The 57,671-nt window shown below is 36.4% G+C and carries 30 protein-coding genes and 5 pseudogenes (1 of these 35 only partly in view); 12 read left to right on the top strand and 23 right to left on the bottom strand.

Translation table 11 applies throughout. The features are described from left to right. Positions 1-93: the 3' end of a hypothetical protein gene (locus U860_RS0105595; RefSeq protein ID WP_002116589.1), read on the top strand. 231 nt of this gene lie to the left of the window's left edge; 93 of the gene's 324 nt are visible here — the last part of the coding sequence; the start codon falls outside the window, past its left edge; the stop codon is at positions 91-93. Positions 94-442: 349 nt separating this feature from the next. Here U860_RS0105595 and U860_RS0105585 read toward each other — a convergent pair. Then, positions 443-628 (bottom strand): annotated as a pseudogene (locus U860_RS0105585) (recombinase RecU); the annotation flags it as partial. 75 nt (positions 629-703) lie between these two features. Continuing rightward, positions 704-1,814 (bottom strand): annotated as a pseudogene (gene tnpB / locus U860_RS31215) (IS200/IS605 family element RNA-guided endonuclease TnpB). Positions 1,815-2,246: 432 nt separating this feature from the next. On the opposite strand from tnpB, the gene U860_RS0105575 reads away from it, so the two are divergent. From U860_RS0105575 to U860_RS0105555, 5 genes are all read left to right on the top strand, one after another. Next, positions 2,247-3,362 (top strand): tetratricopeptide repeat protein, encoded by a 1,116-nt coding sequence (locus U860_RS0105575; RefSeq protein ID WP_025147710.1) that lies wholly within the window; start codon positions 2,247-2,249, stop codon positions 3,360-3,362. Further along, positions 3,362-3,523, top strand: coding sequence for a hypothetical protein (locus U860_RS35765; protein WP_025147709.1), 162 nt, complete (start codon positions 3,362-3,364; stop codon positions 3,521-3,523). Before U860_RS0105575 ends, U860_RS35765 begins: the two co-directional genes overlap by 1 nt. A gap of 751 nt (positions 3,524-4,274) precedes the next feature. Next, positions 4,275-4,649: a hypothetical protein gene (locus U860_RS0105565; protein WP_025147708.1), complete on the top strand. Its 375-nt coding sequence runs from the start codon at positions 4,275-4,277 to the stop codon at positions 4,647-4,649. A gap of 698 nt (positions 4,650-5,347) precedes the next feature. Next, on the top strand, positions 5,348-5,668 hold the full coding sequence (locus U860_RS0105560) for a helix-turn-helix domain-containing protein (RefSeq protein ID WP_025147707.1): 321 nt from the start codon (positions 5,348-5,350) through the stop codon (positions 5,666-5,668). 23 nt (positions 5,669-5,691) lie between these two features. Continuing rightward, a complete protein-coding gene (locus U860_RS0105555; protein WP_240184455.1) occupies positions 5,692-6,543 on the top strand; it encodes an IS3 family transposase in 852 nt (283 codons plus the stop codon). A gap of 383 nt (positions 6,544-6,926) precedes the next feature. On the opposite strand, the gene U860_RS0105550 is transcribed toward U860_RS0105555, so the two are convergent. The 6 genes from U860_RS0105550 to U860_RS0105525 all read right to left on the bottom strand — a co-directional run bounded on the left by U860_RS0105550 (position 6,927) and on the right by U860_RS0105525 (position 35,966). Next, positions 6,927-7,649, bottom strand: coding sequence for a thioesterase domain-containing protein (locus tag U860_RS0105550; RefSeq protein WP_025147705.1), 723 nt, complete (start codon positions 7,647-7,649; stop codon positions 6,927-6,929). Positions 7,650-7,665: 16 nt separating this feature from the next. After that, positions 7,666-8,262 (bottom strand): 4'-phosphopantetheinyl transferase superfamily protein, encoded by a 597-nt coding sequence (locus tag U860_RS0105545; protein WP_025147704.1) that lies wholly within the window; start codon positions 8,260-8,262, stop codon positions 7,666-7,668. Positions 8,263-8,763: 501 nt separating this feature from the next. Beyond that, on the bottom strand, positions 8,764-23,673 hold the full coding sequence (locus tag U860_RS0105540; protein ID WP_025147703.1) for a non-ribosomal peptide synthetase: 14,910 nt from the start codon (positions 23,671-23,673) through the stop codon (positions 8,764-8,766). After that, positions 23,670-30,140 carry a non-ribosomal peptide synthetase gene (locus U860_RS0105535; protein ID WP_025147702.1) on the bottom strand — a complete coding sequence of 2,157 codons (6,471 nt, stop codon included), beginning with the start codon at positions 30,138-30,140 and terminating at the stop codon, positions 23,670-23,672. Before U860_RS0105535 ends, U860_RS0105540 begins: the two co-directional genes overlap by 4 nt. A 2-nt stretch (positions 30,141-30,142) precedes the next feature. Further along, positions 30,143-34,699, bottom strand: coding sequence for a non-ribosomal peptide synthetase (locus U860_RS0105530; protein ID WP_025147701.1), 4,557 nt, complete (start codon positions 34,697-34,699; stop codon positions 30,143-30,145). Between the two features lie 13 nt (positions 34,700-34,712). After that, the gene (locus U860_RS0105525; protein WP_025147700.1) at positions 34,713-35,966 is read right to left on the bottom strand and encodes an MFS transporter; all 1,254 of its coding nucleotides are present in this window, start codon (positions 35,964-35,966) and stop codon (positions 34,713-34,715) included. A gap of 1,012 nt (positions 35,967-36,978) precedes the next feature. On the opposite strand from U860_RS0105525, the gene U860_RS0105520 reads away from it, so the two are divergent. Beyond that, positions 36,979-37,380, top strand: coding sequence for a hypothetical protein (locus U860_RS0105520; protein WP_025147699.1), 402 nt, complete (start codon positions 36,979-36,981; stop codon positions 37,378-37,380). A gap of 318 nt (positions 37,381-37,698) precedes the next feature. Here U860_RS0105520 and U860_RS0105515 read toward each other — a convergent pair whose 3' ends face one another. Then, the gene (locus U860_RS0105515; RefSeq protein WP_025147698.1) at positions 37,699-38,562 is read right to left on the bottom strand and encodes an alpha/beta hydrolase; all 864 of its coding nucleotides are present in this window, start codon (positions 38,560-38,562) and stop codon (positions 37,699-37,701) included. Between the two features lie 304 nt (positions 38,563-38,866). Here U860_RS0105515 and U860_RS36270 point away from each other — a divergent pair. Beyond that, positions 38,867-38,995 (top strand): annotated as a pseudogene (locus U860_RS36270) (IS6 family transposase); the annotation flags it as partial. A gap of 75 nt (positions 38,996-39,070) precedes the next feature. Here the strand turns inward: U860_RS36270 and U860_RS0105505 are convergent. From U860_RS0105505 to U860_RS36265, 4 genes are all read right to left on the bottom strand, one after another. Then, the gene (locus tag U860_RS0105505) at positions 39,071-40,390 is read right to left on the bottom strand and encodes an aromatic amino acid transport family protein (RefSeq protein ID WP_025147697.1); all 1,320 of its coding nucleotides are present in this window, start codon (positions 40,388-40,390) and stop codon (positions 39,071-39,073) included. Positions 40,391-40,685: 295 nt separating this feature from the next. Next, positions 40,686-41,576, bottom strand: coding sequence for an L-serine ammonia-lyase, iron-sulfur-dependent, subunit alpha (gene sdaAA / locus U860_RS0105500; protein WP_025147696.1), 891 nt, complete (start codon positions 41,574-41,576; stop codon positions 40,686-40,688). A 22-nt stretch (positions 41,577-41,598) separates the two neighbouring features. Beyond that, a complete protein-coding gene (sdaAB, locus tag U860_RS0105495) occupies positions 41,599-42,297 on the bottom strand; it encodes an L-serine ammonia-lyase, iron-sulfur-dependent subunit beta (protein ID WP_025147695.1) in 699 nt (232 codons plus the stop codon). Between the two features lie 830 nt (positions 42,298-43,127). Continuing rightward, positions 43,128-43,277 carry a helix-turn-helix domain-containing protein gene (locus U860_RS36265; RefSeq protein ID WP_231595916.1) on the bottom strand — a complete coding sequence of 50 codons (150 nt, stop codon included), beginning with the start codon at positions 43,275-43,277 and terminating at the stop codon, positions 43,128-43,130. A 359-nt stretch (positions 43,278-43,636) separates the two neighbouring features. Here U860_RS36265 and U860_RS0105485 point away from each other — a divergent pair, with 359 nt between their 5' ends. Beyond that, entirely contained in the window at positions 43,637-44,479 is an 843-nt protein-coding gene (locus U860_RS0105485; protein WP_002175059.1) for an SDR family oxidoreductase, read from the top strand. Positions 44,480-44,572: 93 nt separating this feature from the next. On the opposite strand, the pseudogene U860_RS0105480 reads toward U860_RS0105485, so the two are convergent. Both U860_RS0105480 and U860_RS0105475 read right to left on the bottom strand, forming a co-directional pair. Continuing rightward, positions 44,573-44,851 (bottom strand): annotated as a pseudogene (locus U860_RS0105480) (hypothetical protein); the annotation flags it as partial. A 99-nt stretch (positions 44,852-44,950) separates the two neighbouring features. Then, on the bottom strand, positions 44,951-45,346 hold the full coding sequence (locus U860_RS0105475; protein WP_025147693.1) for a hypothetical protein: 396 nt from the start codon (positions 45,344-45,346) through the stop codon (positions 44,951-44,953). Positions 45,347-45,987: 641 nt separating this feature from the next. On the opposite strand from U860_RS0105475, the gene U860_RS0105470 reads away from it, so the two are divergent. Then, entirely contained in the window at positions 45,988-46,173 is a 186-nt protein-coding gene (locus tag U860_RS0105470) for an aspartyl-phosphate phosphatase Spo0E family protein (protein ID WP_002175056.1), read from the top strand. 223 nt (positions 46,174-46,396) lie between these two features. On the opposite strand, the gene U860_RS0105465 is transcribed toward U860_RS0105470, so the two are convergent. From U860_RS0105465 to U860_RS0105455, 3 genes are read right to left on the bottom strand one after another with little or no spacing between them, the layout of a single operon-like run. After that, positions 46,397-47,098: a lactate utilization protein C gene (locus U860_RS0105465; protein ID WP_025147692.1), complete on the bottom strand. Its 702-nt coding sequence runs from the start codon at positions 47,096-47,098 to the stop codon at positions 46,397-46,399. After that, on the bottom strand, positions 47,079-48,509 hold the full coding sequence (locus U860_RS0105460; RefSeq protein WP_025147691.1) for a LutB/LldF family L-lactate oxidation iron-sulfur protein: 1,431 nt from the start codon (positions 48,507-48,509) through the stop codon (positions 47,079-47,081). The genes U860_RS0105465 and U860_RS0105460 overlap by 20 nt, the downstream gene beginning before the upstream one ends. Before the next feature lie 15 nt (positions 48,510-48,524). Then, entirely contained in the window at positions 48,525-49,250 is a 726-nt protein-coding gene (locus U860_RS0105455; RefSeq protein WP_025147690.1) for a (Fe-S)-binding protein, read from the bottom strand. Between the two features lie 892 nt (positions 49,251-50,142). Here U860_RS0105455 and U860_RS0105450 point away from each other — a divergent pair. Next, on the top strand, positions 50,143-50,598 hold the full coding sequence (locus U860_RS0105450) for a hypothetical protein (protein ID WP_025147689.1): 456 nt from the start codon (positions 50,143-50,145) through the stop codon (positions 50,596-50,598). 179 nt (positions 50,599-50,777) lie between these two features. On the opposite strand, the gene U860_RS0105445 is transcribed toward U860_RS0105450, so the two are convergent. The 5 genes from U860_RS0105445 to U860_RS0105425 form a co-directional block, all read right to left on the bottom strand. Then, positions 50,778-51,011: a hypothetical protein gene (locus U860_RS0105445; protein ID WP_025147688.1), complete on the bottom strand. Its 234-nt coding sequence runs from the start codon at positions 51,009-51,011 to the stop codon at positions 50,778-50,780. Positions 51,012-51,194: 183 nt separating this feature from the next. Continuing rightward, positions 51,195-51,809 carry a response regulator transcription factor gene (locus tag U860_RS0105440; RefSeq protein ID WP_050447117.1) on the bottom strand — a complete coding sequence of 205 codons (615 nt, stop codon included), beginning with the start codon at positions 51,807-51,809 and terminating at the stop codon, positions 51,195-51,197. Next, positions 51,778-53,367, bottom strand: coding sequence for an ATP-binding protein (locus U860_RS0105435; RefSeq protein ID WP_025147686.1), 1,590 nt, complete (start codon positions 53,365-53,367; stop codon positions 51,778-51,780). Before U860_RS0105435 ends, U860_RS0105440 begins: the two co-directional genes overlap by 32 nt. Before the next feature lie 78 nt (positions 53,368-53,445). Next, positions 53,446-55,416: an ABC transporter permease gene (locus U860_RS0105430; RefSeq protein ID WP_025147685.1), complete on the bottom strand. Its 1,971-nt coding sequence runs from the start codon at positions 55,414-55,416 to the stop codon at positions 53,446-53,448. A gap of 23 nt (positions 55,417-55,439) precedes the next feature. Then, positions 55,440-56,195, bottom strand: a complete 756-nt coding sequence (locus U860_RS0105425; protein ID WP_025147684.1) for an ABC transporter ATP-binding protein — start codon at positions 56,193-56,195, stop codon at positions 55,440-55,442. A gap of 325 nt (positions 56,196-56,520) precedes the next feature. On the opposite strand from U860_RS0105425, the pseudogene U860_RS0105420 reads away from it, so the two are divergent. Next, positions 56,521-57,450: pseudogene (locus U860_RS0105420) on the top strand (DNA repair protein); the annotation flags it as partial. Positions 57,451-57,671 lie beyond the last annotated feature (221 nt).

Genomic DNA, 57,671 nt, shown 5'->3' with positions numbered 1-57,671 from the left:
GCGGCCAATCGCTCGGCAATGAAGCTTCTGTCTTATGGGAAGTATAAAGCGAAACAATCTGAAAGTGGATGGATGAGATATACAAATCCATAAGGTTTACTTAACATACACCAACTAGCTTGGTGAGCATGGGGCACCGTCACATGCCCATCAATTTAAAATCTTGAAATACCCCCAAGTGTAAAAAACGTTATTTTCTAAACAAGCTATATTAGACAGGATGACGTTTTTTATGAATCTTTAGATTCAAGATGAACTACAATTATTTGGTAACCAATCACCCCCTTACAATTTTTTTAAAATAAATCACTATTTACCCTTGCGTATTCACGAATTACATTCACATGAAGTACGTGAAATTTCACTATCTCATTGTTAAATAAGGGAACATCGCGCATTAACATAGCCCCCACCACACTATTGCGTATTGTTCCGCTATCTATTAAGCCTTTAAGATTTTACGTTTCTTACTCTTCATCTTCTCTTTCGCTGCTTCAATATTATTCGATACCCTTTTACGGTCTTGATCAAATTGAATCATGCCATCTATTACCGGAATTAATCCTTGCTCATCAATGTATTGTAAGTAATCAATTGGCGCTCGTTCTGTCTGATCTACTAAGTGCCCTTGAACTACCCCCACTTTCACTTCGTTTAGAAGTAGGGGATTCCTAAGTAAAGAGTTCTATCGAACTCTAATTTATTAGGCTATCTCCGCAGTCCTTGCGGTTAGAAGCCTTATCGCTTCATTCTTTAAATTGATACTTGCGTTAATGATGTGTACTACAAGAAGGGCAATCCCATTTACGTAGGTTTAGATTTTTAACGTCTTCGTTTTGATATCCACAACAAGAACATAATTGGCTTGAAGCAAATGTTTTCGATACGACAATGACTTGTTTGCCGTACCATGTTGCTTTATATTCCAACATGGTTCGAAACTGTGACCATGATACCTCACTAATCGCTTTTGCTAACTTATGATTCTTTAACATATTCGATACTTGCAAATCTTCTATACCGATAACATCGTGGTTTTTGATGATTTCAGTTGAGATTTTGTCCAAGTAATCTTTTCTAGCGTTTGTCATGTATTCATGAATTCTAGCAACCTTTATTCGTTGTTTATTCCAGCGAGAAGATCCTTTCGTTCTTCTAGAAAGAACACGCTGTGCTTTGGCCAACTTCTCTTCTAATGATCGAAAAAACTTCGGATTTTTATAGGTTGTTCCATCTGACAAAATGGAAAAATCTTTTAGTCCTACATCAATTCCAATGTAAGAATGAGTTTTCGGAAGTTCTTGCACTTCTGTTTCTACTAACAATGACACAAGGTATCTGCCAGAAGGGTTCCGTCTAATCGTCGCATTTAAAATACGTCCATTTATTTCACGACTTTTAGCAAATCGAACAAGACCTAGTTTCGGCAATTTAATTTTGTTTCCTACAACGGCAATGTTTTCATTTGTTTGTTTTGTGGTGTAAAATTGTACAGTATTCTTCTTAGATTTAAAACGCGGGGCACTGTTTTGTTTTTTGAAAAAACGTGTATAAGCATCCGCAAGGTTGCGAACAGAAGACTGAATAGCAATGCTATCTACTTCTTTTAACCAAACAAACTCTTTCTTCATGACAGGAAGTTTGGCAGAGCATGTACCATATGTCAAACCTTTTCCTGTTTCTTTGTATGCGTTATCCCATAGAGATAGGAAATGATTGAATACAAAACGAGAACAACCAATCGTTTTATTGATTAGGCTCGCTTGTGCTTTATTTGGATAGATACGAAATTTATATGCTTTATTGATCATCATTCCTTTCACCTCCATTTCGATATATATCTATTATGTACCAAACATACATTCGATAGGTAGTGAAGTAACAGTTTATGTATGTCGAACAAATAAGATGGCTTCCTGCCATCCCTTTTCCGTAGCCAATTCATCTCCCACCTACGCACTTCACGTTCCTTGAGGAAGGAGTCTTCTTGGCTAAAATAATAAAGAAAAAATAATTAATAGAATACTGTGCATAAACAAAAGATTGATTATTATGAACATTAAACACATTAGATTGATGACATATACCGAACAGATAACTTAAATTATAAGTATATTCGACAATAATTGATTGTTTTCTGAATCTTCTTGAAAAAATGTAAAATTACTCCATTTTCCCTTCTATTTTGCTATGATAGTTACAATTAAATTGGATTAGGATATTTCTATAGGATGGGGGAGTATATAATGAGTGTTTCAGTAAAGGGAAATGAACAATTAACCTCTCTATTGAACGACTGGTATCGATCTATGCTATCTCAACAAGTTATAAAAGCTACTAATCTAAAAAAGAAAATTGATGAAAAAATTAATAAGTTAAGCATTGAGTCGAATCAAGAACGTCAGGATCAAAATTTGTTACTATATTACTCACTACTTGAATTTCGTTACACGGTCTTAACAGATAGCCTTGGTATTCAACAAAATATTTTTGATACTATTAGCGATTATGATATGCCTACAGGCCAATTTCTACGCTTCTATTATCACTTTTTCAAATCCATTCACGCTACTTTTATAACAAATTATACTGAAGCTAAAGAACATTATAAACTGGCAGAAATGATATTAGTAGATATACCAGATGAAATTGAACATGCTGAATTCTACTATAGAATTGCTACTTTTTATCATCATACTTACAATATGCTTTCTTCAATTGAATACGCAAATAAATCGAGAGCAATCTTTTCAAAGTATGAAGGTTATGAAGTAAAAACAGCCTTTTGTAATAGCTTGTTAGGTGGCTGCTGTATCTATTTAAAGCAATACGAACAAGCAGAAGAATATCTAAATTCTGCAATCGATTTACTAAAAAAGAATAAGGAAGAAGATTCCTTGTTATATGTAAGAAGTACTATCGGGTGGCTATATTCTGATCAAAGCATGTCTACTTTAGCTATTCGTCATCTTTCAGAAGTAACAGATAAAATCCCTACACACTTTAAGGCTATCTTCCTACAAGCTAAGGAACATTATAAACTAGGAGAACAATCAACAGCTAGCAAACTCATTGATAAGGGATTACAGATCTGCAGAGGAATTCATAACGAAGAATATATACATCACTTCCTTATTTTAAAAAGATTAAACGAAAATATTCCATTGGAAGAATTAGAAACAATCATTCAAGAAGGAATCTTATACTTTGAGAAAGAAGAGTTATGGGAATATGTTGTCGAATACGCTGAATTATTTGCTACAAAATGTAGACAATTAGAGAACCACAAAAAGGTAAGTGACTATTTCCATATTTGTTATCAAGCAAGACGAAAATCAATCGAAAAAGGAGTGTTAAAATAATGAAAAAAATTAGCTTATTATTATCTGGCTTTGCTTTCATTGGGGCGTTAACGGTGGGAATTTCTCAGTTTTCTAAAACAGATCAGTTTGCTACTCATGGACATTATCCTGCTCCTTCATATAGTGTTGGCGATTATGGTGGTTCACCACAACAAATTTAATGTAGGTATATTTAAAAGCCCTCCAAATGGAGGGTTTTTAAATACCAAAATATGAACTGTTCTTTTTGGTTACGCTAAACCAAAATTCATCTCCCACCTATCGCCCTGCACTTGCTTAAAGAAGGAAAATTCTTTCGGAAAATCCGTTAAATAATAGAAATAGGCTAACTATTATATCTACCAACTCTTCATATGCAATATTACATGCGAAGAGCCTTAAATATTTTGTTATACTATGCATGTGGATTTTTCATCCAAAAATCCTCTTAAACGCATATTTATGTATATGCCACCCTAATTGATGAAAGTGAGAAGAATGTTTATCATTTTTCTCACTTTTTTTATTTAAAATGTGTGCTTGTACTTAATTCTTTAGTTATTTTACATTTTGAATCCACGAATGTGAATGCCCTTATATTTAAACTCAAAAAGAGAATATTTTCCCCAAATTTCACCTATGAAATCATTTGTTTTCTAAAACAATTCCAATATCTTTATCAACTAATTTTAGAATATTTAAACAATAATTTTATATACAAGCTCTGCATAAATTATTCATTTTCTTTTATATAAGACCTATCTTTTTACTTCTGATATATTATTAAACATTGGATTATTATACACAAACCCAAAAACATGAGGTATTTTGTAGAATTTTGTCTATCAATTTGTATGTACACCCTTATGTAGTGGATATAGACTGTGAGGTGTAAGGGGATACCTTACAAAATAATGAAAAGGAGATTATAAAATGAGTAGATTAACAAAATTCTCAAAGTTAGTATTTGCAACATTAATTGCGGGAAGTAGTCTAAGCATCTTTGTTTCGTCACGCAGTGTACAAGCTGACACCTTAGATCGTAATTACCAAGACACTGTCAAATTTGTACCATATTCTAGTGTTACACAATCACTGGAACGAAAAAACACTATTGTTCCTGAATCAAAAATTATTAAAAACCATTATGTAAAGTACTCTAAAGCACATTTCCAATCTAAAGAAAGTATACCAAAAGAAATTTATTATTCTTCAGAAGGCTTTAAGGGCTATATACAGGCAAGTACCGTTTGGGATATGGGAGATCATTTCGTAACGCTATATTCCGGAACCGTTATTCGATGTTAGACTTTTAATCCTACCTCTTCAAATGCTTATAATGATCAATAGCGCATTGCCAATACTGTATATCTATTGCTCAAAAAAATAAACCACAAAATCTCTCAATTTCATGGTTTATCAAATATAAAGATAATGCTAAACGAATACTCTAACATTACCTTCCCCAAAGTTAATTATAGAGTATTTTCCAAAAAAAGACACTCTTGTAGTGTCTTTTTTATAGTATTTTGATTTACACCCAATTTCAATTAAAATCGTTTAAATGTGGTTAGAATTTGAAATGATTTATCTATAAGCTTTTTTAACAAATGAAATCTAATATTAAATTTCTAAATGTATACTGCACTAAACGTTCATTAACACTATACGAACAGTGTTAACTATCTTAATTGAATATTAGTAATAGTAAGTATAAATATTATCAATTTACTATATATTACATTTATGTGAAAATAGATGTATGTTAAGCTTTTTCAAAATCTTTCCCTAATAAAGATTTGAAGTAGTATTTCATGATTCTCCTTACAGTTAATATGCCTTGAAAAAGAACCCTATAGAGTTCTTTTTCTTCTCATTACATCCTCAGCTATTACTTATTTAACATACAAAAAGGACTGACAATTGATATTATCCCCTTTAGGTAGACAGTGTAAAAGACCATGTACATACATGGATGTTACACTATTACTTGGAGGGGATTTTTTATGACTAAAAAAGGTTCAACATTTAATACATATTCAGAAGAATTAAAGTTATCAGCTGTTCAAAGTTATTTAAACGGAGAAGGAAGTTACAATATGATAAAGGAAAAATATCAGATTAGAAGCTCTACACAACTTAAAAATTGGGTGAAAAAATATAAAGAATTTGGTGAAGTTACAGATACTCGTGGAAAAAATGGTGGAATGAAAGGTATATCAAATCCTCTAAAAGGGAAACGTGTTCATTTTAAGACTATTGAAGAGGAACGTGACTACTATAAGGCACAGGTTGAATATTTAAAAAAGCAGTATCCAAATCTGTAAATGGGGGCGTACTAAAATATACAGTGCGATATCATATCATTGAATTATTAAAGGGAAAATATCCAGTTATATGGCTTACGAAATTTGCTGGTGTACATCGTTCAAGTTACTATAAGTGGATTCATACAAAAAGTATGAAAAACATGCGACTAGAATCTGAGAAACAATTAAAAAAAGTAATACAATCTATTCATGTAAAGCACAAGGAATATGGTTATCCACGTATGAAAATCGCTTTACAAGAAGAGGGATATTTTCTAAATCACAAAAAGGTATATCGTTTAATGAGCGAGCTCAACATTCAGTCTATTATTCGAAAGAAGCGTCGCTTCTTTAAAGGGAACTATTCCAATATTTTTCCGAATGTTTTAAACCTTGAATTCAAAGGGCGCCAACAAAATGAAGCACTTGTTACAGATATTACTTACCTACGATTCCAAGGGGGATTTCGATATCTTTCTGTTGTACAAGATATTTATAATAACGAAGTTGTTTCTTGGAAAATATCCAAGCGCAATGATAATGAACTTGTATTAGATACAATAGAAATGTTGGCACAAAAAAGAGATGTGCGTGGAACCATTCTCCATTCAGATCAGGGATTCCAGTACACATCTCACGCCTACAACAAACGACTTTTAGGTTTAGGTATCATTGGCAGCCACTCTCGCAAAGGAAACTGCCATGATAATGCCTGTATCGAGTCATTTTTCTCCCATTTTAAATCGGAGATGTTGTATTTGAATCATTTTAAAACAGAAGAAGATTTAATACAAGCAATTGAAGAATATATTTACTTTTATAACTATAAACGGTTCCAAAAACGACTCAACCATCGAGCTCCGATAGAATATCGAATCTCGATGGCTGCTTAGTCTTTTTCATACTGTCTACTTGACAGGGATAAGACCACAAGCCAGGTATTACTAAATTGGCGACAATTAAATCAATTATCAACGTAACATCCTCCCAGAATGTTATAGAGCTAGACGGAAAATTGACGCTCCGTTCTTTCTCTCTTCTCGAAACAATACTCTCTATCAACTAAGAAATAAAATAAAAAAAGAAAACTTCACCTACAAATAAAGCTTACCTAAATTAAAATTAATTTATATATATTGCTTAGAATTCCATCATTACCCACCTTTGAACATTTCGTTGAGGCTTCTATACCTCTATTCAATGATGTTTAAACAGAGCCTGTATTTTTCATCTTTAATATTTTTGTTTCTCAGCCATGAGTATACTTAGAAAACCTCTAAAAACTAGTTGAAAATCTTTTAGAATCTAACTTTCTTATAATACTCTTTGCTATTTCTTCAATATTTTCATTTAGAAAGAAATGATTACCTTCAAAAGAATGAAAAGTACACATTTTACTTGTGTATTGCTCCCATTTTATTACTTGATCAAATGTAGTAAATTCATCATTTTCCCCATTAAATATAAGAAAATCAATATCACATGCTTGTATATTATTGTCATGAATATATGTCTCGACAATTTTAAAATCTGCTCTTAGAATAGGAAGAAAAATCTCCATTAATTCTTCTGATTGAAGTACCCCAGATGGTGTACCTCCCATCGCAATAACTTCTCTTTTAAATTGTTCATTAGAAAGATTATGTCGGATGTTTTTTATTTTACTATCTGGATGATTTCTACCGGACAAAACAAGAAATTCAGGCAATACGTTTTTAGAATCCTGTATTTTTCTGGCTACTTCATAGGCGATCAAACTTCCCATGCTATGCCCGTATAGAATATAGGGTGAATGATCTATCTGCTTAACTATACTAGTGTAGACATCATTTACGGCCTCTTCCATACTTTGGTACAAGCTTTCTTCAATTCTATATCCTCTACCAGCTAACTCTATTGGGACTACTTCAATATATGGATTAAAGTAATTTTTCCATTTTGCGTAACTAAACGCAGATCCCCCAGCATGTGGAAAGCAAAAAAGTTTAGTCTTCTGCATTGATTTTCTCCTTACTTTAAAATTTGTTTATATTTTGGCAAATTGTATAAATGTCTTTAATTATTATCTCCTGCGGAAATTCATCCCTTGTTGCACAAGCAGATATCTTATAATTTGGCTCAATGTTATATTGTCTAAAGTAAAAGTTTTGAGGTATATTCTTATATGAAATTAAAGTTCGTGACTCTTTTTTTATAGCGAATGAATTTAACGGGATATAAAGCCCTTTTCCAATCGTTTTTATATAACTTTCTTTTAATGTCCATAAATCATAAAAATAATTAATTTGTTCATCAGAATTCATATTATATATATCATAAAATTCTTCCTCTGAAAAAAATTCATTTGCTAATTTAAGAGCCTCTATTTCTGAAACTTTTTCTATATCAATACCCACATTAAAATTAGCAGTAGCACAAACCACCCATTCTCCCGAATGTGACACATTAAAATGAAAGTCAGAAAAATTTTCAACAAAAGGTTTTCCATACTCATTATATATAAATCTAATTTCTTCATTATTAATTTTATACTTTTGGCAGATTAGAGATCGGATTAGTAAATCTCCTATCAGTGTCCTATTAATATCGCATGAATTTAATAAACGCTTCATTCGTTCTCTCTTCTCATTTGAAATCAAGTTACTAAGTTGCTTTAACAAATGATATTCAATATTCTTTGGTATTTTCACAGCTTGAATTTGTATGATAAATCACTTCCTTTTTAAAAGGGTGGCTTCCTATGTATACATTATAGAAACTCAAATTCATTTTATATCTTGCCTTTATTCAAGTGCATATACAATAGAAAAGGTGCATATTTACATATCAATGAAAATATACACCTTTCCTCAGGAATATCATTAAAGTATTCGCTTCTGGTACAAAAGCTTCAGATCATTTACATCATGCTATGAACAACTCATACAGGTTTCTATTTCTCTATCAAGCAATTTTTGCATTAACCCCTAAAAAAATAATGCTCTCGATATATTCATAATTTCCTACACTTGATGTGCAATTATTGGGTAGCTCTTTTCATTTACACTACTACTCACAAATAACAACTTTAATAATCACAATTTTCGTTCATAGAGTTGCATCTTTTGTGCTCTCTATTTTTCCGTTAACGAAAGAGATTTCTCTTTTATTCCTTCTAATTCATTTAGTAGATACTTAGCCATTTTTTCAACTGCGGGGGAAGCTACTATTTCTTCGTGTGATCCAGGGACCGAATACATATTCACTCTTCCTTTTAATAAAGCCTTCCAGTCCGTAAACAATTCTTTACCTTCCTCAGCACTAAAGTAAATGACTTCCCCAAAATATGGTATTAAATCATGCTCTGCCATTAAATTCAGACACTTCCTGTGAGCATTGATAATTTGCTTCAAATTCGTAAGATTTGCATCAGGCGGGAGCACTCCTTCCACAATTAATTGCTCAACAAGCATGTCCTGTTGATGAACAAGCTCTTTTTCCTGCTCCACTAGCTCTATATGAATGAAATGCTCCAATATATAAGATAGCATTTCATCCTCTGTCTTGTAATCCCGTTCTGAAGGCACCTTGGTATCCATTAGTACCAACATCTCAACTTCTTCTCCCTGGTTCCGCAGCATAGTTGCGATTTCATAGGCGATGGCACCGCCCAGAGACCATCCTCCCAGACGATACGGCCCCTCTGGCTGAGCGCGCTTCATTTCCTCGATGTAGAGTTGAACTACTTCCGATAAAGTCAACCCTTTCATTCCTTCTTTCTCTACGAGAGGATTCTGTAGACCATAAAATGAGCAGTGATCCTTGAGTAACCTTGCTAGCTGAATGTAACAGAGTACATTACCCATAAAAGGATGAACACAGAAGAAAGGTCTTTTCTCCGATTCTTGTAATGGAACCAGAACCGATAACGATTCTTCCATACTATGATTCTCACGGATGAGACAAGCGATCCCTTCCACTGTCGGGTTCTTAATCAGTGCGGACACCTTAATCTCTTTTCCAAATTTCTCTCTGACCTTTGAAATCAATTTGATTACAAGGAGAGAGTGACCCCCTATATTGAAGAAATCATCGTTTACATGGACATCTTCTAACTGTAGCAAATCCTGCCAAATCGTAATCAACTGATACTCGATTTCATCCCGTGGGATGATTGGTGTAGAAAAGGTACTTTCTCTTTGAATTGTTAAGCTGTTCAGTACCTTTCGATCAACCTTCCCATTTGTTGTAAGCGGAATCGCATCTACCTCAATAAAGTGTGCAGGAACCATATAATTCGGTACTTGTCTCTTGAGATGCTCACGCCATTCATGCATACTTCCTTCACCCACCACATAGGCAACCAATCTCTGCTCTCCTGGTTGGTCCTCTCTTATCAAGACTACCGCCTCTTTCACCGATGGATGACTTTCTAAATTCGCTTCAATCTCTCCAAGCTCAATCCGGAATCCTCGAATTTTCACTTGATTATCGATTCTTCCCAGATAATCCAAATGGCCATCAGCTAAATAGCGGACTAGATCTCCCGTCCGGTATAACCGTTCCCCTTCATTAAATGGATGAGTAATAAAACGTTCTGACGTTAACTCTGGACGATTCAAGTATCCTCTCGCTAGGCCTGCTCCACCGATATAAAGTTCACCCGTTACACCAACTGGAACAGGTAACAAATTCTCATCCAATACATAGGCTTGAACGTTTGGCAACGGACGCCCAATGGTTACTCTCTTACTATCTTTTTTAATACAATAGCATGTCGCATCAACCGTACATTCTGTAGGACCATATACATTATAAAAATGGATATGGTCATCCTCTACTAGTTGTTCCCACAGTGATGGCATAATCGCTTCTCCACCGACCAGTACCTTGCTTGGAACATGAACACTATTGTTTGTTTCTAACAACCCCTCATCTATGAGTAATTGGAGTAGTGAAGGTGTTATATCGAACATTTCCAACTTATTCTCGCGAATATAAGATACAAACTGTTTAGGATCACTGCGAACTTCGTTTGAAATAATATACAAACTAGAACCATACAAAAGCATTTGTAATTGTTTAACGGATGAATCAAAGGCGATTGAGGCATTCAGACCAACACGCATGTTAACAGGTGTCCGATGTAAAAAAACCTCTTTCTGTAAACCATAGGATAGATTTAATACCGAATGATGCTGCACCAAAACCCCTTTTGGATTCCCGGTCGAACCTGAAGTGTAGATAACATACGCCAAGTTTTCTCCTGTCACTTTACATATTGGTGAAAAGATATTTTCTTGCGAAATCATTGCTTGATCCCGGTCCAAACAAACTGTTTCAACTTCTTCAGGTACCCAACCTTGTGATACTTCGTTCGTAACCAATATTTGAATTCCTGTGTCCTCCAGAATATATCGTAGGTGACTTTCTGGATACGATGGATCCAACGGAACATAGGCCGATCCAGCTTTCAAGATTCCCATGAGACCGACAATCATCTCAACTGAACGTTGGAAACAAAGCCCGACCAATGACTCCGTCCCAATCCCACATTTCTGAAGATAATGGGCCAATTGGTTTGCTTTCTCATTCAGCTCTCGATACGTCAACTGCTGATTTTCATCCACCACTGCCACCGCATCAGGTGTACGATCCACTTGATCTTCAAACAGTTTGTGGATCACACTCTCACGTGGATACGCTGCTGCATTATCATTCCATTCTTCCAGTAGTTGTTTCTGTTCTATTTCCGTAACATACACCAGCTCCGACAGAGTTTGATCAACGTTCTCGATCATTTGCTTTAACACCTGGCTTAAATGACCCAGCATTCGTTCAATGGTGAGGTCATTAAACTTGCTACGATCATACTTCAACTTTAACAACAAGTGACTTTGTGGGACAACTGTCAATCCTAATGGATAATGAGTTTGCTCTACTCCTTCCAACTCACCAATTTCTAGATTTCCTGAGGACTCCTCTTTCACTGGGTAGTTTTCAAACACATACAAGCTATGGAACAGCGGGGTTCCTCTAGGAACTTCACTCCATCCTTGAATCTCTGTCAAAGAAGCATATTCATATTGTCTTCTTTCTATCTCTTCCTCTTGTATCTTCTGCAACCAATCCATTATTTTTATATTATCTATCAACTGAATTCGCGTCGGTGATGTGGTAATAAAAGGACCTACAATGTTTTCAACATCAATAATCTCCGTAGGGCGTCCTGAGCTAGTTACACCATAGACAATGTCATCTTCTCCACTATACCGGCCCATGAGATACGCCCACGCACCTTGAATTACCGTATTCAAAGTGAGCCTATTGCGCTTCGCCCAGTTTTCTAACGCTTGGGTTTGCTCTTCTGATAAATAAGTTACCTTCTCTGTGTAACCTTTTTCTTGCTCTTTACTTTCTAATCCCAGCAGGGTTGGAGCTGTAAAACCTTTAAGTTTCTCTCTCCAGAATTGCTCCGCCTGCTCCTGATTCTGCACTCTTAGCCATTGAATATATTTCTTGTATGACGATGACTTAGGTAAATGCACGGCTTCTCCATTCATTCTCTTTTGGTACACTGTAAGCAATTCGTTAAAGACGAGTGGCAGGCTCCATCCATCCAACAGAATATGGTGATGTGTCCAAACAATCCGATATTCTTCCTCACCTTCTTGAATGACAGTCACCCGCATCAATGGCGCTTCATCAAAAAGAAAAGCTTGTTTTCGATCCAATGTCAAAAAGGCTTTTCTTTTCTCCTCTTTTTCCTCAGCAGTCAGCGTACGCCAATCTTCTACATTCACCTTAAATGGAACACTCTCATACACCACTTGTAAAGGCTCTTCAACTTCATCCCAAAGGAAAGCTGAGCGAAAAATTTCATGCCGCTGAATTACCGATTTCCACGCCTGTTCGAAAGTTACAATATCCAATTCTCCTCTAATCATGAAACTTAATTGCACTATATACGGCGCTACATGTTCATCCCCTTGGTCATGCAATGTATGGAAAATCATACCTTCTTGCAAAGGCGATAGTGGATATAAATCGGTAATCGGATAATTATTTCCACGATTCATCTTGGATAATACTTTTGTCAAACTGGCTTGGTCAAGATTAGCCATCACAAAATCTGAAACGGTCAGTGCAGATTCTCCATCCGCAGATTGAATCAATTTACTTAGTTGATGGAGCATATTCTCTGCAATACTTTGAATCGTTGATTTCGCGAATTGTCCTACATTGTATACCCAAGTGAACTGAAGTTTCCCATCCGTTACCATTCCAATTACATCGATTAAATGCGATCGCTTGGAACCGTTAGCATGATCTAATCGCTTAAATCCGTTCTCCGGAATAAGCATTGCATCGTCAGAAAACATTTGATCAAATTGTCCAAGATAGTTAAAACTAATAGACGGTGTATATTTAGACCCCCATTGCTCACACATTGTTGCGTTCAGGTACCGCAAAATCCCATAGTCAACACCCTTATTAGGAATTTTACGTACTTGTTCTTTAACTGCTTTTAATGCTGCAATTGGCGTGTCGGCACCGGTAATATTTAAGTGAACAGGATAAATACTTGTAAACCACCCTACGGTTCTCGATAGGTCAACGTCTTCGATAATCTCTTCCCGACCATGCCCCTCCAAATCCACGGTCAGCGTCGGTTGACCTGTCCATGCTGCCGTAGCCTGTACCAATGCTGTCAATAGTACTTCATTGATTTGGACACGATGAGTGCTTGAAATCTCTTGCAATAACGCACGGGTCTCTTTCTCTTCCAGCACCACGGTAATCTCCTCAGTTCCTGTGTTTGCTGGAACTTCGAGGGTGATATCCACTGGTAGCATAGCCACTTCTTGTTCGGATTGCTGCTCCCAGTAATCACGCACTTCTTGTACAATCCCAGCTTCAGCGTAATGATACAATTTCTCCGACCACGCTTTAAAGGATGTACTCTTTGTAGGTAGTTTGATCATTTGAGCCTGGTTCGCTTGATTATACGCTGTTTGCAGATCCTCCAGTAAAATCCTCCAAGAAACACCATCCACTGCTAAGTGATGAATCACCCAGAATAATCGGCCGGCTCTTTTCTCACCTTCATCAAAATACACCATTCTCATTAGCGGTCCTGCGTGTAAGTGTAAGCTTGCTTGTGCAGTGTCAATCTCCGTTTGAATCACTTGATGCCATTCTGCTTGCGGTACTTCTTCTAATGAAATAACGGTCAGCGTCGATTGTTCTTCGATCCCTTCGTTCCGCTGTTTCCAAGCTCCATCCGGTAACCGTTCATATCTTAAACGCAAGGCATCATGATGGATTAGAAGGGTACGCACAGCTTTCTCCAGTAATACTATATCCAGTCGCTCTTTTGTTCTAAAAAACATGGATTGATTCCAATGATGTGGGTTTGGATGATCTTGTGCAAAAAACCATTGCTGAATTGGTGTAAGGATCAGTTCTCCAGTTACAACTCCCTGCTCTGCTTGTACACCCCGTTCTTCATTGACTACTTGCGCCAACTCAGCAATCGTTTGGTGTTCAAACATTTGCTTTGGTGTCAATTGCAAACCTGCTTGTTTCGCACGAGAGACAATCTGAATGCTGAGAATCGAGTCTCCACCAATTTCAAAGAAGTTATCATTTCTTCCTACCTTATTAATCCCTAATACTTGCTTCCAAATGGTAGCCAGTGTTTCTTCGTTACCATTCCGCGGGGCAACACATTCACTTTCGATTTTCCTCTCCTCTGGTACAGGTAAGGCCTCACGATCAACTTTACCGTTAGCAGTTAGTGGAATGGCTTCCATCATCACAAATCCTGAAGGAACCATATGGCTTGGTAGTTCCGCCTTGAGATAATCTCTCCACTCACCTACATTCCCATCACCCACGACATATGCCACCAACCGTTTATCACCCGGTTGATCTTCTCTAACAATTACAACAGCCTCTTTTATGGATGCATGTGCGTTTAAAGCAGATTCAATTTCTCCGAGCTCAATTCGGAAACCACGGATTTTCACCTGGTGATCAATCCGCCCAAGATAATCCAGATTTCCATCCGGCAAGTATCTCGCTAAGTCTCCTGTCCGATATAATCGCGCTCCTGGGTCATTACTGAATGGATGAGGAATGAAACGTTCTGCAGTCAATTCGGGTCTGTTTAAATACCCACGTGCGAGTCCTGCTCCACCAATATATAGTTCGCCAGCTACGCCAATAGGCACAGGTTGTTGACAAGCGTCTAGTACATACGCTTCTAAATCTGGAATCCGTTTTCCGATATTACTTCTTGAAGCATACTGCACATCATCTTGAGTAATTGGATAATACGTAACATGAACGGTAGTTTCTGTAATTCCATACATATTAATTAACTGTGGGTCCAGTTCTCCATACCTTTGAAACCATGGTAACAAGCTGGTAGGATCGAGTGCTTCCCCACCAAATATGACATAGCGCAGATGCAAGTCTTTCTTCTCATCTTCTTGTTCACACACTTGTATCAATTGTCGAAATGCGGATGGTGTCTGATTAAGAACCGTAACCTTCTCCTTTACTAACAGTTGATAGAAATCCTTGGGCGATCGACTAATCCAGTAAGGAACAACAATCAATCTTCCACCATGGAGTAATGCCCCCCAAATCTCCCATACCGAGAAGTCAAACGCATAAGAATGGAAAAGCGTCCAAGTATCTTTTTCATCAAACTGATACCAACATTCCGTTGATTTAAATAAACGAATCACATTGTGATGCTCTACCATAACTCCCTTCGGATTCCCTGTTGATCCCGAAGTATAGATTACATACGCCAAGTTTTCCCTTGTCACTTCACATATTGGTGAAAGGGTGCTTTCTCGCGAGATCATCGCTTTATCCCGATCCAAACAAACTGCTTTGATTTCTTCAGGTATCCAACCTTCTAATGCTTCGGTCGTGACCAATACTTGAATCTTTGTGTCCTCCAGAATATATCGTAGGCGACTTTCTGGATACGATGGATCCAACGGGACATAGGCTGCCCCAGCTTTCAAGATCCCCATGAGACCGACAATCATCTCAACTGAACGCTGGAAGCAGAGACCAACCAGCGACTCGGTCCCAATCCCACATTTCTGGAGATAATGGGCCAATTGGTTTGCCTTCTCATTCAGCTCTCGATACGTTAACTGCTGGTTTTCATCTACCACTGCCACCGCGTCAGGTGTACGATTTACTTGCTCTTCAAACAGCTGATGAATCGCACATTCCTGTGGATATGCTACAGCATTATTATTCCACTCTTCCAACTGTTTTTGCTGTAATCCTGACAGTATCGGCAACTTAGCTAATGATTTATCAGGATGTTCCACGATTAAATTCAACCAATTTTCAAAATTTTCAGCTATGGATTCGATAGTTAAACTGTCAAATAAATCAGTCCTATAAACAAAAGTAAGCAATAAGCCCTCTTCCACTTCTGCGGCAGTTAAACTTAAATCAAATTTGGCGATTGAAGCGTGGCTTTCCATTACCTCTATACTTCGTCCATGTAGCTGTGGTAGCACCTGTCCCGTATTTTGCAAAGTAAACATGGTTTGGAAAATCGGAGAATGACTTGTACTTCGTTCAGGTTGGATAACCTCCACAATTTTCTCAAACGGGACATCTTGGTACTCATATGCCTTCAATGCTTTTATCCGCACTTGAGACAACAACTCTTGAAATGCCGGTGCGCTACTTAAATCAGCTCGATAAACCAACGTGTTAACAAAGAAACCAATCAATCCTTCAATCTCTCGATAATTCCGATTTGCAATCGGGCTGCCAACAATAATATCCGATTGTCCTGTATAACGAGCAAGGAAACTTTGATACGATGCCAATAAGGTCATGAAAAGCGTGGCCCCTTCTTGACGACTAAATTCGTTTAATTTATCCAATAATGAACGTGACAACAATACATTATGAGTTAATCCTTGGTGGGTTTGCACCGGAGGACGCGGACGATCCATCGGCAACATTAAGACCGGTAAATCACCAGACAATTCTTCCTTCCAATATGCCAGCTGTTGATTTAGTACTTCCTCTTTCAACCATTCCCTTTGCCATTGAGCAAAATCGGCATATTGAACTGGTAGTGGTGCAAGCTCTGCTGGTTTTTCACCAATCGCCTCCTCGTAAAATGCCATCCATTCTTGGAGCAAGATCTCCATCGACCATCCATCCGAGATAATATGATGCATATTACACAGAAGTACCCATTCTTCTTCTGAAATTTTCACGATTTGTCCATGGAACAATGGCCCTTGCTCTAAGTCAAATGGAAATTCGACTTCAGTTTGAATCCATTGCTTTAACTTACTTTCTCTCTCCTCTGAAGAAAGCTTAGTTAAATCCATATGCGGGAGAGGACGGAAAATATACGGTTGAACCTGCTGCACGGGATGACCGTTCACTTCATGAAATACCGTCCGCAAAGATTCATGGCGCTCTATCAACTGATTCCATCCCAACTCCAATGCTTCAGGTAACCAATTTCCTGTAAGACGGCATACCATTGGCATATTATAAAGTGCACTATTAGGTGCAAATTGATCGATAAACCATAAGCGCTGTTGGGCATAAGAAAGTGGAATATTATCTCCTCGTTCCATCGGCATCAATGGTGGAATTTCTTCTCGTTCTTTGCTTCCCTTACGTAACTGATCTATTCGCTTTGACAATGCCTCAACCGTTGAATATTCGAACAGTTCACGTACCGGTAATTTGATTTGAAAAACTTCTTGCAAGCGTGATACCACTTGTGTAGCAAGCAGAGAATGACCACCAAGCCCAAAGAAAGAATCCTGAACACCAATGTCTCCTATTCCTAGCACTTGACTCCACACTGAAGCGATAAGTTCTTCCAGCGGAGTTCGTGAGTATACAGTATTTTTAGTAGATAGTTCACTAAGTATAGGCAATGCCTTCAAATCAAGTTTTCCATTCGGTGTAAGTGGTAAAAACTCCATCTCAATAAAGTTTGTTGGAACCATGTAATTTGGTAAATGTATTTGTAGATGTTCTCGCCATTCATGGGCATTTCCTTCACCAACTACATAAGCTACTAATCTCTTGTCGCCTTGACTATCCTCTCGTACCAATACAACTGCTTCTTTCACAGAAGAATGTGCCTGCAAAACTGCTTCTATTTCTCCCAATTCAATCCGGAAACCACGAATTTTCACTTGGTCATCTATACGGCCATGGAACTGGAGAGTACCATCAGAAAGATAACTTGCTTTGTCCCCAGTGTAATAGAGACGTTCTCCTGGCTTGAAAGGATGCGGAATAAATTTTTCCTTTGTGAGATCCGGACGATTAGCATATCCGCGAGCAAGACTCTTTCCTCCAATATAGAGATCTCCAATCACACCAATCGGTACTAGCTGAAGATGAGAATCTAACACATAAACTTCTGTATTCGCAATCGGTCGACCAATCGATGGCGTACCTGTTGTCACACCTACAGGTACATAGCAATCCGTGGTAACAACGGTATTTTCCGATGGACCATACTGATTGATTACCGCAAAAGGAATATGTTTAGATGGATACTGTGTTAATTGATCCCCGCCCGTAATGATAAAACGAAGATCACTCTTCTCCGGCCAAGATAATTTCAAGAGTCTTTCCAGAATAGGTGTAGGTGCAAAACTAGCTGTAATTCGCGAATCAATGAGCCAGTCTCGTAGTGCTTCTGGATTAATTCTCAATTCCTCTGTTGACAAGTAGAGTGCTGCACCAGCAGTTAGATACGGCCAAATCTCCTGGACAGCCGAATCAAAAGCAATCCCCGCAATCTGAGTCGCACGATCCTCTGCTGTAATACGATAAACTTCTTGATGCCAAGAGACCATATTCATTAATGAGCGATATTCAACCATGACACCCTTTGGCTTTCCTGTAGAACCAGAGGTATAGACGATATAAGCTAAGTTCTCTGGATTTACCTGCCGTGTAGGTGCGATTACACTTTCCACTGTTAATTCTTCTAACTTCACCATTTCAACCTGTTCGAAAAGGCCTTCTTGCACTTCCGCCGTCACTACAATTTGAATTCCTGCATCTTCAATCATGTATTCTAACCTTGATTTTGGATACAACGGATCTAAAACGACATAAGCTCCACCAGCTTTTAATATGCCTAGTAAACTTGCCATGAGCTCAGCCGATCTCGGAAGATAAACTCCCACGACTGATTCTGGAGCCACTCCTTTTCGCTGTAAAACATTTGCCAATTGATTTGCTTGTGCATCCAGTTCACCGTAAGTCCACTCTTTTGTTTGATCAACCACCGCAATCGCTTCAGGATTCCTTGCTACTTGTCCCTCAAATCTGTCGCAAATAAGACTCTGCGGAGACATTTCCATTACAGTGTCATTCCATGTTTCTAATAACAAAGTACGTTCAGATTCAGATAACATGCTCAGACTATGCAACGGATTTTGCGGATTATGGGAAACTTCGTGTAGCCATTTCTCAAAGTGCCCTGCCATCCTTTCAATAGTTGTAGCATCGAATAAATCCTTATTGTATTCAAAAGTAAAAAGTAAGCCCTCTTCCGCCTCAGCCACCATTACACTTAAATCAAACTTTGCGATTGGATTATGGCTTTCTATCATTTCAATATTTCTATCAGATAACACCGGGAATTCTTGTTTCATATTTTGCAAGATGAACATAGTCTGGAAGATTGGCGAATGACTTGTACTCCGCTCTGGTTGTACAACTTCTACAATTTTTTCAAAAGGAATATCTTGATATTCATACGCCTTCAATGCCTTTTGACGAACCTGAGACAGAACATCCTTAAATGTCGGTCTACCACTCAGATTAGCCCGATAAACCAGCGTATTGACGAAGAAACCAATTAGTCCTTCAATTTCTCTATAATTTCGATTAGCAATTGGACTTCCAACCAGAATATCTTCTTGTCCCGTATAACGTGATAGAAAACTTTGATATGCAGCTAACAGGGTCATGAAGAGTGTAGCCCCTTCTTGACGACTAAATTCATTCAATTTGTCATGTAGCGTACTTGACAGAACCAGAGTGTATGTCGACCCATGATGAGTTTGTATTGCGGGACGCGGGCGATCCATAGGAAGTTGGAGTACAGGAAGCTCCCCAGACAATTCTTCCCTCCAATATCGGAGTTGTTGATCAAGCACTTCCTCCTTCAGCCATCCTTTTTGCCACTGAGCAAAATCGGCATATTGAACCGGTAATGGTTCAAGTTCTGCTACCTTTCCATCCGTGACTTTCTCATAGAATGCCATCCACTCTTCAAGTAGGACTCCCATTGACCATCCATCTGAAATGATATGATGTAAAGTACAAAGGAGAATCCATTCTTCCTCTCCCACTTGCAAAATACTTGTCCTGATTAGCGGGCCCTCGCCTAAATCAAATGGCACTTCTGTTTCTTGTTGAATCAAACGTTTAACTTCTTCTTCTCGGTCTTCTGGAGAAAGCATAGTTAAATCCATTTTCGGAATTGATTGAAAAGCATACGGTTTAATTTGCTGCACGGGTTGACCGTTCACTTCATGAAAGACCGTCCGCAAAGATTCATGACGCTCTATGAGCTGATTCCATCCCGTTTCCAATGCATCAGGTAGCCAACTCCCTGTAAGGCGGCATGCCATTGGCATATTATAAAGTGCACTATTAGGCGTAAATTGATCGATAAACCATAAGCGCTGTTGGGCATAAGAGAGCGGAATAATTTCCCCTCGTTCCATCGGCATTAGTGGAGGAATCTCTCGTTTTCTATCTCCTTTACGTAACTGAGCTAATCGCTTTGCCAGTGACTCCACCGTTGCATACTCAAATAGTTCACGTACCGGTAAGTCGATTTGAAAGATTTCTTGTAAGCGTGAAACTACTTGAGTAGCTAGCAGCGAATGACCACCAATCTCAAAGAAAGAATCCTGAACACTAATATTTCTTATACCTAACACTTGACTCCATACGGAAACGATAAGCTCCTCTACTGGTGTTCGTGATGAAGTAATATCCTCACTTATGAACTGTGCTTCCAATTCCAGTAAGGCTTTCCGATTAACCTTACCATTTGGAGTGAGTGGCATCGCTTCAACTTGGAAAAAGTATGCCGGAACCATATAATGGGGCAGTTGCTTCTTGAGATATTCACGCCACTCTCCAGTATCCCCTTCACCCACTACATAAGCTACTAACTGCTTATCTCCTGGATGATCTTCTTTCACCAACACGATAGCCTCTTTTACAGATGGGTGATCATGTAAAGATGCTTCAATCTCTCCCAGTTCAATTCGGAATCCTCTGATTTTCACTTGGTTATCCATTCTTCCAATATACTCCAAGTTACGATCACTCATATATCTCACTAGGTCACCCGTTCGATATAATCGTTCCCCTTCCTTAAAGGGATGCGGAATAAAACGTTCAGTAGTTAACTCTGGTCGATTGAAGTAGCCACGTGCCAAGCCTACTCCACCAAGGTAAAGTTCCCCCGCCACACCAATCGGTACCACCTGTTGATGTTGATCCAACACATACAACTCTGTATTATCAATTGGACGACCAATTGGAATAAGCATTGGTTCTTTTTCTAAATCACAATCATAATAAGTTACATCCACAGTCGCTTCGGTAGGGCCATACAAGTTAATTAACTTTGTTTGCTGAACATCGTAAAATACCCCCTTAAACCGGCGAGCCTGTTCAGTGTTTAATGCTTCCCCACTAGTAAAAACCTGACTTAAAGATGAAACATTCCATTTCGAGTTAAATTGTTCCATGTAATCCAAGAAAGTGGATAACATCGACGGAACAAAGTGCATAGTGGTCACACGATATCGTTCGATATACTCCTCAATCATCCCAGGATCTTTCTCACCTCCGGGTGGAAGTAAACAAACTCGTGCTCCTACAAATGACCACCAAAATAATTCCCAGACAGAAACATCAAACGAAAACGGTGTCTTTTGTAGGATTGTATCCTCCTCAGATAAGGGATATTTTTTCTGCATCCACTGTAGGCGGTTGATGACCGAATGATGTTCAATCATTACTCCCTTCGGGTTTCCCGTCGAACCCGAAGTGTATATGATATACGCTAAGTTATTTGCTGTTACTCCACTCACTGGAGCCAAATTACTCTCTTTAGAAATCATTGCTTGATCCCGGTCTAAACAAATTGCTTCAATATCTTTAGGTAACCATTCCTGTAGTGCCTCTTTTGTTAACAGCACTTGAATTTGTGAATTCTCTAAAATGTATCTCAGACGGTTTTCGGGATAACTTGGGTCCAGCGGGACATAAGCCCCACCTGCTTTCAAAATCCCAAAGAGACCAATAATCATATCAGGAGAACGTTCAACACATATACCGACCAATGATTCAGGTCCTATACCTTGTTTTTGTAGATAATGTGCCAATTGGTTCGATTTTTCATTGAGTTCTTGATACGTTAGTTTTCCACCTTCATAAACTACCGCCACTGCATCAGGTGTACGTGCAACTTGCTGCTCAAATAGCTTATGAATCATACAATCATAACCATAATCTACGTCCGTATCATTCCATTCTTCTAGGAGTTGTTTCTGCTCAGTGTCCGATAACATTGACAGCTTTGTATATGATTCATCTGGATGATACGCGATTTCATTTAGCCAGTTCTCAAAATGGCCTGCCATACGTGAAATGGTACTACTATCAAATAAATCCGTGTTGTATTCAAATGAGACAAATAGACCTTCTTCCACTTCGTAGGCAATTAAACTCAAATCAAATTTTGCAATAGACATATTACTTTCTACCATTTCAATACTTCTACCAGATAGATCTAGTCGTTCTTGTTTTATACTCTGTAGTGTAAACATGGTCTGAAAGATGGGAGAATGACTCATACTTCGTTCAGGTTGCACAGCTTCTACCACTTTTTCAAACGGTATATCTTGGTATTCATAAGCTTTTAACGCCTTTTTCTTTGTTTGATTCAAAATCTCCCGAAAAGTAGGGGTGCCACTCAAGTCTGATCGGTAAACCAACGTATTAACAAAGAAACCGATTAAACCTTCTACTCCCTTATGATTCCGATTTGCAATCGGACTTCCGACGAGAATATCTTTTTGCCTCGTATAGCGAGCAAGAAAGCTCTGGTATGCAGCCATTAAAGTCATAAATAAGGTAGATCCTTCTTGTCGACTTATATCCTTCAATTGACTGAGTAATTTATAAGGAAAAATCACGTGATGCGTATCCCCAGCGTAAGTCTGCGTAACCGGTCGAGGTCGGTCCACTGGCAGTTGTAATATAGGAAGCTCCCCAGACAATTCTTCCTGCCAATACGTAAGTTGACGATTTAGCACATCACCTTGCAACCACTCCTTTTGCCACTTCGCAAAGTCTGCATATTGTATGGATAATGAACTTAATTTAGCAGGATTTCCGCCCGTTTCTTCTTCATAGAAAGCAAGTAATTCATTCATGAATATACCGATGGACCAAGCATCAGAAATAATATGATGCATCGTACACAGTAATAACCATTCATCCTTTTCTAATTGAACAAGCTGATTACGAATTAAAGGACCATTCATTAAATCAAATGGTTCTTGCGCTTCTCTCGCAATTAAACTATCGACCTCTTTTTCTTTTACTTCTAGAGGAAGTTGAGAGTAATCTCTTACAGGTAATGCTCTAGGAAGGAATTCGATAATTTGTTGTACAGGTTGTTCTCCTACTTCTTTAAAAACAGTTCGTAATGATTCATGACGTTCAATGAGTCGATTGAATCCCTTTTCTAATGCTTCAGGTATCCAATTTCCTTTTAGATGCCATACAGTTGGAATATTATATAAAGAACTATTTGGGTTAAATCTGTCCATAAACCACAAACGTTGTTGTGCATAAGACAACGGGAGTGCTTCTTTATTCTCCTTTTTTTGCATTTGCTTCTGAAGCCATGCTCTCTTCTCAGGAGAAAGTGAACTCAGCTTTGCAAGTAAATCACTTCTCATTTTTTTACCCCTTTCTCAATCAAATTACTCTCGAATATCCCTTGTGCTTCTTCCTCTGATAGCTCTTCTAATTGCTTAAGCAGTTCAAGTAATTCTTCATCATTACTCACTTCTGCTTCTTTTTGAATATAGTCTTGAAGACTTACATTCTCCTTACTATCATTCTGCATTTCTTGATTTTTTTTATAGAGCAATTGATCAATCTGTTCTGCCAATTGCTGCACCGTATGAAACATAAATAAATCATGCAATGGTATCTCGATTCCAAAAGCCTCTTTAAGATTGGAAACAGCTTGCGTAGCAAGTAATGAATGGCCACCTATTTCAAAAAACGAATCCTGAATTCCGATATTTTCCATACCTAAAACTACATGCCATATCGAAACGATTGTTTTTTCCGTAGGCGTACGAGGAGCAATATAACCACTCGCTATCTCCTGTCTCTCTGGTGCTGGTAAAGCCTTCCTATCAATTTTTCCATTTGGAGTGAGTGGAAATGCATTCAATCCGACAAAATAGGCTGGAATCATGTAATTTGGTAGCTGGGCCTTGAGATAATCACGCCACTTATGAGCATCTCCACCTCCCACAACATAGGCAATCAAACGTGGATCACCAGGATAATCTTCCCGTACCATCACAATAACTTCGTTAACTAATGTATGCTTTTGTAATGTCGCTTCAATTTCTCCTAGTTCAATCCGGAACCCACGAATTTTTACCTGATGATCGATTCGGCCAAGATACTCCAAATTTCCATCCGGCAGATACCTTACTAGATCTCCAGTCCGGTATACTCGCTCTCCTTCTTTAAACGGATGCGGTATAAAACGATTTTGCGTTAAGTCAGGGCGGTTTAAGTATCCACGTGCTAATCCTGATCCACCAATGTAAAGCTCACCAACTACACCAATTGGAACCATTTTTTGTTCAGCACTCAGTACATATACTTCTGTATTGAAGACCGGTTTACCAATTGGTGGTACCCTATGCATGACACCCTTTTCTAATTCCATATATGTGGAATACGTAGTATCTTCGGACGGTCCGTATAGGTTGTACACCTTTTCAATCGTACTTCTCTCGTATAAATCTTGAACAAGTGCATGTGACAATGGTTCTCCAGCCAAATTCATCACCTTTACTGAAGAAGGGATTGTATTTGCTCGAACCAGTTCCTTCGCTGCCGATGGCACAGTATTGACCAAAGTCACACCCTTGGTAGACAACTTGTCTAGATGTAGAGCATTTTCAGCGACAATCACCTTACCACCCATCGTCAAGGGAACAAACACTTCAAAAACGGATAAATCAAAGGATAGCGAAGTTGAAGCCAACACTGCTGCTAAATCCTTTCGGGAATATGTGTGATGCGCCCAATGAATCATTGTTACTGTATTCCTGTGCTCAATCATTACTCCCTTTGGATTTCCAGTGGAACCTGAAGTATAGATGATATAGGCTAAGTTATTGCTCGTCACTCCACTCGTACACACCGTAGTTACTTCTTGTTCTATTTCTGCTCGATCACGATCAATACAAATTACGTCAACAGATTTAGGTAAAACCATTTTTTGCTGTAACTTTTCCTGTGTCACCAGTACCTTTATATGAGCATCCTCTAAAATATATTGCAGTCGACTTTCCGGATACGCTGGATCAATTGGGACATATGCTCCTCCCGCCTTCATGATTCCTAAGAGGCCGACAATCATCTCGGATGAACGTGTAACGCAAATCCCAACCAATGATTCGCATCCTACACCATTTTTCTGTAAATAATGTGCCAGCTGATTCGAGCGTTCGTCCAACTCTCGATATGTTAGTTCTTCATCTTCGCATACTACTGCAATTGCTTCTGGTGTTTTTTCCACTTGTTCTTCAAACAATGTATGAATCGTGCTTTCTTGTATATCTACAACACCTGTTTCATTCCATTCCTCTAGTAGTTGCTTATATTCTACTTTCGATAACATATTCATTTCCGATAATAAATCTTTTGGATGAGATACAATTTGATATAACCAATGTTCAAAATGACTTGCCATACGTTCAATGGTTGTATCATTAAACAAATCAGTATTATATTCAAAGGTTAGCGATAATCCTTCTTTCGTCTCAGAAGCAAATAAACTCAAATCAAATTTCGCAACAGAAGCATGACTTTCCATGAGTTCCATGTGTCTTTCAGATAGCTGAGGAAACTCTTGTTTCGTATTCTGTAAAGTAAACATGGTTTGAAATATCGGTGAATGACTTGTATTCCGTTCCGGTTTTACGGATTCTACCACTTTCTCAAATGGAATGTCCTGATACTCGTATGCTTTTAGTGCTTTTTTTCGTATCTGCGACAAAAGTTCTTGGAACGTCGGATCTTCACTGAAATCAGCTCGATAAACCAACGTATTTGCAAAGAAACCTATTAATCCTTCAATCTCTTTAACATTTCGATTTGCAATTGGGCTTCCAACCAAGATGTCGTCTTGTCCTGTATAACGAGAAAGGAAGCTTTGATACGCTGCCATCAAGGTCATAAATAAAGTGCATCCTTCTTGCAGACTTAAATCTTTGAGCTTTTCCTGTAGGGAATTCGCCACCATTAAGGACTGACTTGCACCACGGTGGGTTTGAACCGCAGGTCGAGGACGATCCATCGGTAATTGTAAAACCGGTAACTCCCCAGACAATTCTTCCTTCCAATATTGAAGGTGCTGATCCAAATTCACTTCTTTTTGCCATTCCTTCTGCCACATGACAAAGTCTGCATATTGGACAGATAACTCCTTCAGTTCCGCCGGTTTCCCGCTTAGTGCTCCTTCATAAAAAGCCATCCATTCTTCAAGTAAGATTCCCATTGACCACCCATCCGAAATAATATGATGCATCGTACAAAGGAGAACCCATTCTTCCCTGTCCACTTTCAATATTCTTGTTCGAATCAGAGGACCTTGTCCAAAATGAAATGGTTCCTCCGCTTCGTTTTGAATGAGCCGTTTCATTTCTCTTTCCCTATCTTCCAAAGAGAGATCTATTAGATCCGTTTGAGGGATATGTCTGAATACATGAGATTGAACCTGTTGAAAAGGTTCACCCTCTTGTTCTAGAATTATCGTCCGTAATGATTCATGACGCTCCAACAACTGATTCCATCCGGCCTCAAATGCTTCAATTGACCATTTACCTGTTAAGCGACACGCTGCATGAATATTGTACATCGCACTATTTGGCATTAATTGATCAATAAACCATAGGCGTTTCTGTGCATAGGAAAGTGGAATAGATTCTTCCCATGTCATAGGTACAAGGGGTGGAACCTCTCGTTTTTTATCTTCTTTGCGCAACTGATCTACTCGTTTCGCTAATGCTTCCACTGTATCGTGCTTGAAAAGTTCACGTAGCGGGATTTTAACCTGGAACAATTCTTGTAATCGAGAGACGATTTGAGTAGCGAGTAGTGAGTGCCCACCCCGTTCAAAGAAGGAATCCTGAATACCGATATTTTCTGTTCCTAACACTTGACTCCAAACCGAGGCAATAAGCTCTTCCGATGGCGTCCGAGGTAGAACATTTAAATCTCCTATAGGTTGCTCATCAGGTGCTGGCAAGGCCTTTCGGTCGATTTTCCCATTCGGAGTAAGCGGGAACTGTTCTAGCTCTACAAGGTGCACTGGAATCATGTGATTCGGCAATTGGTTTTGTAGATACTCTCTCCACTTTCGGATATTTCCATCGCTTATTACATATGCAACCAATCGTTGATCGCCTGGACGATCTTCTCTAACTAATACGACAGCCTCTTTAATAAACGAACATTTTTCTAAAGTCGCTTCAATTTCTCCTAGTTCAATCCGAAAACCACGCATTTTTACTTGATGGTCCATTCTACCTATAAATTCTAATTTTCCATCAGTTAGATATCTTACTGAATCTCCTGTTCTATATAGTCGTTCTCCCAATCGAAATGGATACGAAACGAATTTTTCGGCAGTGAGATTCGGACGATTTAAGTATCCACGCGCTAAACCGGCACCACCAATATATAACTCACCCTCTATCCCTATTGATTGCAAGCGTTGATTTTGGTCTAATACATATAATTGCGTGTTCTGTATCGGCTGCCCAATAGAAACAAATTCTTGATTAGGTTGCAAGTCAAATGCATTTACATAAATAGTGGCTTCAGTTGGCCCATAAAAGTTGGTTAATTTTACTTGTCCGCTATTATTCCATTGCTGTTGAAATCGTCTAACCAACCCTGAGCTTAGTTCTTCCCCACCAGAAAATACATGACGCACGGACGAACAATTCATGTTCAATTCAATATGATTGAAGTGATCTAAGAAAACAGATAACATCGAAGGAACAAATTGAACAATGGTAACCTGATGTTTTTCAATCACTTCAGCTATAATGGAAGGATCTTTTTCTCCACCTGGAGGCAGGAAAGATACACTTGCTCCAACGTGAATACCCCAAAATAACTCCCAAACAGATACATCAAATGAAAATGGGGTTTTCTGCAAGACCACATCCTTTTCAGAAAGTGGATATTTATGTTGCATCCATTCTAGGTAATTGATTACTGAATGATGCTCAATCATCACTCCCTTTGGATTCCCTGTAGATCCTGAAGTATACATAACATACGCTAAACTTCTTCCTGTTACACCACTTATACATGGAGTTGATTCTTCTTTTTCAATTGCAGTATAATCTTTATTCATACAAATCGTTTCAACATCTTCAGATATATATAAATTTTTCGAATTTTCTTCCGTCACTAGTACTTCGATTCCAGCATCCTCTAATATATAACGAAGCCGACTCTCTGGATAAGTAGGATCAAGTGGAACATACGCCCCTCCTGATTTTAGAATACCTAATAACGCTATCATCATTTGTAATGAACGTTCCATATATACTCCGACTAGAGACTCTGGACCTACACCACGCTTTTGTAAATAATGAGCTAACTGATTAGCACGCTCCTCTAACTCTTTATAGGTAATTTGTTCATTTTCGTAAATAGCCGCGATTGCTTCTGGCGTTTTTTTAACTTGCTCCTCAAATACCGTATGAATCATGCCTTCAGCTGAATATTTTACTTGAGTATTATTCCATTCCTCTAGTAACTGTGTCTGCTCTTCCATTGTTAAATGAGTAATTTCAAAGAGTTTTGAATCTAGGCTCTTCGTCATCTGAATTAATATTTGCAATAAGTGACCCTGAATCCGATTTATTGTTTCTTCATTAAAATAGCTTCGATCATACATCAACTTTAAAGTAATTTTCTTACCGGGCATTACAATGAGTGTTAAAGGATAATTTGTTTGTTCCGCGCTTTTAACATCTAGTAATCTTAAATCATCATTTCTCTCACCTTGAATTGGATAATTTTCAAACACATACAAGGTATGAAATAAGGAGCTATTCCGCGGAACCTCACTCCACCCTTGAATATCAACCAACGAATTATACTCATATTGTCTTCGTTCCATTTCTTTCATCTGTATTTTACGAAGCCAATCTACTACTGATGTATCATCCGTTAATCGAATTCTAGTAGGTAATGTGTTAATAAATAGACCTACCATATTCTCTGCTCCTATCAAATCAGTTGGACGTCCAGAGCTAGTTACGCCAAATACGATGTCACTTTCACCGCTATACCTACTCATCAAATAGGCCCATGCGCCTTGTACTAACGTATTCAATGTTAATCGACTATTTCGTACCCACTCTTGTAAATTCTCAGTGAGTTCCTCAGATACCTGATAAACACACTCTCCATAGCCCTTCTCCTGTTCTTGATCCTTTCTTTCCATCGCTAATGGCGTAGGTGCATAAAACCCCTTTAATTCTTCTGTCCAAAATTCCTCTGCTTGACTTTGATCTTGTTTATTTATCCACTGGATATATTTTTTATAAGGAAGAGATTTAGGAAGATTCAACAATTCTCCCTTTATCATCTTGAGATAAACTTCCATCACTTCACTAAAGACCAATGACACACTCCACCCATCTAGCAAAATATGATGATGTGTCCAAATGATTCTCGTTTCCTCTTCTGCTTCTTTAATCGCAGTGACTCTCATCAACGGTGCTTCATCCAATAAAAATCCTTTTCTACGATCTGCAGTCAAAAACTGGTGTAATTTCTTCTCCCTCTCATCATGCGAATGGGCACTCCAATCCTCATGATGAATAGTAAAAGGAAGACGTTGGTAAACTGCTTGCAGAGGTTTTTCTACTTCCTCCCACACAAATACTGAACGTAGAACTTCATGTCGATGAATAACATATTCCCAAGCCTTTTCAAAAGTAGCAACATCCAATTGTCCCCCGAGCAAGAAGCCTACTTGTACAATGTAGGAAAAAGAATGTTCATCATCTTGATCGTATAAAGTATGAAACAATATTCCCTTTTGCAAAGGTGATAATCCATATATATCTATAACGTCTCCCATCTTTACACCCTCTTCTTTGTTAATTTAAGTAATACTTTGCTCAAGCCTTCTTCCGTAAGATCCTCCGCATCAGCAAAATCTGATACTGTAAAAGCAGACTCTGTTGTTGGTTTATTTATAAGTTGACGAAGATGCCTCAACATACCATCTGCTATCGCTTGAATTTTCAATCTAGAAAACTGTTCTCTACTATACATCCAAACAAAATGTAACTTCTCATCTTTTACCATACCGATAACATCAATTAGATGCGATGGCTTGGAATCTGGAGCATGATCTAAAAATGTAAACCCTGTCTCTTGCATAAACAAAGATTCCTTTGAAAACACTTGATCAAATTGGCCCAAATAGTTAAAGCTTATTGAAGGCTTTTGCTGATAAAACGGAAGTAATTCTTTTTTCAAGTAACGTAAAATACCATAATCAACTCCGCGATTCGGAATTTGACGCAATTGATCTTTTATAGCCTTTAATCCTTCAATAGGTGTTTTGGTTCCTTGAAAATTCAAATGAACAGGATAAATACTCGTGAACCAGCCCACTGTCCGTGATAGATCAATACCTTCAATCATCTCTTCTCTCCCGTGTCCTTCTAGATGAATAGAAACCGTTTGCTGATTTGTACAATCGACGATAGCTTGTCCTAATGCCGCCAATAGCACCTCATTAATCCTTGTCTTATGAGTCACTGGAACTTCTTGTAACAACGCATGGGTTTCTTCTACTCCTAAAGTCCTCATCACTTGATCAACCGATTCTTCCGTTGTTTCTTGTATTGGGTAGTCCATTGGAATCTTCATCGTTTCTTTTTCTACCCGTTCATTCCAATAATCTTGTACTTCTTTTGAAATACCAGAATCACTGTATGTCTGCAGTCTTTCCGACCACTCTTTAAAAGATGTGCTTTTCGCAGGTAAGCGAACTCTTTGACCTTGTTTCAGCTGGTTATATACCGCCTGTAAATCTTCCAATAGAATTCTCCACGATACTCCATCCACTACTAAATGATGAATCACCCAGAATAATCGATCATTTCCATTCAAGGTATCCTCGAAGTAAACTACTCTCATTAACGGACCTGTAACTAAATTGAAACTAGCTTGAGTAATGTTCATCTCTTCTTGTATTACTTTATTCCACGCTTGTTCATTAGCATTGTTCCTTTTTACCACACGAAGTACAGACTGCTCATCAGTCCCTTCATTTCTCTGCCTCCACGTTCCATTTGGTAACTGTTCGTACCGGAAACGTAAAGCATCATGATGTTTCAGTAAGTTTAATATAGATCTCTCTAGTAACTTCATGTCCAATCTCTCTTTTACTCTTAAAAGCATCGATTGATTCCAATGCTCCGAACGTGGATGTTCTTGCTCGAAGAACCAGTACTGAATTGGAGTAAGAGGCACATCTCCTGTCACAATTCCCTGCTCCGCTTCTACTCCCTGAGTTTCTATAGCCACTTGTGCCAACTCGGAAATGGTTGGACATTCAAACATTTGCTTTGGAGTAAGTTTTAATCCCACTTGACTTGCTTGAGATATGATTTGAATACTGAGAATCGAGTCGCCACCAATTTCAAAGAAGTTATCATAGATTCCCACCTTTTTAACACCTAATACTTGCTTCCAAATGATAGCCAGTATCTTTTCGTTACTATTTCGAGGGGCAACACATTCACTGTTAATCTGTTTTTCCTCCGGCATAGGTAAGGCCTCACGATCAACTTTACCGTTAGCTGTTAGTGGAATGGCTTCCATCGTTACAAATCCCGAAGGGACCATATAGCTCGGTAGTTTCGCTTTAAGATACTCTCTCCACGCACCTACATTTCCATCTCCTACAACATATGCTACTAATCGTTTATCGCCGGGTTGATCTTCTCGAACAATCACAACGGCCTCCTTTATAGATGCATGTGCATGTAAAGTAGACTCTATCTCCCCGATCTCAATTCGGAAACCACGAATTTTAACCTGATGATCAATTCTTCCACGATAATCCAGATCCCCATCCGGCAAGTACCTCGCTAAGTCTCCTGTCCGATATAATCTTGCTTTCGGATCACTACTAAATGGATGAGGTATAAAGCGCTCTGCAGTTAATTCAGGTCTATTTAAATACCCACGTGCAAGCCCTGCTCCACCAATATAAAGCTCACCATCTACACCAATAGGTACAGGCTGTTGACAGGCGTCTAGCACATACACTTCTAAATCTTGAATCCGTTTTCCTATATTACTTCGCGAAGATTGGCAGACCTCATCTTGAGTAATCGGAGAATAAGTAACGTGAACGGTAGTTTCTGTAATTCCATACATATTGATTAACTGTGGTTCTTTTTCTCCATACCTTTGAAACCACGGTAACAAGCTAGTAGGGTCTAACGCTTCTCCACCAAATATCACATAACGTAGATGCAGTTTTTTATTCTCATCTTCTTGTTCACACACCTGTATTAATTGTCGAAATGCGGAAGGCGTCTGATTTAGAACTGTGACTTCTTCCTCTACCAATAATTGATAAAAATCCTTAGGCGATCGACTAATCCAGTACGGAACAACAACTAATTTCCCACCATATAATAATGCTCCCCAAATTTCCCATACTGAGAAATCAAATGCATAAGAATGAAAAAGCGTCCAAGTATCTTTTTCATTAAACTGATACCAACAGTCTGTTGATTTCAATAAACGAATGACATTGTGATGCTCTATCATAACCCCCTTTGGATTCCCTGTTGATCCCGAAGTATAGATTACGTATGCTAGGTGCTGGGAACTTACATCAGAAACCGGTAAAGCCTTACTTTCTTGCCCAATCTCATCTCGATCACGATTCAGGCAAATCGATTTAATATTTTCTGGCAACCATTTCAATTCTTTTAAACTTTCTTGCGTTACGAATAACTGAATGCTAGCATCCTCTAAAATATATTGAAGTCGCTGCTCTGGATAAGTTGGATCAAGTGGAACATAAGCTCCACCAGCCTTCAAAATCCCTAAAATACTTACAATCATTTCGAGAGAACGCTCAACGCACAGTCCAACTAAAGTATCAGGTCCTACTCCTTTTTTCTGTAGATAATGAGCTAACTGATTTGCACGTTCATTTAGCTCCCTATAGGTAACTCTCTCTTTTTCATACGTAACTGCAATAGCATTTGGATAAATCATCGCTTGCTGTTCGAACAATTCATGAATAGTTACTTGAGGTGGAAAATCAAGCTTAGGATTGTTGAACTCTACTAAACTTTTTCTTTTATCTTCTTCAGAAATGATTTCAATTTCAGCTACCTTCTGCTTTGGATTTTCAAAAGTATTTTCTATTATTGCTAACATAACTTTGAAAAAACGTTTTATCTCGTCATTAGAAAATAACTCTTCACGATAATCAATATGTACATGTAAAGAGTCTATATCAATCAAATTCTCAATATGCACTGCAAAATCTTGTACTTCTTCACAGTTTGGAATCCATAGTGAGTCACCACTTTCATCACGATCTCTATAATCAATCGTAGTTCCGAAAAGTCTAACATTGCTGTTATTCTCTTTATTAATCTGCTTTAATAACAAATCAAATGGGTATTTCTGATGTCGTAATGATTTACTTTGTTTTCTGGACACCCTACCAATAAATGAAAGCACTTCTTCTTCTGGATCGATATCCATTCTTAGGGGAACCGTACTCACCATCATTCCAATTAATTCCCGTTCCATTTTAGTCATACGATTGCCATAAGCCATTCCTAATGCAATATCAAGCGATGAGGTCCACCGATACATAGACAACGAAAATGCAGCGACAAAAAGAGTATATAAACTAAATTTGTAATCTTCAGAAAATTTTTCTATCTTTATCTTCAGATGCTCCGATAATATAAACGTCTCACGTGATGCTCTGGTACTAACTTGGTACGTATTATAGGATTTCAATCCCGTCACAGATGGAAGTGTTTTAAATTCCTCTAACCAGAATTTTTGATCTTTTTGAAAGCGACTACTATTTAAGTATGTTTGTTCATTAGTCAGAAATTGAACATATGAATTTCTAAGAACACCCTCCTCAGTCTCGCTATACATCTCATAATAATATTTTGCAATCTGACTGGTAAATATTTGGATTGATAATCCATCCATGATAATATGATGAACATTCCCAAAGACTGCACATTCATTATCGTTTAATTTTATTAAAGCAAAATAGTATAAATCTGAATTAAATAATGTAAACGTTTCTTTTGTTTTCTGCTCGATCCATTTCTCAAGCAAATCTGAATCTTCCACGGAACTAAAATCGAAAAACTCAAATTCTTGTTCTTCATGTTTAACAAAATATTGTTCAGGTTCCTGATGCACATTTTCTTTTAGTCTGATGCACAGACCATCATTTTCACTGATAACACGATTCACAACTCGGTTTAATTTTGAATAATTCATTTTTCGATGAAGTTTAAACAAGAACCTTAAATTACATATCCCTTTATCAGAATGAATAACTTCTGTATACCATATTCTTCTCTGCGGGTGACTTAATGGATAACATTCCTCATTCGTCATAAAAATCTTCCCTTCAAAAATTATTTACTCTTATAGGTTCGTGTTTATGTTTAGCCCATAAATATTTCTGCAGTGAAACCCCAATTACTCCAATGATAATAAGCCCAATCCCGCCATAAACATAGAGCTGAGTTACTCCAAACAAATGAACTAATGGGCCACTCATAGCAGGAGAAATAATTAGAACTGCGTTTGTTAAACTGCTTTGTATACCAAATACTCTTCCTACTTGATCTTGATCGGATTCTATTTGTAAAATGATTTGATTAGATACAAGCATCAGCCCACTTCCAATACCAGCGATAAAACTAATCAGATAGGCTAAAATGAAGACCGTACCGGGAGTTATTAGACCAATCCCTCCAAAACCAATTCCCATTAAAACCATACCTCCACATACTACCCAACCATATTGAAATTGTTTTAATTTCTGAGTTAATAATGCACCCAGTATTCCCCCAAGACCAATAATAGAAATGATATATCCCATTTTACTTTTATCATGTGGAAACAAGCTCTTAAATAAAGTAGGGAACTGTGAGTCTACTAACTGTAATACTGCCATAGCTATTGTAACGAAAATCATAGTTGAGAATATAATCCGATTAGATAACACATAACCCCACCCTTGTAACCAAGCGGTCCAAGCGCTTTGCTTTTGCTTTTCAACAAGTTCCCTTGACAGAGATTCTTTGAATTTCATTGTGGGTATCAGAACCAAAGTAGCTAGTAAACAACTTATCGCTCTTATAATGAGACAGAACTCTGGCTGAAACCAGCTCAGCAACATTCCTCCTATAAGTGGACCTACTATCTTGGTTCCCTGCTCAACTATACCGTTGATGCTTACTGCTTTAGTAAGCAAATCAGGGGACACAATCTGCCTTGTTAGTGTTTGCTGTGCAGGATAATAAAAAACAATAAAAATAGAACGAATCATTAATGCTAATAAGAGCCAATGGATACTTTGTACAAATAAAAGAGCAATTGATATTAGACCAACCATAAGATTACAAAACATCATAATTGGAATTTTTCTAAAGCGATCTGCAATAACACCTGCCCAAGAACCAAAGATAATCCCGGGAAGTGCATACGCAACAGGGATCAATCCAATCATGGTAGGGTCTACTTCCCATTCAAACCCAACAATAGTCATAATGGCTAACATATCAATAAACACACCAAGCATAAGCAGTGAATAGGCAGAGAAAACTTGTAAATAAATTGTATTTCCCCATAGGCTTTTTGAGTCAGTAGTTTTCATAAAAACAAGCTCCTTAGGTTACTAATATAGACGCTTTTGCGTATAAGGTACCCCTTCTTTAAACCTAATTAATCATTCTAACTATTTCACTTGTAATTAACACCGTTAAAATTCTAACTAATTATAAGGTTACATATATTAAAAATAATCTGACAAATAAAGACGCATCTATCTCTTCATTTTTTAATTCTTTTCTTGCTCTAAAATAATCTCTTTTATTTATAGACAAAGAGGAATTAGAAAATCTCTAATCATATTTTCATTTACACCAACAATAAACAACAGGACATAACCCTTAATTTATTTAATATTCTTTGATTTTCAAATCCTACAGGATACATCTTTACCCGACATAACTACGGCTTAATACCTCCTTATTTTTACCACTTACAGTTGTTTATACATTCAATTCACACCCTTTTTAAAAATTGTCTTTTTTTCTATCTAAAATACTATCACACAACTTTTTCACCTACTATATTCATAAAGTTGAAACAATCGAATCAGAAAATTCGGATAAAAAACCAAATCCATAAATCAAATTCATAAACCAAATCAATCACAATTCAGTTATATCGTCATTCTATAAATGGCTTTAGTTATAGAAATGTCAGAAAATAAGTTTTATTTTATTTTATTTTATTAACATAAGAGTTTATGTTCTTTAACTTACTTAGTAACCTCATCAAAAACCGTCGGACACTTTGTGAGGTTAGTTGTTTTTGCAGTCTTCTCAAGGTTTTTCGCTTTTTTTTTCAATATCTTCAACAGTGCCAACTACCTTGCCGTTAGTTTTTACAGTCCCACCAACTAGTCTGCAAAAATACCCCAATATAATAAACATGCGTGAATACTAAAGTCCATTTCAATTGAAATGGACTTTAAAAGATTATTGGGGGCCCACCCCATCGCCATCAATCCTGACGTTACCCCATAATGAACGTGAATCAGAAATCTACATATATATACTATCTAGGTAATTTATCTATTTAAAAAACGATGGAGGAATACAATGTTAACTTATTACCCTCGTCAAATGGTCGCTCATCCGATACTTCTTGAGGCTAGACAAATTTCTTCTAATCAAATTTTAATGATTTATGATAAACCAACTGATTTGGTATCTGCAACAAATGTCTCGAATTATTGGATTAGAAGTAATATGGGTCCCGTTGGTATTGCTAGTGTGGGAATGAAAGAGGCACTTACGGCAGAAAACGCTATACGTCCAGAGATGGGAATGATAGCACCCGTTGATAATTCAAAAATGAGATTTGTTATAACTTTTAGAGTTAATGCAATGCAGGGGGTAATGTATACTGTGCTTCCATGCTTCGTTAACTTAGAAGGAATGTCAGGTTTTATGGGAGAAAATTGGGGTCCTAATAGTAAAAATATGTTTATTGGTATGTAGGAGAATAAAATAGTACTAGGCCTAGATTAAAAAGTAAAGTCATAATTTTTTTACTATGCTACCTGATGAATAGAAGTGGTATACTCATAATCAACACCCAAAACATACTAAGATTAGTAGTGTAAACCAAGGCATTGGTTTACACTACTATTTTTTTATAAATGAAAAAAATACTATGAACGGTCATTATTAATTATCGACAAATAATAAAAAGGAATTGATGGAAGAAAAAAGGCTGACAAAATGCCAATCTTTTTTGTCCTTAGAGTATAAAACCTTGTTGATGAATTGAAAATTATTAAAATTTTTACACATGAATTATTGAACAATTAGCCTTGAATAAAAGAAGCTTTTAATTAGCTGTGATACCTGCCAAGCTTGCTCCTCGAGAAGGAAATGCCCGCCGCAAAGAAGATGGGTTTCCATATTGTACAGTTCCTTGCTAAAGGCACCAGCGCCATTCAATGTGAAAATAAAATCATTTTTCCCCCAGATAACTATCGCTGGGGGCTGCTTCGTGCGCAGATACTGCTGCCAAACGGGGTATTGCTCTACATTTTTTCGATAATCGTAGGCAAGTTCCAATTGAATTTGAGCATTTCCCAGGCGGTCCAATAGGAGCTGATCCATCAAATAGCTGTCCGGGCTGATCAGATTCGGGGAGCAAGCACCGGTAAGATACTGCTTCTTTGTGAAATCAAAGGTGAGCAGGGCTCCTAATGCGGCTTCAGTGTTGGGGTTTCTGTCTTTCCACAAAGCTTTAAATAGATCGAACGGCTTGCCAAGCCCCTCTTCATGAGCAACGGAATTTTGAATAACAAATCCAAGCACCCTTGACGGCTGGCGAACAGCAATGCGGAGGCCGACTGGACCCCCATAATCCTGAACATAGAAGACTGACTGACTGATTCCAAGCAGATCCAGTAGCTTTTCCATAACAAGAGAAATGTTATGGAATGTGTATGTAAATTCATCGGGAGCAGGCATGCTGCTGTTTCCAAAGCCGGGATAATCAGGTGCAATGACATAAAACTGGTCAGACAAAAGAGGAATTAGATTCCGGAACATATGGGAAGAACTCGGAAAACCATGGAGCAGCACAATCGCTGGATTTCTGCGGCTTCCTGCTTCCCGGTAAAAAATACGCAGGCTATCAATTGTAGCAATGTGGTAACTTACCATCTATCCATCTCCTCTCAGCCTTTAGTAGCCCTCTATCTTTTTGTATGCAGATAAGGAGGTGTTTAACATTTTTTTCGTTACTCCATTTTTGATTATTTTATCATGTTCTATTGCAGCTCCTTGTTAAACTAAACTCCCGTTAATTGAATAACTTTTTTCAAGAATATGGCCCGATTGTTGAATAACATGACTGGCGTTTTTTAAACAACTTTATTATGTTTTAAACGACTTTATTGTAAATTAAACAACTTTATTATCTCTGTACAGCTGCGCTTAGAGGAAGGAGATGAATGGCTGAAGTTCGTTAAAATCATTGCAAACAGCTAAAAAAGTGATTGCTGGAATAGAAGTTATGCATATGATCAAAAAAGGACAAACTCTCCAAGGTGAGAAGTTTGTCCAAAACCATGATTTCTTTGGTTTAACAATATAAAATTCAATTCCGCTAGGAATCTTTCTTTCTTTTTTCATATCCCACTATTTTTGCATGAGAACCAACAATAGTGAATTAGAATAATGACTTAATACTTGCTAGGACAGTAAGGATACCTATAATAATGACAAATACATTGCTCGCTTTCCCTTTGTATTTAGCTAGTACTGGTACTTTATGGATCGCATACATTGGTAATAGACATAAGATAGCAGCAACTAACGGACCGCTAAGAGCATCAATCAGTCCAAGAATACTTGGATTTGCATAAGCAACATACCAGCATGTTAATACGACAAAAGTAAGGATCATTGTCTTAACTGTTTTTTCTCCTATATCTTTCCCGCGTGTTTTACCGGATTTGATAATCATGTCACGCATTACCTCATATGCTCCTATATAATGGCCAAGGAAGGACTTTGTTATGGCCGTAAAAGCAATGATAGGAGCTGCAATAGTGATTACAGGCGAATTAAGCTCATTAGCAAGATAGGATAGGATTGACAAGTTCTGTTCTTTTGCCATCATAAGATCATTTGGAGTCAAACTCAAGGTACTGCTCCAAACAAAGAACATAACAACAGCGAATGTCATGATATAACAAACTTTTTGTATTTGAGAACACTTGGCATCAGTAGCTTCTATTCCATACGTAGCTCTCTGTTTCATAACGAATGACGAAATCATAGGAGAATGATTAAACGAAAATACTATGATGGGTAGTATCATCCATATCGTTCCGAAATATCCTGTTCCTGTTGAAGCAGTAGAAACACTTGAAAAACTAAGCATTGACGTATTCCACTGTGGAATCAAAGATATTGCGATAAAAAGTAGAGAAGCTATGAAAGGATATACTAGCATGCTCATTATCTTTACAGTAATATCTTGACCAAAATTTAGTATAGTGATAAGACCGAGTACTAATACAAGCGATAAAATGGCCCTTGGAGGCTCCTGCATGTGCAATTGATGCACAATAAAACTACTTGCAGTATTTGTAAGTGCAACCGAATACATCAGCACGATCGTATAAATTGAGACGAAATATACTATGTTAAAAATGATACTTGCCTTATTTCCAAAATACTCTCTTATTGTACCTGTAATCCCCTCATCAGCAGAATTTGAAGCGTATATCATTTTAGCAAGCGCCCTATGTGAGTAATACATAACAGGATATGCAAGTATGGTAATTAACAGTAATGATAATAAACCACCTGAACCTGCATTAATAGGTAAGAAGAGTACACCTGCTCCAATCGCTGTTCCAAAAAGGCTCAATGCCCAGGTAGTATCTTGTTTATGCCACTTTTTAGGATCTGGATATTTCTCATTTTTTACTGCAGTATTTTCAGCCTGAACTTCTATTTTTTTTGCAGTATTCCCATTCATATAATAATTCCCCCTTGTATCCTATTCTTACGTCTCTTTTTAAGGCTTAGGAATATAGGCTATTCTTGAAAAATGAATTGCTTACAAAGTGCGCCTCATCGTTTGCCCTTCTTCTAAGTTGATCAAAATCGAAAAATTCGCTAGTTATCAACCCGACGGGTTTGTTAGCGTTTACAAAACATTTTAATTATATAGTAGTATATTTTAGTGATAATGTCTCTCAATATACAGACATCCTTAGGAGAACAACAGAGAATAGAATTGTTAACTATTTCACAATATTTCCGATAACTGTTTATTGATTTGATTGTTTCTCTCCAAAGATTTTATTTTTAATGGCAATCCCTGTAGGTGTGGCCGCAATTCCGCCTAAACCTGTCTCTCTTAATTCGCGAGGCATCTGTCTTCCAACTCTATACATCGCTTCAATAACTTCGTCAGCATTGATGATATTGTTTACGCCGGCTAATGCGATGTCCGCGGCTGCTAGAGCATTTGCCGTTCCAATGGCGTTTCTCTTTACACAAGGAATTTCTACCAAACCAGCGACCGGATCACAAACTAAACCGAGTAAATTTTGTAATGCGGTTGAGAAAGCTTCAGAAGATTGCTGTGGCGTTCCTCCGGCAGCTTCTACCGCTGCTGCAGCCGCCATTGCTGAGGCACTGCCTACTTCAGCTTGACATCCTCCGTACGCTCCTGAAATACAAGCGTTATTTGCGACTATCGTTCCAAATAACGCTGAAGTGAATAGAAAATGGATCATATCTTCATGACTTAACTGCAACGTATCTTTAATACTAAATAGGACTCCCGGGATCGTCCCACTCGCACCTGCTGTTGGAGTTGCACAAATAGCCCCTAATGCAGCATTTACTTCATTAACACCGATAGCACTTTGAATCCCTAACACCATCAAATCTCCAGAAAGAGTTTTCCTATTTTCTCGATAGTTTTTAATTTTAACAGCATCACCTCCGGTTAAACCGGTCGGAGAAAATACCCCGTCACCCTCGATACTTTTATTTATGGCATTTTCCATAGTCGCTAAATTTCTTTCCATTTTACTCCAAACTTCTTCATAAGACGTTTTAGTTTGTTCGATTTCCTGTTCGATTGCTAATTCATAAATTGGCTTTTGGCTTTTATTAGCTGCATCCACAATTTCTTTTATGATCATATACATATTTTTTCACCCCTTAATGTAACTATAGAATAATGAGATTAGCTATATTGCTTAAATTTCCTAATTCCTTCTGAACATTACCAGACAATAGCGAATCCAAAGCGAATGCATATAAATATTTTCCGTTTTCTTCTAAACTATGAAAGTTGTTAATTTCCACGTCATATTGTTTAAAGATCCTGCGTAAGACAAATTCAAAGTCAGCTCTTTCGGAAATCGCAATAATAACTGGCAATGGCCCCTGCAGATCTAAGCTAAATCCGTCAATTTCAACATGTTTGACTTCAATTAATCCACCGCCGACCGAAATACCCATCGTTCTAATACCTCGGCTTTCATCCTCTAAATATACATCTGCCGTATTTGGATGACCAGCAGGACTATCCCCCGCTTTTTCAATAAAGGTAATGTCAATTCCTTTAGATTCTGCTATTTTAATAGCATCTGGCACTTTGCTGTCATCGGCAGCAAATCCTAATATCCCAGCAATAATTGCAAAATCAGTTCCATGTCCTTTATGGGTTTCAGCAAATGATTCATAATACCTTACCACGACTTTTTTGGGAAGACCTTGAAATAATTTATTGGCAACTGTTCCAATAGCCAAAGCACCTGCAGTATGTGAACTTGAAGGACCTATCATTACCGGCCCAATCACATCAAAACAACTTTTGTATTTAACAACCTTTTTTTCTTTAATAGATGCTACATTCATGTTCATATAAGCACCCCCATAATTTATTATTTTTAATTGCAGTTGAATCTAAGTTATTAGAATGACCAATTCAAAATAAAATCCGATTGATAACGCTTTCATTTCTCATGTTAATAAATTTCCCTTCTGATCACACACCTTTCTTAGAGTAATCGTATCAATATGTCCAATTTTAGAAGGTTACTTGCAAGGTCTTTAGAATTTTTGCACTAGAACTAGGTTTGATATTTTCTCTAGAGGTAATAGATTATCTCTAGACGCTCTCATTATAACTTGTATATTTATGAGTTTAATATTTTTTTATTTTCCGAAAGATTGAATAAACAGAATCTTGAATGGATAATAAATTACACTTGGCATGTAGCAATTGTGTCCATTTTTTGAAGCTGTATTAGTTAGTAGAAAAGCAAAAATAAAACAGAGTTCCTTTTATTAACACCTTGATTATATTGGAAAATCATTATAAAGATACGTATACTTTCCTTTGTTGAAACATCTTATTTTAGACGTGAAAGCTGTTGCAATAAATGATTAATGTAGATGGAAAGGAATAAATTAATGAAATATAAAATCTTTTTCGGATATTCATGATACACTTTGCATCTATATACATTTTCAGAAAAAAGGAACTTCTTTTTATATTTGAACATACTAAATTGAGTAAGAGTAATAGAACGATATTCTTTAAAACTTTTCCTTTTTGGATAGCTAGCATCCTTTTTAAAGAACTTTTATTGGCTTTTTCAAAGCGCGCAAACACTTCTTGAAGAGGTTGCGAAGGAACCTCTTTTAAGAAATGATATATCTTTTTATCAAGTTTTTGCTGATCTTGTAATTCATACCGTGTTAAGTCTTTTTTGTTTATAATAGCGTTGTTTATCTAGCAAAGCGGAGTTATATTGCTGACGACAAATGGAAATCCATCTCTCTAATGTATGTTGTTGTTCTTCTGTAGGATGGATTTCAAACCTGGAGTTCAATTTCATTATGCCGTCACCTCCGAATGTTCGTTCTAACAACTCTAATATAAACAAATTTTACGATTCTTTACCACTCAGAAGTACTTTTGTTAGGTCGGGCCATTCATCTCCCACCTACGCTGCGCTTAGAGGAAGGATAATTCTGGCTGAAGTTTGTTAAAATAGTATCTGTGTGTTAACTTTTCCTAAAGAAAAAAATGAATACTTTTTACAAATAATGAAAAATTACATTACACCTTGATGGAGTAAATCCCCCTTCACTTCCTCTATTTAATTCTTTGGGGAGGATATATTTTCCTGATGATAATCATAACCTATATCAGAATTTCATTTATTACAGGAAAATTGAGAAAGGAGTGATTGTGATGGGTTTCCCACCTCAACAACAAAGTAAACCTGGCATTGAATCATTAATGATACCTAGACCTATATTTGATAACCCCGATTACAAACCAGCTGGTAAACTTATAAATAAGGTAGCGCTTATAACTGGTGGGGATAGTGGAATTGGGAGGGCTGTTGCTGTAGCCTTCGCGAAAGAGGGTGCAGACATAGCAATCTCATATCTAAATGAACATAGTGATGCAAAAGAAACGGAGTTCTATGTCAAAAAGTATGGCCGTAGTTGCATTACCATTCCAGGTGATATTGGGTATGAGCAGCATTGCCAACAAGCAGTAATGCAAACAATTCACCAATTTGGTCGTATTGACATTCTGGTGAATAATGCCGGTGTACTATACATAAAGAACGGTCTACTTGATGTAGATTCAAACCAACGAGCAAGTACTTTTCACACAAATATTTTTTCGCAGTTTATTTTGACGAAAGCTGCTCTTCCATATATGAATTCAGGGAGCTCTATAATAAATACAACATCCCTTAGTGCCTATCATGGAGATCAAGATGCAATTGACTACGCGGCATCTAAAGGAGCCATTGTTTCATTTACACGTTCGCTGTCATTGTCACTGGCACCGCAAGGGATTCGAGTTAATGGTGTGGCCCCAGGACCAATTTGGACTCCATTAATTCCATCTTCTTTGCCTCCAGAATGGCTTGCCACATTTGGAGACCATGTTCCTATGAAGCGAGCCGGCCAACCGTTTGAAGTGGCACCTGCTTATGTATTCTTGGCTTCCGATGATGCATCTTACATATCAGGGCAAATTCTGCACGTGAATGGTGGGGAAATTATAAACGGTTAAATATTTAACAAAAATAATCTTAGTTATTATTATTCGAATAGGGTATTTACCCAACACCTTTGGATGAGTCATTTCTATTTTTTTAGATAGAAAAAGAGAGTCCCTCATTAAACTATTTGAAAAACCACCTTTTACAGAACTGTAGTCAGATTCTTCACTTCCATCCTCTTTTGATATCCAGCGTTCATTCAAAAACACCGAAATGGTACACTTTATTGCATTCTCACCCCATTTTTCATAAGACACTTGCCATTTATCGATACCAAAGACTTCGTCAAATCGGTCCTGAATGGCGCGAGCGTCAACAAATGGAGCTACATACTCGAAAAATTCCCCTTGGCTTTCGAATGTGTATGTAATCTTCCATCCCAATTATTCTAATGGAAATTCCGCTTGTAAATTTTCCATCATGTTAGTCATAATAGTCCCCCTACATTATTTAATTTTGTACAATTTATGTGAGATAAATTGTTATTTCGAATTTGAGTGTACCCACTCTTTATTTCGAAATTCATCAATCATTTCACATATGATCCCTCTGTTTTCATGAAGCAGCCACTCCTCATAGGAAGTAATATCCTTTCCTGATTGAATGGATAAGCGCAGATTCAACTCTTCTTTACTTGCACGACTGATATTATGTGCTGCATAAATTAGACTTAGACTCACTTTCAAATCTCTTAAATCAGAAATGGTAATATCCTTAAACGTTGTAGCTTTCGCATTGAAATCTTGATTGTGTGCATTTAACATATCGATAGAACTGATCCATAATGGATTAGCTAGTTCTTTAATTTCTTCAATGATGCAATGTAAATAAGCATTGTTCTGTAACTTCTCTTGTGATTTTTCCATGATTATATTCATGATGTTCCCCCTAAGTAATGAAATAATCGCCTAAAGTGTTAGCTATACAATAAACCCAAACTTAAAGACAGCACAAAAGGGCTTCTTCAAGTCGATTAAAAATGTGCATAGCAAAATAAGCTATATATACACTAATCGGCTCAAAGAAGCCCTTTCACAATTGAAACAAGAACACAACTTGCTTCTACAAATCAATCACAACACATAAGGTGTGGGAATAAACGGAATCAAACAAACTATCACTATATCTATATATTATACATTTTAGATTTTTATATCAATATTTTTTAAAAATCTAAAAATAAATGCTTCATTGTTATTAAAGAAATGCTTATTACTATGCAATTTGAACCATAAATCCGTCATAATTTAAACTATAATATTGCCATAAGGCAGAATTTTTTAGAGGATATCTTTTTAAAAATGAAATATTACTTGTATTAATGAATGTGGTATTTATGATGGTGAAATATACTGTGGCTTCTAATTATAAGATAAATCCGGATTTTGCGTAATTTTTTAACTTAAAAAGGGAAATATTACATCTTTTGTAAACTTCCTTTTAATGAGATAATTCCATTATATAATTTGGACATGTTTTTTAAAGCTAGCTCTTCAAAGTGAAAGGAGCAGATTTTATAATGAGTCAAGAAATGAACTGTACAACACTAAGAAGCCAAATAGAGAAGAAAAGACAGGAAATGATTCGCTTAACTAAACACTATATGCTCACTTCTCCAGAGATAATATGTGTCAGTCAAGAATTAGATAGATTATTAAATATGTTACAAAAAAAAGAATGTTGTGTAGAAGGAAATATCGCATGAATAAATTAGAATTTTATATTTTTCTCCATGGTTTCAACACTTGCAATAGAATGGAAATTTTGCAAGCGTAGAATCTATCGGACCCATCCTTCTAAAAATAGAAAGCCCTGGTTATATTTAATAGCCAGGGCTTTCTATTTTCAGTATTCTTATAAATGTGATTGTGTGTTTCATCTATATTTCCAACTCGTATGCGTTGACGCTCTTTCGCAAACGTAAATCATTATTGATCATCCACAATAATATATGCTGTTCTGATTGGCCCGTGTACACCTACGACAAGGTTCATTTCAATATCCGCGCTATTTGACGGACCAGAAACGAAATTCACACAAGCCGGTAGTTTTTCTCCCGCTTTATTTTGATTATGAATAAGTTTGGTAGCATGGGTTAATCTTGGTACAATCGTACTTTTAGGAACGATTGCAATATATGACTCTGGAAGAAGACTAACATGTCTTCCTTTTAACCCATCATTAAATAGCACAACGGTTCCCGATTCTGCCAGAGTGATATCACTGAACGTAATGCCAAGGTCAGCAGCTTTCGCAAATTCTATGTCCTCTTCTTTATGATCTAATCCCCATGTACGAAAATGTGTTGTACCTTCATTTCTGAAAAATGGAGTAAGACCATACTCGTTAAAGCGCTCATCATTCGAATACATAACAGATTTGATATTCCATTCTTTTATAAAAGATTGAAACGTTTCAACAAGATTTTCCTTTGTTGTTCGCTTCACCTCTGTATGAATAACTTCGCAGTGCTCCATTAACTTTAATACAAGTTCCTCTTGTGTTAATCCTTCAAAAACAGTCCACTGCGGGGAAAAAGACCAGTTCGGTTTTTTCACTGCTTCTGGACGTTTCCTACCAAGCTTTTCTGATAATTGGAGTAAAAATTCCTCACGATTTTGGATGGCCATCATCGTTCTCCTTTTCGTGTTTTTCAAACCACTCTCGAAACGGTTGTTTTTTCGGAACTGGAAAATCTCTCGCATCCGTCCAAGCTTTTAACGGTCCAATTCCACGCTCGATCTTATCCCCTTTTGCAAGAGGTTTTAATGCATACGGAGCGCTCTTCGCAGCAAAAGAAAATAATCTAGAACTCTTTACCGCTTTTTCAAAACCTTTCATAGCCACGTTCCAAGCTACAGGTGATCGTTTTTCTTCTACAATGTGGCTGCGATGTTTAATTAATAAGTCGTGTAACGGGATTTTCACTGGACACGCTTCTGTACAAGCACCACAAAGGCTAGATGCATAAGGTAAATCCTTATATTCATCATATCCCCCTAAAAGCGGTGTCAACACAGCCCCAATTGGTCCTGGATAAATAGAGCCATATGCATGTCCACCAATATGTCGATATACGGGACACACATTAATACATGCCGCGCAACGAATACACTGAAGGACACTTTGGAATTCTGTTCCGACAATATCGGAACGACCATTGTCAACAATGACTAAATGAAATTCCTCAGGTCCATCTGTCCCGCCAGGCTCAGTTAATCCTGTAATATAACTTGTTAACTTTTGTCCTACAGAACTACGGCATAGAAGTGTTACTAAAACATCAAGCTCTTCCCATGTCGGAACGATACGTTCCATCCCCATAACTGTAATCAATGTTTTCGGAAGTGTCGTAGTAAGTCTTGCATTCCCTTCGTTTGCTACGATAGAAATTGACCCAGACTCTGCAACAGCAAAGTTACATCCAGTCACTCCTATATCCGCCGCAAAAAAATCATCACGTAAATAGCCTCTTACAAACCTCGCCATTTCCGTAGGATCAGATGTTCCAGTGTAATCTAACTTTGTTTTAAATATTTCACAAATGTGTTCTTTATCCTTGTGAAGGCACGGAACAACAATATGTGACGGAGGATCGTGGTCGTTCACTTGTAGAATAAATTCAGCAAGATCTGTTTCTAACACTTCCGCTCCAGCTTCTTCAATCGCTTCATTTAAACTAATCTCTTCCGTTACCATCGACTTTGATTTCACAATTTTTTTCGCGTTTTTCTTTTTTACAATCTCTTTTACATATTCCCTTGCGTCTTCTGCGGTCTTTGCAAAATAAACAAAACCACCGTTTTTCTCAATATTTTCACTCAGTTCATATAAATAATAATCAAGGTTTTCTAATGTATGCTTTCGAATTTCTTCTCCTAAAGCTCGCCATTCCTCCCAATTCCCAAGACTCTCAGTAGCTTTTAATTTCTTACCTCTAAGACCATCTTGTGCTTTCCTAACAGCCTGTCGCATAAATTGATCCCCAATACCTGTTTCAGCACGCTTATGAAAGGGATCGTTCCCAATTCTCATTCCCATCTCTATATCCCCCTCTTATTTTCGATCTTCATTTAATACTTGAGCAATATGTTTCACATCAATTGGATAACCATTACGTGTTAAACGTCCTTTTATGTTCATTAAGCAACTACAATCCATCCCAATTAACACTTCCGCACCAGTTTCCATAATATGCTTTACTTTTTCATCTACCATTTGCTCAGAGATTTCTGGCATTTTCACTGAGAATGTACCCCCAAATCCACAGCAATCATAATTATGCGGCAACGAAACAACTTCCAGTCCCTTTACACATTTTAATAATTTTTGCGGCGGTTCTTTAATCCCCATTAATCGGCTCATATGACAAGATGTATGAACCGTTGCTTTTTTATGAAGCTTCGCACCTAAGTCTTCTTTCCCTAATACTTCAACAAGAAATTGTGTGAATTCATATGTTTTATTGGCAAGTTCAGTAGCTTTTTTCTTCCACTCCGCTTCACTTTCAGAAAATAAGCTAGAAAACTCGTGAACCATCATAGCGCAAGACCCCGATGGTGCCACAACATATTCTGAACTAGCAAAGGCTTCAATCATATGTTTTGCAGCTGTTTTTGTTTCTTTAACATACCCGCTATTATAAGCAGGTTGTCCGCAGCAAGTTTGATTTTTAGGAAAATCAACTTCACACCCTAAATCTTCAAGAATTTCCACAACATCTCTTCCTACTTCTGGATAAAAAACATCTGCAACACAAGTGATAAATATTGATACTTTCATATTTGACACCCCTAAATACAGTAAAGTAAGCTCAAGTAACTTTATAACCAAATCTACCTTCCCTGCATATTATTGGTAAAAAATAAAAAAATATGAATAGAAATAACAAAAAAGTGATTGAGAACTATCTCAATCACTTTTTCTTACTAAAATACGATACAATCGCAAATCTTAAAACAAATGAAATAATGGAACTTACCATCGACATGCCCTTTTCGCCTACATTTCTGCACTATATTCAATAAAGTAAATAAAAACTTAAAAAATGCAGTATTACATATTCTTTTTGGTCCAGAGCATGTTAGAATTTCTTATGTTGTTTATTTCATAATCGAATTATGGTTTCATATCTAATTCAGCAACGTGTGAGCTGTATACCAAAAGAAAAGACACCTTTCGGGTGTCTTTTCTTTTTTTATCTAATCAAAATTTTTTCTATATATTTCTAAAAATCCAGTGTATTTCTCTAATTTATATTGCTTATTAAAAGGTATTACGATTAAAGTACTCACCATTTTTCATCTATATAATTAGATGAATATCTCATTTCCAAATCAAATTTCCAGTACTATATTTATTCTCTTAAAAATCTTCTATCTTGTTCTTAAATTCGTCAAAATCTTCATATAACTATACAAAAAATATATGCTATTATGTTTTTAAGAAACTATGCGTTACCTTAACCCTGTATCCGGCCCTGTATTTTTTACAGGGTCTTTGTTTATTTGATTAACTTTTGTCAAAGTAATATCCTATCATGAATTAAAAGAGAAATTTAGTCATGAAAAATCACAATATTTTACTTACTAAAACCTCTCTATAAAAAGAAATTCCATTTCAAACAAAACGGCTTAGTAATGCATTTCTTTTTGAAATTAAGGAGTAAACAACAATGAAAAAAATCTTTTTTACAGGACTTATAATACTAGTTTGCATCAGTAGTTTGTTCTGGTATATGTATCCCTCACCATACCTTGAGAAATTAAATCAAAAAGAACAAAGATTGTACAATCAATTTCACAAAAACAATGATGTTGTCCTACTACAAAACCAAAACCCAGAAACGATTGTAAGGTTGTTTCTATATTCTATTAAACAGGAGCATTACGAAACTACCTATCGCTTTTATACAACGCTTAATGATGAAAATGATAAACAAATGTTTTTAAAAAGTGCAAAGTCTCAAAAAGAATTGTTATTTAGGTTTAAATTTGCAAATAAGCCTATTGAAACTAGCCAAAACTATGCATCTATAAAACTACCGTCACTTTTTGATGATGTATACTTCGAAATGACTCAAATAGACGGTATATGGTTAATAAATGAGCCACCTATTCGTATACGGTAATCTATTTATATAATTTTGTTCCTCTGTTTAACAATCTACAACAATTATTAATAGACAATAAAAGGTTAATTTTGGAATGCAGTCTGTTTTTTACAAAAAAATGTAACTATTCTGTATTCCTTTCTCTATCTTATTATTAATAAAACATTAAAAATTCTTTGCCCCTACTATATTCAAAATTAATATGAAAAACTTTCCCTTGAACACTCCTTTAGTTGCTCCATAGCAATCTTTCGTGCATGTTCCTCACTATCTATCAATGAAAATCCTTGTGATATATAACTCCAAAATTCATAACCACAATCCTCCATCCATCTATAAGCTTCTGTTGTATACAAACCATCTTTTCTTTTAATGATTTGAACCTTATAGTTTTTACTTGGAGAAAAAAACTCTTGTATAACCTGCTCCATTTATGTAATATCCCCCTTAAATCTGTTATATGAAAATATATTTTTAAATAAAATCTCTTAAAAAGAAGCCTCTTTTATAAGGATGACTTAATCTATAAAGCAACGCGAGCGTGACTTTCATCTTTATGATTGTCACGCTCCGTTTTTCTTTTTGCTTAAAGCTATTAGTTTAATAAACTATTTTTAATAATTAGGCTGAATATATCCTAATTTTATTCCTTTGGTTACAGCTTCTAATGAGGATGAAACATCCAACTTATCAAATATACGTTGAATATGATTGGAAATTGTACGTTCACTAGCATATAACATAGAAGCAATTTCTTTACGCTTATAGCCATCGCATAGTAATTGTAAAATTTGTTTTTCCCTATTGGTCAATTCCTCTACATTGTCCGTAGAGATTGGAAAATGGCACGCGCCCCTATTAATTTCATTTAATATTTGTAATAATGCTCCTGGTAAAATATTTTTATTAATAAAACCACTTACACCTAGTTTTTGAGCTTCATACTGGTAAACAGGTAAATCATAACCTGTTAATATAACTATTTTCGTATCACACTTACTATTTAAAATAATTTTTGCTACCTCTAAGCCATCTTCACTACTAATGTTACTTAGATTAATATCTAATAAAGTAATGTCTGGTTTAAACTCATTGATAATTGTAATGACATTTTCAACATTTTGTAATGAATGGAATTGGTCTATTTCAGGATAATCCTCCAAGGCTATCTCCAAGCTTTTTGTAAACAAAGCATGATCATCTATTAATAAAATATTCATAGGAATCATCTCCTTTCATGGGAATAAGAATAGTAACGCATAAACCAGAAGGATTGCACTCTGAAATTGTCATTTTACCGTTTAATAAAAATAGCTGTTCTTTAATCGAATTCAATCCCCTATGGCCATTAAGAACGTCTGTTTTAGTAGCCCTCAAGCCTTTACCATTATCTTTTACTATAAGTTCTATTTCGCCATTTTCTTGTGTCAAACGCAAAACTAGCTTTGAACATTTCGAATGTTTGAATGCATTTGTTACCAATTCTTTTAAAATTCGGTATATAACAAGATGATAGGGTTCAACTAAAAATAAATTTTCTTTACACTCAAAAGATATATCAATATTTTTCATTCCATATTTTTGCTGTATCATCTCAAGCAAATTGCTATAATTTTCTTTTAATGGGAGTGTTTTTAATAGGGGTGGATGGTACTCTTGCATTTGTACGCGTATTGACTGGTTTAAATTGCCCAGTGTTTCTACTATCATTTCATGAATTTCTTCTTTGTTAGATTTATTCATCATATTTTTAACAGCTAATATATCTTGTAATACTTCATCGTGTAAATAATTAGAAAAATCTCTTTTTATTTTTTCCTCTTTGGCTATCTGTACGAGATTATGAACGTAAGAGCTCTCTGGCAAGATTTTTAGTTCTTCTGTATCCAAATTTAAGATAGTATTTTTTGTGTCTTGAAATAATAACGTGAAATAAAGCTGAACAAACCAAAAAACTGTATGTATAATGATGAAATAGGTAATCATATTAAATCTAAACAATACCCCAAGCGAACTAAGAAAAATAAGAAAACATAAAAACATTAAGCCCATTTTACCTTCTTTTAAGAGAAAATATTGCCTCATAGATATATGGTTTTTAAAAGCTATTGCATGAATACTAAATAGGGGTAACAGAATCACGATATACCACCCTAAATTACTTAAATATTCTGGGCTCTCCGCAAATAACATAGCATATACAATAAAGGGAAGAATAAGAATAGTAACAGATTTAAATAAATGCTTTTTTTCACTTTTAAAGACAAATTTAATTCGTTTTCGATGCTGCAGGAACAGAAAAATAATACAACTAAAACTAAAAATCCATTGACATGAAAATAGAATGGCAAATATTCTATCGTTTATCAAGTTCGCAACCAATGTTAATAAACATGTAATCTGTAAAATCCAATCTTTTTCTTTTTTATAAGTATAGATAGAATCTTGGAAAAAGAACAGGAGCAAAAATTGTACTATCTTATATAGAATCACTACACTAAGTAGCATACTTAGTGTATGAAAAATTTGCCCTTCATTAAGTGTAAGTAAAAACTGCCATGAAGTAAAAAGTAGCAAATTAGAAAATTGTGATAGCGTGTTATTGTTTTTAATGTTTACAAAACTGATGTATGCCCCATAAATGGACATTATCGTTATAAGCATTAATGGGAGTAACTTTGCTGTTCCTATAATATTGTTCTGCAAAAATTCGTAACATAAAAAAATAATCATACAAAGTTGATTAACTAAAATAAAAATTTGTTTTTGCTCATAGTACTTTTTCATAAACTCACTTACCTTTACTAGATTAAAAACAGATAAAGCTGATGTTTGTTTACTATCATCAGCTTTATCTGTAGATTTTTACTTTTTATCGTTAAATATGATTTTATAACATGCTCTTTTTGTTAACAAATAATAAATGATATACACCACAGTAAAAATAATTACTGCAAAAAGAATAGGTAATATAAAGGCACTGCTTTTTCCTAATAAGTCATCCATGAAAGCCGTTTTGTAGGCTATCAGTGCAAAAATACTATGTGCTAACCCTAATACGTAGGGAATGCTAAATACCGTAAAAACTTCTTTACTTATTATTCTTTTTATCTTTTTCTTGTTATACCCCATTCTTTTTAAAATTATAAATTCGTTTTTGTTTGACATCATGCTCGAAAGGTTATGAAAATAGAGAATACTACCTGTTGCAATAAAGAAGATGATAGTAACAAAACTAATGAGCAAGAATGTTGAGCTATTCTGCTGAATAATGTAATCATTTTTTTGGTAACTACTTGTAAAATAAATATTATTTTTAAATAGTGGAGCTAAGTTTTCATAAACTTGCTTGTTATTCCTCATATCTGCTCCATTAAAGCTCATCATAGGCTTTTCTGTAAGCCCTAAGTTTTTTATTTCTTTGTAAAGTTGATCCGAAATAATAAGGGTTCCTACACTATTTGCAAATCCAATTGGATTAAGTAATGTAGTGTCTTTTACTTTTATATCCACGTTATTTGTAGGTGTTAAGTTCAAAGTATGTATTTTCCCTTTATCTAGCTTTTCTTTTTCAGGTCGATATTTTACTAAGATACTTTCATTCTTAGCTAAATTCTCAAAGTCTACATTTTTGCCCTGAATATTTATTAATTCCCTGTAATCCGACTCGGAGATAAGATCAAATCCGTGTTCTTTCTTTATACTATATTCTTTAGGCAAATTGTCAGAAGAGGATGTTCCGTGAATAATAGTCGTTTCTTTGTATTTCATATTTTCTTTACCAACAGTATCTTGTGCAGTTTTAATTGCTTTAGTAGCCAATTCTTTATCTTCCAACGGGAACTCAATAGCTGACGGTACGATACGTTCTGTAGCAGCAACTGGATAGTAAAGCGTCAATATAGTGGAACCGAATATAGCCAAAGTTCCTGCAGCTAATAAAGTTAACAAAATTAAAGTTTTTGCCTTCGAACGGATTTTAAATATAAAGTTTGGAACGATAATAATATTCGATTCCTTATAAAACCATGTTTTCTTTTTCTTCAATTTTTGAATGGCATATGGTAAAAAAGAGTGAATAAAGAAAGTTGTCCCTAGTATTACACTTAACATTGTTAAAAGCGCGATTGGTGAAAATCCTATCGTTTTCCACAATGATTTAGTTCCTCTTGTAATATCAATAGCTAAGAAATAACCAATTAAAATCAAGAATAATCCCAGTAACGAGAAAACTGTATTGATTTTTACCTTTTTTTCTTCCTTTTTTTCCATACGTACCAAAGTCAGTAAGGAACTTTTTCGAAGAATTATCCAGTTTGATAAAAATAAAACAGTCAAAACAGCAAATATAAAAACAAAGGTGAATAGTACCGCATCGGGATTAATAAGTGGCACTTCAGAAGTATCGATTTGTAATTTTAGTACTCTGACTATCGCTTCGACAATTCCTTTATGAGTAATAGCACCAAAAGCAATTCCTACAATTAGAGCAGTAAAACAAATTATACTATTTTCAAAGGTTAATAGTTTTAGCATTGTTGACTTTCGATACCCTAAGAGCGAATAAATACCAAGTTCTTTCATTCTTTTTTTCATAAAGAAAGTATTGGAGTATGACATATAGAATAGTACAAATGTCATAACAAAGATTGCCACCGTTCTCGACATTGTTTCTACTCTACCATCAGACGAAATCTTTTCCATGATAATATCGTTCATGGAAAAAGAAATAAAGGAGAAAAACACTATCAGCACAAAGGCTACTGAAACGAAATAGAACGAATAGAAGGAAAAGTTATTCTTCAGATTTTTTTTTGCTATTGTTAATAATCCCACAGTCATGCCTTCCTTTCATACTCTTAGTTATATCGATTTTCATCAATTTTAGAGATTTCCTTTAGTATCTCTTCAAAAAATTCTTTTCTATCCTGTTCGTTTTTTTTTAATTCTTTTACTATATTTCTATCCTTGAATATTAGGATTCTGCTCGAAAAACTTGCTGCATAAGCGTCATGAGTCACCATTAAAATTGTAGTGTGAAGTTCCTCATTTACCTCTCTTAGTTTTTGAAGTAGTTCTGTTGCAGAGTTTGAATCTAACGCACCTGTCGGTTCATCTGCAAATAAAATACTTGGCTGTTTCGCAATCGCTCTTGCTGCTGCAACCCTTTGTTTTTGCCCTCCAGAAAGTTGACTAGGGTACTTGGATAATTGTTCGAATATCCCAAAACGCTTTGCTAAATTTTCTATTGCCGATTCAATTTCTTTTGGGGATTTTTTTAACAGAGTAAGTGGCACAGCAATATTTTCCTTCACTGTTAAACTATCAAGTAAAAAATACTCTTGAAAAATAAAGCCTAAATGATCTTTCCTAAAATCTGCAGATTTATTATCATTAAGTGTTTTAATATCAACATTATTTATAAAAACATCCCCATCTGTAGGCGTATCAATGGTTGATAGGATATTTAATAAAGTTGTCTTCCCAGATCCAGATGCCCCCATAATGCCAATAAATTCACCTGATTCAATATCAAAAGATACTTTATTCAGTCCAGGTAATTGATTCTTGTTGTAAATCTTTGTTACATTTTTTGCAGATACTAATGCATTCATCATATTTGCTCCCTTCAATCTATCAATATACTAAGTTTATCCTTTGATATATAAAGAAGCATGAGTAAAAAGCGCAATCTTCTACTCATACCCCTGCATTTTGCACTACAAACCTGTCCAGTTTATAAAAATGTCTCCATAAATGACCGTTTTTGTGATAAAAAACATCTTTATAACGAAATTTTTCTTTCTACAGTTAATGAATTACGCTCATTTTTTTCAGTTTAGGAAGCCACAAATTTATTAACTTGATGGTGATGAGATAGCGCCCCTATTACTAAGAATTTAAATAGTGTATTAAATAAGAAAAAATATTGACAACTGAATTGATGAATTTTTTATGGATATTACCGATAGCATCCATTTGTTTGCTCGAGACCCGCATGAATTTGCATTACAGTTTAAACGTGAAATATATGAACATACACGAATTGAATGCATAATTGGGATGGCTCCTAACCTATTGATGAGTAAGGTAGCTTTATATATTGAAGCGAAGAAAAATAAAGACGGAATTACTTATTGGAAATACGAAGATGTACCTACGAAATTATGGAACATACGGCTGCTTAGTAAGTTTTGGGGGATTTCACATAAAACTGAAACAAAGTTAAATCGAAAAGGAATACATTCAATAGGAGATTTAGCTAATTATCCTATTAAATATTTAAAACAAAGCTTCGGCGTAATTGGAGAGGAATTACACTTACATAGCAATGGGATTGATTTTAGTCGGATTTCAGAAAAATATGTTCCGGCTACAACTTCTGTAGGAAAAAGCCAAATTCTAATGCGTGATTATACAATAAAAGAATTTCCAATTATCCTACTGGAACATACCGAAGAGGTTTGTTACCGATTAAGACAACAAAACAAACTTGCTCAGACAGTTCATTTTTCCGTTGGATATAGCAAAAGTTATTCAGGTGGCTTTAGAAAAACGCATACTTTAAGCCGCCCAGCCAATTTAACCATGGACATTTATCACGTTTGTATATATTTTCTACATCAACAATATACCGGGGAACCCATTAGAAGTATTACTATCTCCCTAACAAATCTAATACGTGAAGGAGAAGAACAAATTTCTCTTTTTGATAACATCATACAACGTGAAAAAGAAATAAAGTTAACTAAAGTAATGGATGAAATACGCACAAAGTTTGGAAAGAATAGCATATTAAGAGGAATTTCGTATACAAATCATGCAACAACAAGATACAGAAACACACTGTTAGGAGGACATAAATCATGAACAACGCTAATATGCCAAAAGGAAGAGGAATGGTAAAATGGAATCCATTCGTTATCAAGACATAAATCCAAAAAACACTGTGATATGAACCATAAGTTTGCCTGAACGGCAAGCTTATGGTTCTTTTTGTTTGCGGCAAACTTATGCTTCCAAAAATAAAAGATTTTAAACCGTATCTTTATTACTGTCTACTTGACAGGGAAATGACCACCTTACGTGTA

It is taken from the genome of Bacillus sp. H1a (genome assembly GCF_000633475.1).
Classification (GTDB): domain Bacteria; phylum Bacillota; class Bacilli; order Bacillales; family Bacillaceae_G; genus Bacillus_A; species Bacillus_A paramycoides.
The sequence above is the reverse complement of the archived record's forward strand: the minus strand, read 5'-3'. Positions and strand labels throughout refer to the sequence as shown.

Bases quoted from the DNA above. Each gene is read 5' to 3' on its own strand.
- U860_RS0105550 (WP_025147705.1), bottom strand. From the start codon at position 7,649: ATGCAGAAGACTAAACTTTTTTGCTTTCCACATGCTGGGGGATCTGCG.
- U860_RS0105440 (WP_050447117.1), bottom strand. From the start codon at position 51,809: ATGATTCCTATGAATATTTTATTAATAGATGATCATGCTTTGTTTACA.
- U860_RS0105540 (WP_025147703.1), bottom strand. From the start codon at position 23,673: ATGAGAAGTGATTTACTTGCAAAGCTGAGTTCACTTTCTCCTGAGAAG.
- U860_RS0105460 (WP_025147691.1), bottom strand. From the start codon at position 48,509: ATGGGAATGAGAATTGGGAACGATCCCTTTCATAAGCGTGCTGAAACA.
- U860_RS0105520 (WP_025147699.1), top strand. From the start codon at position 36,979: ATGTTAACTTATTACCCTCGTCAAATGGTCGCTCATCCGATACTTCTT.
- U860_RS0105505 (WP_025147697.1), bottom strand. From the start codon at position 40,390: ATGAATGGGAATACTGCAAAAAAAATAGAAGTTCAGGCTGAAAATACT.
- U860_RS0105485 (WP_002175059.1), top strand. From the start codon at position 43,637: ATGGGTTTCCCACCTCAACAACAAAGTAAACCTGGCATTGAATCATTA.
- U860_RS0105425 (WP_025147684.1), bottom strand. From the start codon at position 56,195: ATGAATGCATTAGTATCTGCAAAAAATGTAACAAAGATTTACAACAAG.
- U860_RS0105525 (WP_025147700.1), bottom strand. From the start codon at position 35,966: ATGAAAACTACTGACTCAAAAAGCCTATGGGGAAATACAATTTATTTA.
- U860_RS0105470 (WP_002175056.1), top strand. From the start codon at position 45,988: ATGAGTCAAGAAATGAACTGTACAACACTAAGAAGCCAAATAGAGAAG.
- U860_RS0105515 (WP_025147698.1), bottom strand. From the start codon at position 38,562: ATGGTAAGTTACCACATTGCTACAATTGATAGCCTGCGTATTTTTTAC.
- sdaAB (WP_025147695.1), bottom strand. From the start codon at position 42,297: ATGAACATGAATGTAGCATCTATTAAAGAAAAAAAGGTTGTTAAATAC.
- U860_RS36265 (WP_231595916.1), bottom strand. From the start codon at position 43,277: ATGAAATTGAACTCCAGGTTTGAAATCCATCCTACAGAAGAACAACAA.
- U860_RS0105535 (WP_025147702.1), bottom strand. From the start codon at position 30,140: ATGGGAGACGTTATAGATATATATGGATTATCACCTTTGCAAAAGGGA.
- U860_RS0105560 (WP_025147707.1), top strand. From the start codon at position 5,348: ATGACTAAAAAAGGTTCAACATTTAATACATATTCAGAAGAATTAAAG.
- U860_RS0105450 (WP_025147689.1), top strand. From the start codon at position 50,143: ATGAAAAAAATCTTTTTTACAGGACTTATAATACTAGTTTGCATCAGT.
- U860_RS0105475 (WP_025147693.1), bottom strand. From the start codon at position 45,346: ATGAATATAATCATGGAAAAATCACAAGAGAAGTTACAGAACAATGCT.
- U860_RS0105435 (WP_025147686.1), bottom strand. From the start codon at position 53,367: ATGAAAAAGTACTATGAGCAAAAACAAATTTTTATTTTAGTTAATCAA.
- U860_RS0105445 (WP_025147688.1), bottom strand. From the start codon at position 51,011: ATGGAGCAGGTTATACAAGAGTTTTTTTCTCCAAGTAAAAACTATAAG.
- U860_RS0105565 (WP_025147708.1), top strand. From the start codon at position 4,275: ATGAGTAGATTAACAAAATTCTCAAAGTTAGTATTTGCAACATTAATT.
- U860_RS0105465 (WP_025147692.1), bottom strand. From the start codon at position 47,098: ATGGCCATCCAAAATCGTGAGGAATTTTTACTCCAATTATCAGAAAAG.
- U860_RS0105575 (WP_025147710.1), top strand. From the start codon at position 2,247: ATGAGTGTTTCAGTAAAGGGAAATGAACAATTAACCTCTCTATTGAAC.
- U860_RS0105530 (WP_025147701.1), bottom strand. From the start codon at position 34,699: ATGACGAATGAGGAATGTTATCCATTAAGTCACCCGCAGAGAAGAATA.
- U860_RS0105455 (WP_025147690.1), bottom strand. From the start codon at position 49,250: ATGAAAGTATCAATATTTATCACTTGTGTTGCAGATGTTTTTTATCCA.
- U860_RS35765 (WP_025147709.1), top strand. From the start codon at position 3,362: ATGAAAAAAATTAGCTTATTATTATCTGGCTTTGCTTTCATTGGGGCG.
- sdaAA (WP_025147696.1), bottom strand. From the start codon at position 41,576: ATGTATATGATCATAAAAGAAATTGTGGATGCAGCTAATAAAAGCCAA.
- U860_RS0105545 (WP_025147704.1), bottom strand. From the start codon at position 8,262: ATGAAGCGTTTATTAAATTCATGCGATATTAATAGGACACTGATAGGA.